General features: G+C 70.7%; 46 protein-coding genes (2 of these 46 running past the window's edge). 26 read left to right on the top strand and 20 right to left on the bottom strand.

Translation table 11 applies throughout. The annotated features are described in order from the left end of the window. Both ABTX62_RS21625 and ABTX62_RS21630 read right to left on the bottom strand, forming a co-directional pair. On the bottom strand, positions 1–220 hold the start of the coding sequence (locus ABTX62_RS21625) for a hypothetical protein (RefSeq protein WP_352117679.1). It extends 602 nt beyond the left edge of the window; the window shows 220 of its 822 coding nt (coding positions 1–220); the start codon lies at positions 218–220; its stop codon lies off the left edge, out of view. Between the two features lie 347 nt (positions 221–567). Further along, positions 568–1,557, bottom strand: coding sequence for a hypothetical protein (locus tag ABTX62_RS21630; RefSeq protein WP_352117680.1), 990 nt, complete (start codon positions 1,555–1,557; stop codon positions 568–570). A gap of 256 nt (positions 1,558–1,813) precedes the next feature. On the opposite strand from ABTX62_RS21630, the gene ABTX62_RS21635 reads away from it, so the two are divergent. The 3 genes from ABTX62_RS21635 (at position 1,814) to ABTX62_RS21645 (ending at position 3,657) form a co-directional block, all read left to right on the top strand. Then, entirely contained in the window at positions 1,814–2,413 is a 600-nt protein-coding gene (locus tag ABTX62_RS21635; RefSeq protein ID WP_352117681.1) for a hypothetical protein, read from the top strand. Positions 2,414–2,692: 279 nt separating this feature from the next. Further along, complete coding sequence (locus tag ABTX62_RS21640; RefSeq protein WP_352117682.1) at positions 2,693–3,433, top strand: helix-turn-helix domain-containing protein; 741 nt, start codon at positions 2,693–2,695, stop codon at positions 3,431–3,433. 35 nt (positions 3,434–3,468) lie between these two features. After that, positions 3,469–3,657: a DUF397 domain-containing protein gene (locus ABTX62_RS21645; protein ID WP_352117683.1), complete on the top strand. Its 189-nt coding sequence runs from the start codon at positions 3,469–3,471 to the stop codon at positions 3,655–3,657. A 63-nt stretch (positions 3,658–3,720) separates the two neighbouring features. On the opposite strand, the gene pglX is transcribed toward ABTX62_RS21645, so the two are convergent. Then, the gene (gene pglX / locus ABTX62_RS21650) at positions 3,721–7,434 is read right to left on the bottom strand and encodes a BREX-2 system adenine-specific DNA-methyltransferase PglX (protein WP_352117684.1); all 3,714 of its coding nucleotides are present in this window, start codon (positions 7,432–7,434) and stop codon (positions 3,721–3,723) included. 281 nt (positions 7,435–7,715) lie between these two features. Between pglX and ABTX62_RS21655 the strand changes: the two genes are divergently transcribed. The 4 genes from ABTX62_RS21655 (at position 7,716) to ABTX62_RS21670 (ending at position 10,551) form a co-directional block, all read left to right on the top strand. Next, the gene (locus ABTX62_RS21655; protein WP_352117685.1) at positions 7,716–8,357 is read left to right on the top strand and encodes a hypothetical protein; all 642 of its coding nucleotides are present in this window, start codon (positions 7,716–7,718) and stop codon (positions 8,355–8,357) included. Further along, complete coding sequence (locus tag ABTX62_RS21660) at positions 8,354–8,701, top strand: hypothetical protein (protein ID WP_352117686.1); 348 nt, start codon at positions 8,354–8,356, stop codon at positions 8,699–8,701. The genes ABTX62_RS21655 and ABTX62_RS21660 overlap by 4 nt, the downstream gene beginning before the upstream one ends. A gap of 132 nt (positions 8,702–8,833) precedes the next feature. Beyond that, the gene (locus ABTX62_RS21665) at positions 8,834–9,298 is read left to right on the top strand and encodes an effector-associated constant component EACC1 (RefSeq protein ID WP_352117687.1); all 465 of its coding nucleotides are present in this window, start codon (positions 8,834–8,836) and stop codon (positions 9,296–9,298) included. Beyond that, the gene (locus ABTX62_RS21670) at positions 9,295–10,551 is read left to right on the top strand and encodes a caspase family protein (RefSeq protein WP_352117688.1); all 1,257 of its coding nucleotides are present in this window, start codon (positions 9,295–9,297) and stop codon (positions 10,549–10,551) included. The genes ABTX62_RS21665 and ABTX62_RS21670 overlap by 4 nt, the downstream gene beginning before the upstream one ends. Positions 10,552–10,568: 17 nt before the next feature. Here the strand turns inward: ABTX62_RS21670 and ABTX62_RS21675 are convergent, their stop codons facing one another. The 10 genes from ABTX62_RS21675 to ABTX62_RS21720 all read right to left on the bottom strand — a co-directional run bounded on the left by ABTX62_RS21675 (position 10,569) and on the right by ABTX62_RS21720 (position 22,634). Further along, positions 10,569–11,138 (bottom strand): GNAT family N-acetyltransferase, encoded by a 570-nt coding sequence (locus ABTX62_RS21675; protein WP_352117689.1) that lies wholly within the window; start codon positions 11,136–11,138, stop codon positions 10,569–10,571. Then, a complete protein-coding gene (locus ABTX62_RS21680; RefSeq protein WP_352117690.1) occupies positions 11,122–13,302 on the bottom strand; it encodes an ATP-binding protein in 2,181 nt (726 codons plus the stop codon). The genes ABTX62_RS21675 and ABTX62_RS21680 overlap by 17 nt, the downstream gene beginning before the upstream one ends. 36 nt (positions 13,303–13,338) lie before the next feature. After that, positions 13,339–13,908, bottom strand: a complete 570-nt coding sequence (locus tag ABTX62_RS21685) for a DUF6879 family protein (RefSeq protein ID WP_352117691.1) — start codon at positions 13,906–13,908, stop codon at positions 13,339–13,341. Continuing rightward, complete coding sequence (locus tag ABTX62_RS21690; RefSeq protein WP_352117692.1) at positions 13,909–14,136, bottom strand: hypothetical protein; 228 nt, start codon at positions 14,134–14,136, stop codon at positions 13,909–13,911. Positions 14,137–14,398: 262 nt separating this feature from the next. Then, on the bottom strand, positions 14,399–14,833 hold the full coding sequence (locus ABTX62_RS21695; RefSeq protein WP_352117693.1) for a hypothetical protein: 435 nt from the start codon (positions 14,831–14,833) through the stop codon (positions 14,399–14,401). A gap of 203 nt (positions 14,834–15,036) precedes the next feature. Next, positions 15,037–15,198 (bottom strand): hypothetical protein, encoded by a 162-nt coding sequence (locus ABTX62_RS21700; protein ID WP_352117694.1) that lies wholly within the window; start codon positions 15,196–15,198, stop codon positions 15,037–15,039. A gap of 301 nt (positions 15,199–15,499) precedes the next feature. Beyond that, on the bottom strand, positions 15,500–19,924 hold the full coding sequence (gene pglW, locus ABTX62_RS21705; RefSeq protein ID WP_352117695.1) for a BREX system serine/threonine kinase PglW: 4,425 nt from the start codon (positions 19,922–19,924) through the stop codon (positions 15,500–15,502). Positions 19,925–20,258: 334 nt separating this feature from the next. Next, the gene (locus ABTX62_RS21710) at positions 20,259–20,966 is read right to left on the bottom strand and encodes an ester cyclase (protein ID WP_352117696.1); all 708 of its coding nucleotides are present in this window, start codon (positions 20,964–20,966) and stop codon (positions 20,259–20,261) included. A 131-nt stretch (positions 20,967–21,097) separates the two neighbouring features. Further along, entirely contained in the window at positions 21,098–21,871 is a 774-nt protein-coding gene (locus ABTX62_RS21715; RefSeq protein ID WP_352117697.1) for an SDR family NAD(P)-dependent oxidoreductase, read from the bottom strand. 94 nt (positions 21,872–21,965) lie between these two features. Then, on the bottom strand, positions 21,966–22,634 hold the full coding sequence (locus ABTX62_RS21720) for an MOSC domain-containing protein (RefSeq protein ID WP_283969238.1): 669 nt from the start codon (positions 22,632–22,634) through the stop codon (positions 21,966–21,968). 81 nt (positions 22,635–22,715) lie between these two features. Here ABTX62_RS21720 and ABTX62_RS21725 point away from each other — a divergent pair, with 81 nt between their 5' ends. Next, positions 22,716–23,612 carry a LysR family transcriptional regulator gene (locus tag ABTX62_RS21725; protein ID WP_352117698.1) on the top strand — a complete coding sequence of 299 codons (897 nt, stop codon included), beginning with the start codon at positions 22,716–22,718 and terminating at the stop codon, positions 23,610–23,612. A gap of 364 nt (positions 23,613–23,976) precedes the next feature. On the opposite strand, the gene ABTX62_RS21730 is transcribed toward ABTX62_RS21725, so the two are convergent. Continuing rightward, positions 23,977–24,306 carry a WhiB family transcriptional regulator gene (locus tag ABTX62_RS21730; protein WP_352117699.1) on the bottom strand — a complete coding sequence of 110 codons (330 nt, stop codon included), beginning with the start codon at positions 24,304–24,306 and terminating at the stop codon, positions 23,977–23,979. Positions 24,307–24,686: 380 nt separating this feature from the next. Between ABTX62_RS21730 and ABTX62_RS21735 the strand changes: the two genes are divergently transcribed. The 4 genes from ABTX62_RS21735 to ABTX62_RS21750 all read left to right on the top strand — a co-directional run bounded on the left by ABTX62_RS21735 (position 24,687) and on the right by ABTX62_RS21750 (position 29,244). Then, positions 24,687–25,298, top strand: coding sequence for a response regulator transcription factor (locus ABTX62_RS21735; RefSeq protein WP_003948568.1), 612 nt, complete (start codon positions 24,687–24,689; stop codon positions 25,296–25,298). A 469-nt stretch (positions 25,299–25,767) separates the two neighbouring features. Then, positions 25,768–26,355 carry a sigma-70 family RNA polymerase sigma factor gene (locus ABTX62_RS21740; RefSeq protein ID WP_352117700.1) on the top strand — a complete coding sequence of 196 codons (588 nt, stop codon included), beginning with the start codon at positions 25,768–25,770 and terminating at the stop codon, positions 26,353–26,355. Positions 26,356–26,508: 153 nt separating this feature from the next. After that, the gene (gene guaB, locus ABTX62_RS21745; RefSeq protein ID WP_352117701.1) at positions 26,509–28,014 is read left to right on the top strand and encodes an IMP dehydrogenase; all 1,506 of its coding nucleotides are present in this window, start codon (positions 26,509–26,511) and stop codon (positions 28,012–28,014) included. Positions 28,015–28,119: 105 nt separating this feature from the next. Then, a complete protein-coding gene (locus tag ABTX62_RS21750) occupies positions 28,120–29,244 on the top strand; it encodes a GuaB3 family IMP dehydrogenase-related protein (RefSeq protein ID WP_104777850.1) in 1,125 nt (374 codons plus the stop codon). Between the two features lie 649 nt (positions 29,245–29,893). On the opposite strand, the gene ABTX62_RS21755 is transcribed toward ABTX62_RS21750, so the two are convergent. Next, a complete protein-coding gene (locus tag ABTX62_RS21755; protein ID WP_352117702.1) occupies positions 29,894–31,102 on the bottom strand; it encodes a nucleotide sugar dehydrogenase in 1,209 nt (402 codons plus the stop codon). Between the two features lie 271 nt (positions 31,103–31,373). Here ABTX62_RS21755 and ABTX62_RS21760 point away from each other — a divergent pair, with 271 nt between their 5' ends. Then, positions 31,374–33,086, top strand: coding sequence for a glycerol-3-phosphate dehydrogenase/oxidase (locus ABTX62_RS21760; protein ID WP_352117703.1), 1,713 nt, complete (start codon positions 31,374–31,376; stop codon positions 33,084–33,086). A gap of 69 nt (positions 33,087–33,155) precedes the next feature. On the opposite strand, the gene ABTX62_RS21765 is transcribed toward ABTX62_RS21760, so the two are convergent. Then, entirely contained in the window at positions 33,156–34,199 is a 1,044-nt protein-coding gene (locus tag ABTX62_RS21765; protein WP_352117704.1) for a serine hydrolase domain-containing protein, read from the bottom strand. Positions 34,200–34,370: 171 nt separating this feature from the next. Here ABTX62_RS21765 and ABTX62_RS21770 point away from each other — a divergent pair, with 171 nt between their 5' ends. The 3 genes from ABTX62_RS21770 to ABTX62_RS21780 all read left to right on the top strand — a co-directional run bounded on the left by ABTX62_RS21770 (position 34,371) and on the right by ABTX62_RS21780 (position 40,897). After that, positions 34,371–36,407, top strand: coding sequence for a serine/threonine-protein kinase (locus ABTX62_RS21770; RefSeq protein WP_352117731.1), 2,037 nt, complete (start codon positions 34,371–34,373; stop codon positions 36,405–36,407). A 153-nt stretch (positions 36,408–36,560) separates the two neighbouring features. Beyond that, positions 36,561–39,128, top strand: coding sequence for a serine/threonine kinase C-terminal domain-containing protein (locus tag ABTX62_RS21775; RefSeq protein WP_352117705.1), 2,568 nt, complete (start codon positions 36,561–36,563; stop codon positions 39,126–39,128). A gap of 167 nt (positions 39,129–39,295) precedes the next feature. Beyond that, positions 39,296–40,897, top strand: coding sequence for a serine/threonine-protein kinase (locus tag ABTX62_RS21780; protein WP_352117706.1), 1,602 nt, complete (start codon positions 39,296–39,298; stop codon positions 40,895–40,897). Positions 40,898–41,000: 103 nt separating this feature from the next. Here ABTX62_RS21780 and ABTX62_RS21785 read toward each other — a convergent pair whose 3' ends face one another. Then, a complete protein-coding gene (locus ABTX62_RS21785) occupies positions 41,001–41,372 on the bottom strand; it encodes a hypothetical protein (RefSeq protein WP_502997991.1) in 372 nt (123 codons plus the stop codon). Between the two features lie 388 nt (positions 41,373–41,760). On the opposite strand from ABTX62_RS21785, the gene ABTX62_RS21795 reads away from it, so the two are divergent. The 5 genes from ABTX62_RS21795 (at position 41,761) to ABTX62_RS21815 (ending at position 48,825) form a co-directional block, all read left to right on the top strand. Next, positions 41,761–42,894 (top strand): serine/threonine-protein kinase, encoded by a 1,134-nt coding sequence (locus ABTX62_RS21795; RefSeq protein ID WP_502997992.1) that lies wholly within the window; start codon positions 41,761–41,763, stop codon positions 42,892–42,894. An 84-nt stretch (positions 42,895–42,978) separates the two neighbouring features. After that, on the top strand, positions 42,979–43,149 hold the full coding sequence (locus ABTX62_RS21800) for a hypothetical protein (protein WP_352117709.1): 171 nt from the start codon (positions 42,979–42,981) through the stop codon (positions 43,147–43,149). A gap of 68 nt (positions 43,150–43,217) precedes the next feature. Continuing rightward, positions 43,218–45,227 (top strand): serine/threonine-protein kinase, encoded by a 2,010-nt coding sequence (locus ABTX62_RS21805; RefSeq protein ID WP_352117710.1) that lies wholly within the window; start codon positions 43,218–43,220, stop codon positions 45,225–45,227. Between the two features lie 136 nt (positions 45,228–45,363). Beyond that, positions 45,364–47,001: a succinic semialdehyde dehydrogenase gene (locus tag ABTX62_RS21810; RefSeq protein WP_352117711.1), complete on the top strand. Its 1,638-nt coding sequence runs from the start codon at positions 45,364–45,366 to the stop codon at positions 46,999–47,001. 36 nt (positions 47,002–47,037) lie between these two features. Beyond that, the gene (locus tag ABTX62_RS21815; RefSeq protein ID WP_352117712.1) at positions 47,038–48,825 is read left to right on the top strand and encodes a GMC family oxidoreductase N-terminal domain-containing protein; all 1,788 of its coding nucleotides are present in this window, start codon (positions 47,038–47,040) and stop codon (positions 48,823–48,825) included. A gap of 91 nt (positions 48,826–48,916) precedes the next feature. Here the strand turns inward: ABTX62_RS21815 and ABTX62_RS21820 are convergent, their stop codons facing one another. Continuing rightward, positions 48,917–49,900 (bottom strand): LAETG motif-containing sortase-dependent surface protein, encoded by a 984-nt coding sequence (locus ABTX62_RS21820; protein WP_352117713.1) that lies wholly within the window; start codon positions 49,898–49,900, stop codon positions 48,917–48,919. 348 nt (positions 49,901–50,248) lie between these two features. Between ABTX62_RS21820 and ABTX62_RS21825 the strand changes: the two genes are divergently transcribed. Continuing rightward, positions 50,249–51,418 (top strand): hypothetical protein, encoded by a 1,170-nt coding sequence (locus tag ABTX62_RS21825; RefSeq protein ID WP_502997993.1) that lies wholly within the window; start codon positions 50,249–50,251, stop codon positions 51,416–51,418. Positions 51,419–51,957: 539 nt separating this feature from the next. Here the strand turns inward: ABTX62_RS21825 and ABTX62_RS21830 are convergent. Beyond that, entirely contained in the window at positions 51,958–52,467 is a 510-nt protein-coding gene (locus ABTX62_RS21830; protein WP_352117715.1) for a chorismate mutase, read from the bottom strand. 99 nt (positions 52,468–52,566) lie between these two features. Between ABTX62_RS21830 and guaA the strand changes: the two genes are divergently transcribed. Further along, a complete protein-coding gene (gene guaA, locus ABTX62_RS21835; RefSeq protein ID WP_352117716.1) occupies positions 52,567–54,144 on the top strand; it encodes a glutamine-hydrolyzing GMP synthase in 1,578 nt (525 codons plus the stop codon). A 10-nt stretch (positions 54,145–54,154) separates the two neighbouring features. Here guaA and ABTX62_RS21840 read toward each other — a convergent pair whose 3' ends face one another. Further along, entirely contained in the window at positions 54,155–54,628 is a 474-nt protein-coding gene (locus ABTX62_RS21840; protein ID WP_352117717.1) for a pyridoxamine 5'-phosphate oxidase family protein, read from the bottom strand. A gap of 250 nt (positions 54,629–54,878) precedes the next feature. Between ABTX62_RS21840 and ABTX62_RS21845 the strand changes: the two genes are divergently transcribed. The 3 genes from ABTX62_RS21845 to ABTX62_RS21855 form a co-directional block, all read left to right on the top strand. Beyond that, positions 54,879–55,673: a class II aldolase/adducin family protein gene (locus ABTX62_RS21845; protein ID WP_352117718.1), complete on the top strand. Its 795-nt coding sequence runs from the start codon at positions 54,879–54,881 to the stop codon at positions 55,671–55,673. Positions 55,674–56,217: 544 nt separating this feature from the next. Beyond that, positions 56,218–57,489 (top strand): hypothetical protein, encoded by a 1,272-nt coding sequence (locus ABTX62_RS21850; protein ID WP_352117732.1) that lies wholly within the window; start codon positions 56,218–56,220, stop codon positions 57,487–57,489. 138 nt (positions 57,490–57,627) lie between these two features. Then, positions 57,628–57,671, top strand: partial view of a DoxX family protein gene (locus ABTX62_RS21855; protein WP_352117719.1) — the 5' portion only. It continues 487 nt past the right edge of the window; only the first 44 of its 531 coding nucleotides appear in the window; its start codon is at positions 57,628–57,630; the stop codon falls past the right edge of the window.

The following is a 57,671-nucleotide window of genomic DNA, read 5'->3' on the forward strand; positions in this document are numbered from 1 at the left end:
CGGAGTGCTCACCGATCCGCAGGGGTTCGAGGACACACGTCACGCTGCCCAGACCCAGCTCGCTGAAGGACCACCGGGTGTGGTGGCGGCTCGACCGCTCCGTCTCGGTGTTCTCCAGCTCGCGCAGCAGTGACAGCACGCTCTGCACGGTGCGGAGTGACTCCTGCGCGTCCATGCCGGCGTGGGGGCCTCTCAGCTTCACTTCGAGCTCCGCGCTCATGTCACGCCTCCTTCCCCCTGCACGCGTTCCGATCACGCCACGGTACGCAGTGCCCGAGTCCATGGTGACGCTCAGCCCCGGCGCTTTCACCCGGACGAGAGGGATCGGACAGGAGAAGTGGCGAAGAATATGCATCCGTCCTGCCTGACAGCCAAGGGTTCGGCAGGGTGGGCTGGGCGTGCCGGGGGCCCGTCATGGCGGTATGCGGTCACTTCGTACCTCTTGGTGACTGTTCGGAGCTGCTGGTACGTGTACGGAGATCACCATGCTTCTTCTGGCGAGCCGGTGCGAGGCCCGCCAGGAGTTCAGACGGGCCTCTGCTTTTTGCGGCGATGTTCCCGCTCTGCTCAGACGTGTTCCTTCAGCTGGTGCGCCACCGTGCCGCTGTCCAGCGGCCCGGCATTGGGTGGTGGCGAGTCGAGGCAGCGACGGCAGAGGTTTTCGTCGCCCATGGGCCGGAAGAGGGTCGCTTGTACGTGGTCGCCCTCGCATTCGCGGAGGGCGGCGAGGCGGCTCGATGGGCGGGCGGCGGCCGGAGCGGTGCCGCTTGGGGTGGGTGAGGGTGGCACGTCCCGGAGCAGATAGCGCAGGAGGCCGCCGGGGCGGTGGACGGGGGTGCCGTCGTCGGGGAGGCCGCGCAGGATGTGCGTGCGGATGTCGGTGGGGGTGTGACCGGCCGCGAGCCAGCGGGAGACGTGCCGGGCCAGTTCGTCGTACATGCCCCGGGGGATGCGGCGCAGGTCGGGGGAGAGGCGGGGGAGGGCGGCTACGAGAGCGCGGGCGGCTTCGGGGGCGTCGGCTGCGTGCGGAGCGGCGTCCGGCTGCGGTTCCGCTTCCGGTTCCGGCTTTGGCTCTGGCTCCGGCTCGGCGGGACGGTGGGAGGTGTTTTCCCCGGGGTCTGTTCTTGGATGACCGTCGGTGGGCCGAGGGGTCGGAGCACCGGCCGCCGGAATGCGGGGACTCGGAGAGACCTGCGGCGACACGGCGGCGGAGGGCGTGTGGACGGGCATCCTGGCGAGGATCTTGACGGCCTCGGCGTCGCTCAACGGCACGTTGGACACGAGCTGTTGCGTCACCCAGTGCCCGCCGGGCCCCTGGACCCGCCGCTCGTGCACGAACCCCTCTTCCTTGAGCTGCCGCTTGGCCCGCGTGAAGGCGCACGCGCCGATGCGGGCGCGCTCGGCGGTGCGCGACAGGGGTTCGCGCGCCCCCTCGGGGAGCGAGAGCTGCCAGGTCAGCAACCGCACGGCGTCGGAGGACAGCCGGGGGTGCCGGATGAGGTCATGGGAGAACTGCGTGAAGGCGCGCGGGGGCGCGATATGGTGCCGGTAAATCACGGTGGAGTCCGTTTCCACTGGTGGTTCAGGCCCTCGCGGACGGCGGCTACCGTCGCGGGGGCCGTCTTCTTGCGCTCGGCTAAGCGCGGCGAAGACGTGTTGTCGGGGCGACGCTACCGCACGCTGCGTGTGTGGATGGACGCGTTGAGTGAAAGGTCGTTCAAGGGGGTGCCGGCTCTCGCCCTCGTCGACCTGTCCGCCCTGATGCCTCATCCGCCGGGCCCGTGCTCGTACGCCGACGCGCTTCTGTGCGCCCTTGCTCGTCGCCAATGCGCTGATGAGGCTTCGGGTCATGACTACCAGGATGTACATGGAGGGGTCCGACTGGGATCGCATTGCTGTCGTCAACCCAGAGCTGGTTTCGGCGAGAATCGACCACTCCTTCAGGCACAGTGCGCACAGCGCCGGTGAAGGGACGGGGTCGGGCGGGGGAAGCGTCGACATCGTCTCCGTGACGGTGACTCTCGCGCTCGTGCCGTTCCTGCAAGCGGTCACGGGAGCCCTGGGAGGCAAGGTCGCCGATTTCCTGTCCGCGCAGGCCCCGAAGAAGGTGGTCGCCCTGCTCCGCAGGAGGCGGGAGGAGACCGCTTCGCTGGTGGGCGATCGGAACTTCGACTACGTGCTGCAGGTGAGCGACACGAACATCAGGATCAGGCTGCCGCGCGATCCGGTCGAGACAGCGGAAGCAGTGCAGGTGCTCTTGGGCGTGACGTTCGAGCATTTCGGGAGCCAACGGGTCGGGATCTCTTGGGACGGATCCCGGAAGTCCTGGGAGGCCTGGGTGACGGGTGATGCGGAGGTCACCCTGTGGCGGTGGGACCCGGACGGCCGGGAGTGGAAACCGGTGCGACCGTAGTCCTTCGGCGAGCTGAAGCCCGGCCACTCGGCATGTTCGTTGGGTGCTGTCGACCCTGCCTATCGGCGCCCGCGCAGGCGTTCACTCGTGCGACGTAACGTGCTTCGCTCTCGGCGTGGTTGACGCGCGGGCGTCCTACTGTGCGGGCACGGGCGACCGGTGGACGGATGTGCTGAGGGGGCGGGTGCGATGGAGTCGGGAGCGGACTCGAATGCGGGCACGGAGGGCGGGGCGGGCGCCGACTCGAACGGGGAGTTCCTGCGGTGCTTCGGACGACAGATGAAGCTGCTGCGGGAGGCCGCGGGGCTGACACAGGCGCAGTTGGGCGAGCGGGTCGGGTACGGCGAGGCGCAGATCGCGGCGGTGGAGCAGGGGCGGCGGATTCCCCGCCCGGAGCTGGTGGACGCGGTGGATCGGGAGGTGGGCGGGCGGGGGTTGCTGGCGGCTATGAAGGGGGAGGTGGCGAAGGCTCGGTATCCGGGGTTCTTCCGACGCTATGCGGAGATGGAGGCGCAGGCGGTTGAGCTGCACGCCTATTCCGACCATGTGGTCAAGGGGATCTTGCAGACGGAGGAATACGCACGCGCGGTCTTCCGCATGTGGCGTCCGCTGCTGGACGAGGAGACGATCGAGCAGGGCGTGACGGCACGGATGGAACGCCGGAAGCTCTTCGCTCGTCGGCCTGCTCCGTTGCTGAGCTTCGTCATCGAGGAGCATGTTCTGCAGCGACCTCTCGGAGGTCGGGAGGTGCTGCGGGGCCAACTGGAACAATTGCTTCTGTACGGGCATGAACGCAATGTCGAGTTGCAGATCATGCCGACGCGGCGCGAGGAGCACGCGGGACTGGCGGGCCCCTTCACATCGATCCATCTCGGCGATCAGCGCAGGATGGCTTACATGGAGGTGCAGGACACAAGTGCCCTGTACTCGGACCCGAAGAAGGTCAGTCCGTTGGAGGCGACGTACAGAGTCCTGGCGGCCCAGGCGTTGACTCCCAGGGAGTCGCTGGCTTTCATCTAGAAGCTGTTGGGAGAGCTATGAAGACAGGCAGCCCCGTGCCTGCCGCTGGCGAACTGCGCTGGTTCAAGAGCAGCTACAGCGCGGGCAACGGCGGTGATTGCGTCGAGGTCGCGGACGCCGGTACGGCCGTACTGGTCCGCGACTCCAAGTGCCCGGACGCGGCGATCCTCAATGTGCCGTCTGACCAGTGGACGGCGTTTGTGCGGATGGCCGCAGGCGTCTGAGACGAACGAGGGGCGGTGGAAAGCCCTTTGCGCTCCCCACCGCCCTCACTCGCGCCTGGGGGCTCACTCGCTCTTTTTGCGCCGCCCACCTGCCTTCTTCTCGGGGCGCCAGTTGACTAGATCCGCCTCAGAGAGCTCGCGCTCCGCGCGGCCGGCGTCGAGGGCGGCCTGGAACTCCTCGGCGGGGTTGCCCTCCCACTCCTCGTCGTACTCGCCGTACCACTGGTGCACCCAGGGCATCACCTCACGCAGACCGGCGAGGAGCGGCACGAAACGGGGGTCGTCCTTAGTCCAGCCGCCGGTCTCGACACGGCTGCGGATCAGTCCGACGAGGGCGTCGGCCTGGTCGCGATGGTTCCAGCCGGCCCAGCCGAGCAGCAGCGAGCCGTCGGCCTCGGGGGAGGCACCGGGGTAGGAGATGAACCGCTCCTTGGGCACGTCGAGCTTGCCGCGGTTGGACCAGTAGGAGTTCTTGAGGAAGTCGGCACTGGTGTACTTCGGCGGCACCTTGATGTCGAGCCGCTTCCCGGTCCGGTCCTCTTCCCGCTGCTGCTCCCAGACCTGCTCCCACTGCGCCCGCTTGCGCAGCCCGGAGTCCTTGTAACGGAGGGCGGCGAGGTAGGGCACGTGCTCGGCCTCGATGACGGCGGCGAGCACGGTGGCGAGGGAGGCGTCCCGCTTGCCGAGGTGATCAGCAGCGTAGAGCGCGGCAACGGCCTGCACGTCCTGATCATGTCGCAGCTCATCGGCAAGCTGGTTGACGGTAAGCGGCCGAGGCACGGTGAACCCGTCCCGCTCCTCGAACCAGAGGTCTTCACGCTCGGCGGCATCAAGCAGCCAGCTCCGGAGCGCGGCAGCCTCCCGCTTCTCCCACGGCTCGATGGACCAGCGGCGCTTGTACTCGGGCCGCTCGATGAGCCGGATGTCCTTGTTGGCTTCGATGAGATCGATCCGGGCCTGGACGACCTTGCGGTATGCCTCGGGCCAGTGTGCGGGGATCTCAGTGACAGGGGTGGACCCGTGCCGCTCGAACCAGGCGGTCTCGGCTTCCCCGGTGGCCACCTTGCGAGCGAGTGCAATCTCGAAGGCCCGCTGACCGAGCGCAACTTCCGGCAAATCTTCCGCCGTGGTCCGCGTGACTTCTTCGGTGGTGAGCAGCCCGTACGCGCCGTAGACCGTCCAGTCCAGTTCCTCCTGGAGAGCGATCATGCGGGCGCGGATTTGCTCCTGGGTGCGGCGTGCTTCGTTCAGGGCTTTACGGGTGGGTGCGGCGTCGCCTGCGAGGGTAGAGGGTGTGTACTTGGCTGACTCTCGGGCGAGTGCATCGAGTTCTTGGCTCAGGGCGAGCGGAAGTTGATTTGGCAGCGGGAGCCCCCGGAGCCTCGTGGCGTTGAAGGCGTAGCGATTTTCCCAAGCCTCGTCTTGTACTCCCCGTCCGATTCCGCTACCACCCTTAACGTGGCTTACTTGCTTCATCCAGAAGCAAGCGGTCGAAGAATTCAATACCCCCAACAATTCCAGATGTCGTTCTTCGCCGGCGCCTTTCGGTAGCTTGATGGCGGGGGCAGTCCTATTGAACACCTTCCTGGCGCGATCCATAACAAAGTGGTTGTGAGTGGCTACTTCTCCGTAAGCAATGCTCAGTGGTGTGGCATATCGCTCAGGATGCCATCGGCTCCACTCGTACCAGGTGAGACCGATCTCCTCGTGTGTGCCAGCTGGCTCCCTGCGCTCACGGAGTTCTAGGCGCAAGGGCCATAGGAGTCGGTAGATATGTGGACTTCCGATTTCAGCTTTCAGGTCTTCGGCGTAAGGGAAAAGCGCTTCGGTTGCTGGAAGGATTGTCCATTCGCGAACGACTGTGCCTTCGACGAGTGGGACCCTTTTCGTTTCAGGGACATGGTGCCTGTTCCAGGCTCCTTGAGGCGCAAAATATGCACCGTCTGCTCCGGTGTGTGTCGTTCGCCCGATGGTATTAACGTGCTGCTCGAGAGTCTCTTCGCTAGTTGCTTCCAGCGCATTCAGAAGACCTTTCGCGTTGCCTCCCTGTAGCGACCAAGGGAATTGCGCGAACCGATTACGAGGTTCACTTGATCCCGTAACCCATTCTGACTTACTCGATGGCGACGTGATCTGGGCTACGATCGCCCGCCATACGACGCCCTTCTCGGGGTCAGTCGGTTGGCCTGGTTCTCCCCGAACCCCAAGAGTAGCCCGCACGACCTCACTCTGTCGAGCTACCTGATTCCGCCCAGTCAGAATAACTGTCGGCGTCCCATGTCCCGGAATGAACGCACCCGACGTATCAATAACATGCGTCAGGTCAATGCGTGGAAAAAACTCCTCAATCAGTTTCTTCCCGAACTCCCGCTTCATAAATGAATTAGCGGTGATCTGCCCGGTAAACCCCCCATCCCGATGCTCACCCCCCGCCCGAACCGCCAACTCGAAGATCCGCTGAGCAAACGGCACCGACAACGCATACTGTCGATAGCAAGCGTCATACGCCGCCTTGTAGTTCTTGTTCTCGTTCGCGTCCTTGACAGTGATGTACGGCGGATTCCCCACCACCACGTGGTACGACCCCCGCCCGAGCAGATCCACCTCCCGGGCGAACCCCTCCACATCCTCCGTCCGGTAAAAGAACTGCTCGTTCTCCGCGAACAGCGTGTCCAGCGCCTCCGTAACCGTCTCCGCACCCCGCCCATGCAACAACGAGTCCGCCACAGCCACCCGAATAGGCAACCCAGGAGCCGCGCTCAACTCCCGTACGCCCCCCGCCTTCAGCGCGGCCACCAGCAACCGGAACCGCGCGATAGCCACAGCGAACGGGTTCTTGTCGGCCCCGTGGACGGACTCCAACGCCCGCCGCACCAGCACCCACGCCTCCGTGCCCGGCTCGGCCTCCCGCCACTTGCCCAGCAGCCGCTCAAACATCCCCAGCAGGAAGTGCCCGGACCCGCACGCGGGGTCGATGCACCGCAACCCCCGCACGACCTCCTCCCCGCCGGGACCGTCGGGGAAGACCTCCCCGTCCCACCCGGAGGGCCGGTGCTTCCACGCCGGCGTGAGGCCGAACTCCTCCACCGCCGGTTCCAGCGTCAGGTCGAGGATGAACTCCTCCACGAACACCGGCGTCTGGAGCAGCGCGTACGTCTTGCGCGCGTGCTCCGACAGGTCCTGGTACAGATCGCCGAGGAAACGGGTGTTCAGCTCGGGGTCGGTGAAGTCGTGTACGACCTCGCCGTCCGCGCCGCGCTGCCGCCAGAACGCGAGCAACGCCGTGGCGGCCTCGTACGACGGCAGCACTTCGAACAACGGGTTGTGCGCCGGATCGAACAGCCCCGCCACCGTCCGGTGGGACTTGGCCAGCGCCTCGAAGGAGGCCAGCAGCCAGTCGCGGTCGTTCAGTGAGGGGTTCTGCCGGAAGAAGTCGTCGTGCCGGTCCTGCGCCTCTGCCAGCCGGTCACCGGGGCCGGACAGCCACGCGTCCGGGATCAGTCCGTTGTCCTCGCTGAACCGCACGAACACGCACGCCAGCACCCACGCGGCGGCGATCTGCACGACCCGCTCGTCCCGCCACGTCTCGTACATGGCGGCCGTACGCTCGGCCGCGACGGCCTTCTCGTACTCCGCGCGCAGGGCGTCCCGGAACTCCGGCTCGCTCTCGGTGCGTGCCCGGAGATCGTCCTCCAGGAGCCGTGCCTGCGTCTGGAGATCCTTCAGCAGCCGCGCCCGGTCCAGCCCGGACCCCGTCCCCTCAGCCGTAGCCGTCACCCTCGGCCCACTCCTTCAACGCTGACTCACGGGCCCACACGGCCCACCGCACCATCCTGCCAGCCACCTCCCACCAACCGGTCCGATCCGCATCAAGGGGCGATTTCCGACGAAGAGGCCCCGGGGAGGGGCGAGCGGGGCCATCATGGCGGAGCCGCAGTGCTGACGTCCGGTGGGGGAACGTCCACGTGCGCTGCGTGCCGCACGGGGGGTGCTGTCACGTGGAGTGTCCGGCGAGCAGACGTGCGCCACGGCCGAGGTCCCTGGGGGCGGGGGCGGTCGTGCTGCTGGCGCTGCTCTGCCTCTCCCTGACCGGTGCCGGGTCGGCCGACGCGGCCGGCGGAGGAAAGGACGAGGAACGCACCGGGAAGCTCACTGTCGACATCGGCTGGGACGCGTCGCGGGAGAAGGTGGTGGTCCGCAAACGCTGCACGTACACCCTCGACCTCAGAAGCGAGGCGCTGGCCCAGCTGCGGATGATGGGGGTCGGCTTCTGCCGGGGTGCGAGCGTGAAGCGTGACGGAGTGGCTGCGGACTACGACAGCTGGGACGCCCCGGCGGACAGGGTGACGCAGGAGTCGTCCCGGAGCCCCGTGCGGGTGGAGACAGACTCCGCCGTCCACCTGTCCCGGCGTTCCGGTCCGCAGCGGCTCGAAGTCCGCGTCAACATGGCGAGCGCGTTCAAGCATGCGCCGGAAGGGCTCCCCGAGGTCTGGACGGTGGAGGTGAGAGCCCCGCGCTGGTCGTTCAGAGGAATAACGGGGCCGGTGGCATCGCAGTCGCCCGGCGCGGTCACATGGAGGGTGACGACCGCGTCGCAGGACGCACCGGCCATGGTCGGCACGGTCGCCTTGGAGAGGACGGTCGAGACGACGAAGCCGCCCTCGTCGCGGCGGCAGTCGCGGCCGAGGTGCTGGCCATGATCCCCCTCACCGTGGACCCGCAGTTCACACGGAACCCGTCCTGGAACGACATGGCGGTGGCCTGCGGCGGTCTGGCCGGACAGACCTTCGTCGTCTGCATGGGGCTGGGCCTCGCCTGGGAGTGGTGGCTGGCGCGGGCCGCAGCCCTGAAGTGGTCCCAGGTACGCAACTTCCGCCGGCTGTCCTCCATCACGGTCCCCCTCGGCACCGTACTCGTCGCCGCCGTCACCGCGTTCGCCACGGTGGTGGCGGGAGCCTGGGCCCAGCAGGAACTCCAGCCCCCGCCCGGCAGCCCGTCCTCGTCACCGGCTGCCCCGGTTCAGCCCGGACAACCCGGACGGTGACGACACAACGTCATCCGTGCTGCGGGATATGGCATTTGTCGTGATGAGTTGGAAAACAGGTCGACGGGTAATATCCCGTCACTTCCTCTGAGGAAGCAGACACACGCGACATCCGGAAGGGCGGGGACGGTCATGGGGGTAGACGACCGGGCGATCGGGTTCGAGGTGGTGCTGGAACCGGGACGGGGGGACGGAGACAGATCGATGGAGCTGGCCTCCGCCCAGCTCGCGCGTGAACTGAACGGGCTGCCCGACACCACGGCCCGGCGGAAGCCCGCACCGCCTCCGCCGCCCGGGTCCCGGGCCGGGGAGGGTCTCGCCGAAGTGCTGCGGCTGTCAGTCGAGTTCGCCCCGCTGGCGGCGGTGATCCTGCAGGGCGTCCAATTGTTCGGCAACTGGTCGGCCTTGCGGCCCGGGCGCAAGGTGCGGCTCAGGCGCCGGGGCGGTGAGGAGATGGAGGTGACCGGACTGTCCGCCGAGGACCAGCGGCGGCTGATCGACTCCTGGCTGGACGGCCGGGAAGACTCCCCGGACGACCCGGACCCCGCGCCTGAAGACCAGGGAACCCCGCCGGACGGGCAGCGGGACTCGTCATGACCGAGCGGCGTGCCCTGCTGATCGGCTGCTCCCGCTACCAGGACCCGTCCTTCGCCGAACTCGCCGCACCCTTCCACGACCTCGCCGAGCTGAGCACCGTGCTGTCGCGTCAGGACATCGGCGGTTACACGGTGCAGCGGCTGTTCGACGTGACCGCGTCGGAGGCGCGACTCGCCGTGTCGGCGCTGCTCAAGGAGGCGAAGCGGACCGACGTCCTGTTCGTCCACTTCTCCTGCCACGGCTGGCTGGACGACACCTTCCGCCTCCACCTGGTGCTGCGCGACTCGCGCAGCGAGCACATCGAGGCCACCGGATTCTCCGTCGCCCTGCTCGCCGAACTACTGGAGGTCTGTGCCTCGGAACAGATCGTCCTCAGCATCGACTGCTGCTACAGCGGACGGGTCAAGCGCGTCCTCACCCACCGCGGGCCCAGTTCCGTAGGGCTGGGAGCCCGCCTGCAAGAAGCAGGCTCCGGCTTCGCCGTACTGACCTCCGCCGACGAGGTGCAGGCGGCGATGGAACCCTCGGGAAAGCTCCGCAGGGTCGGCGCGCCCCGCACCTCCCTGTACGTCACCGCACTGGTCGAAGGGCTCAGGACCGGAGACGCCGACCTCGACCGGGACGGCGTCGTATCCCTCCCCGACCTGGCGGAGTACCTCAGACAGCGCTTCGTGGGGCAGGCCCAGCAGCCGACGGCGTCCCTCTTCCTCAAAAGACCCGTGACGGTCGCCCTCAACCCCCAGCATCCGGTCCCGGACAAGGTGACCGGCAGACCACCCGCCCCCGCGGACACGGAGGACATTTGCCGCGTCCTGCGCAGCGCACCGCTGGCGCTGGGGCTGGTGATCAGGCCGCCGGACGACGACCCGGCCCTGAGAGGCCTGCGGAAGGCCATGCCGGGCGCGTCCGGGGAGAAGGTGCTCGGCTACCAGGACCGAGGCCACTACTTGCACCTCTTCAACAACTTCCTACCTGTATGGCGGAGTCATGAGGGCTACCTCGTCTTCACCGACACGGCGGTCCATCTGCCAAAGCGCGGCGGACGCCTGACCTACGAGGAACTCGCCATCCACGAGATCAGGGCGAAGAGCACCTGGGTCTCCGGCCACTACCGCCAGGGGGGCGGGTACGTCTCCCACTATGTCCTCCTGGCACATCCTTACCGCAGGCTTACCCTCGGGGCCGGAAGCGCGGACAGCGCCGAGCGTATGGCAGCCCTGCTCAGCGCCCTGGCCGGACTCCGCCCCGACTGATGAAGCCTGGAGCCCGGCTACTGGTGCGCGACACCCAGATCACAGATGTAGACGTCCCAACAGGGCGGTGTGACGCCGGCCAGCGGGCCCTTCCTCCCGACCTTCGTCCACCCCCAATGCCGGTAGAGACGCTGCGTCGCGAGGGCGGTTGGCTGCACCGAGAGGATGGCGCGCTGCTCATCACGGTCGCGCAGGAGCTCCGCCATCAGGCGCCTCCCGGTGCCACGTCCACGCCCGTCGGGGAGGACCGCCAGGCTGATGACGGCGAAGGTCCGGCCCGGCCATTCCTCCACCAGGCCGGCGGGCAGCGTCCGGTCGAAGTCGCCCCACCAGCCGTGATCGACGGGGAGCGGATGGCCGTAGGCGTAGCCGAGGAGACGGTCCTGCTGCCGGGCCACGACCAGCCGGAAACCCGCGACCTCCATCAGGTCCCGGAGTTCCGCCTCGTGCGCGGGGGACATCTCCGGGACCCAGGCGAACGGCTCGGCCGAGAAGACGCGGTCGTGTACTTCGCAGACCTGGCGGAACCAGGCGGCGGCCGACTCCTTGGCGCAGCACTCGACCACGACCTCACCCGGCTCGATCACCGCCGCCGTCTCCCTCCCCGCTCTCCGAGTCGGAGGCGTCCTCCGCCCGCCTCCGCAGAACATCGGCCGGCCCGTCGCCGAGTTCCTCGTACAGAGCCGCGGCCTGCGTCCAGAAACGTCGCGCGGCGTCCGGCTCGCCGCGCGCCGAGGACACGTCGCCCAGGCGGCCGAGCGTCGATGCCTCGCTGCGCCGGTCGGTGAACTCGCGGAAGACGGTCAGGGCCCGTCCGAGGTGCTCTGCCGCCACAGGGAACTCACCCAGCTCGCTGAGACTGTCGGCGAGAGGGAGCGCACCCCACGCCTCGCTCCAGCGGTCGCCGATCGCGTGGAAGAAGCCGATGGCCTGACGGCAGAGCGCGGCGGCCTCGGCGTACTCGTCGCGGCCATGGGCGCACTCCGCGAGGCTGAGCAGACTCATGCCCTCGCCCCGCCTGACACCGTGCTCGCGGAACACGGCCAGCGCGGCCTCGAAGTGCGCCTCGGCGCCGGGATCGCCCTGCTCCAGGGCCACCAGCCCCAGGCCCCGCAGCGAGAACCCCAGCATCCACGGATCGTCGATCTCCCGGCTGAGATCCGCGGCCCGCCGGTAGCTGTCGACGGCGACGTCATACGCACCGGACCGCCAGTGCACATCACCCAGGGACAACAGGTTCGACGCCTCGCCCAGCGAGCTGCCGACCAGGCGCGCTGCGTCCAGACCGAGCTCGTGCACGTGCTTCCAGTCCGACCAGTTCGCCCCGAGCTCGAAGAAGCCGTCAGCCACCACGGGCAGCATCCACGCGATGTCGTACTGACCCCAGGCGACCGCCTGACGCAGGGCGGACAGCAGGTTGTCGCGTTCGGTGTCGAACCACCGCATCGCGTCGGCGGCCTCACCGAAACGCTCGACCGGTCGCACCTGGTCGCCCGCCGGCACCAAGGGAATGGAGTGTGAGTGCGGAAGAATCGCCTTCCGGCCCGCGTCGGCGCTCAGCAGGTACCAGGTGAGAACCCGGCGGACAGCGCGGGTCTTCTCCTCCCGTGGCTCGTCGGCCGACAGTTGCTCCACCGCGTAGGAACGCAGCAGATCGTGCATGCGGTATCTGTCCCTCGCGGTCTCCTGGAGGAGATGGACGTCGGCGAGTGCGCCGAGTCTTCGCCGCGCGACCGCCGGGGTGACCGCGAGAAGCGCCGCCGCGGAACCGCTGCACAGCACCTTTCCCTCGTGCAGCCCCAGCAGGCGGAAAGCTCTCCGGTCCTCCTCCGGGAGCGCCCTGTAGGACCACGAGAAGACGGCGCGCACATCGCTGAGCTCGTCCTCCCGATCGGCCAGGGCGTCGAGGAACTCCTGTTCCTGGAGGAGTTCGTCCACGAGTTCACCCAGCGGCATCATGGACCGACCGGCCGCGCGTTCCCCCACCACCCGCAGTGCCAGGGGGAGACAGCCGCAGAGCTGAGCCACTCGCCGGGCCGCCTCGGGCTCCGCGTCGACCCGTAACGGCCCGATCACCTCACGCAGAAGCCGCACGGACTCCTGAAGCGACAGTACGTCGAGAGTCACACGTGCTGCCCCCTCCCTTGCGACGAGACCGGAAAGCCTGTTGCGGCTGGTGATCAGTACGAGACTGGAGTGTGAGGCGGGAATCACCTGCCTGATCTGCTTGACCGACGAAACATTGTCGATAAATATCAGGAGCTTCTTTCCGTAGACCATCGACCGAAACAAGGCCGCGCATTCCTGCTCGTCGATCGGAATGCGATCGGCCTCCACGCCGAGGCTTCGGAGGAAGGCGGTCAGGGCCTGCTCGGGTCCCAGCGCACTGCCGCTGTTGTAGCCGCGCATGTCGATGTACAGATCGCCGTCCACGAAGTGCCGGCGGACCCGGTGCGCCCAGTGCAGGGCGAGCGCGGTCTTCCCCACGCCCGGGCCCCCGATGATCGTCGTGACGACGGCCGGCCCATCGTCGCATCCGTCGGCGGGCCGTGGGTGCAGGGCGTCCAGCATCGCCAGCTCGTGCGCGCGGTTGACGAATCCCGGTACCCCGTACGGAAGCTGACGGGGCGGGGGGAAGGAACGCCCGGGACCGTGCAGGTGCAGGCCACCGTGTACGGTCCCGGCCTGGACCACCACGTCACTGTCGCCACCGGAGAACTCGTTCGAGACGGATGTCGGATCGTCGGCCATCGGTCCGGTCAGGCCTCCGTCGCTCGCGCGGTCCACTCAGGCCGGGACACACAGCTGATTCTGGTGGGTGCGGGCGAACTCCTGGTAAGGAACAGCGGCCGCCTGGGCCACGTCACGCCAGTAGTTCGCCTCGACGACCCTTCGCGGATCGTCGATGATCTCGGCGGACGAGAAACGCCCGTCCTCCTCGTAGTACATGGCCACCAGTTGCGCGGAATCGAAGAGCCAGTAGTCGTGGCGCGGCAGCTCCGCCGGCCATTCTCGCCGGGAAACGGGAAGGATCCGTACGTCCTCCCCTGCCTCCACTGTGTGCTCGTACGCCCAGGCGCATTCGAAGCGGACGTAGTCGGACATCGGCAGTTCGACGACATGCACCCGGCTCACGGTCTTGCCTGCCGCCACCGCCCTGGTGACGGTTCCGTTGATCCACTCCGCGATACCGGGGAACTCACCCCTCGACTCGCCCGCCAGGAAGCGTGAGAACTCGTTCTGCTCATAGGTCACGTCGTACCGCTGGAGTGCTTCCAGGCGGTACGCGGTGAATCTGAAGTCCCTGAACAGGCGGTTGAATTCCGCGTCCGCCAAGGAGGAGAACCGGCGTCCCACCTACTGCCCCTCACTGCGCAGGCCGTGGTACCGCTCCATGGCACCGGCCACGACGTCCGCGGAGATGCGCACAGCGCCCTCTCCCGGAAGGACGTTCTCCAGTTCCGCTGAGGTGGCGCTGTCCACGATGCTGCCCTGGATGACCAGTTCACCCGACTCGCCCAGGTAGACCGTGGGGCAGCCGTTTCCGCCCGAGCTCTGATCCTTGTACAGCTTGGTGAGTTTCATCCTCTTCCCCCTCCCCGGATGACAATGCCGACTTGCGTACAAATTAGAGTTCGGCGAGTGTGGCGCGTCAAGATTCCCCGCGGCCGAATTGCACGGTCGGGTGACTTTGGCTGGTTTCATTTTTTTCTGAGGGTGAGGTAATGATCTAAGCGCCCGGGCGAGTTTCCTTGGATCGGGGTGTGAGCCTTGATGCGGTAGTTATCGCATTTCAGTCTTTGGGGCAGGGTCGGTTTCACGCTTGGACGTCGTGGTCACAGCCCGCTCATTCGGTGCGCCCCCGGGTGCCCGAGTCCGGTGCGGCAGGTGTCCCGAACGTCACGGGCCCGTGCAGGTCCCGGACTTGGAGGACGTTGCCCTGGGAGCCGCCGCTGACGGTGTTGTGCACATCCCCGCTCCCTGCCGACACGGCTTTCGCCTCGTCCAGCCACGACGTGAGAGAACGGGCGAACCCCGGGTCGAGGGCGGCCCGAATCTGCAACACCTCCGCGAGCGCCTGTGCCCGGCCCATGTCCCGGGGACTCTCTTCGAGATCTTCCAGCTCTCGCAACGCGGGAACCGGTTCGACGGAGGGCGCCTGATCGGCTCGCCGGAACGGCTGACGCACCAGGCTGCCGAGAGCCGCCCAGGCCTGCGTGCCGGCGGCGCCACCGACGCCGCTCACCAGAGCCACGAGAAGCGCCGCCGAAATCGGATCCATCCGATCCCACCCCCTGTTGGTTACGGACCGTATGGGATGTATAGCAGCTCGTACGTCACCTGTCCGGAGTCCCGGGGAAGTCTTCAACTGCATTGGTGACAAGTGAGAATGACGAAACGTTACGTGTGAGATGTTGCGCGCTTCGCGCGGTGCGCCGGTATCCCCCGAGAGCGTCTGTCACGGGATCCACGCACGCTTGGCGTCTACATCCCCCGCTCGGGCTCACGCACGTAAGTGAACCCGCGGGGCAGTTCACGAGGTCCGGCCAGGCCCGCTCTCTTGTGATCTTCCAGGGAGGCGGCTTCCGCCTCGGGGCTCGCGTCCTTGCCGAGGTGGCCGATGCGCATGAGGTGCCCGATGCGCATGAGGTGCCCCGACGTATGAGGGGCGCTTGTGCCGGACGCGCCGCCGGCGTCATTCCGAAGAACCTCGCGTGCCCCGTCCCGCAGCGGCGGAGCGGCGCAGCACAGCAGCGGAACCGGCACCTCTCCGTGCCGTGCGGGATGGTGCAGCATCCCTGCTCGATTGACGCTGCCCTGCTCCCACCTGATGATCCCGCGGAAGAAGAGCCTTCATGACCGCCCCGGGATGTTTCGACCGCCCGATCTTTCCCCGGCTGCGGCAGGGAGAACCGGGCGGGGATCGGGCCGCGTCCCGCCGATGCCGTCAGGCCCGCACAGCCGCGAGCCGGAGGTCCTTGAGGTACAACCCGTCCAGCACCTCCCACTCGGTGGCCCGGTCCACCACCTCCACCGTCCGCCCGTCCAGCGTGGGCGTGGCGCGAGGATCCTCCGCCGGCAGCAGCAGCCACAGGCCGTGCGGGGTGTCCGCCGGGCGGCGGGCCGCCTGCTGGAGGCCGGCCAGCAGCTCACGACCGCCGGCATCCCAGTAGCGGGCGATCAGACCGGCCTCGTGCAGCAGCACCACGGAGCGCGGGCCCGTTTCCTCGGCGAGGTCCACGACCCGCTGCCTCACCCGCTCCGCCGCCAGCCGCGTGTACGAGGCGAGCGCCGCGCCCAGCGTGCCCGTCGCCGCGAACTTCGCGTCCGCCTTCAGCAGCGCCTGCCAGCGCACCGACTGCTCCTCGGCCAGCTCCCGCAGGGCTTCCAGGAACACTGCGCTCAGAGACACGGCCTCCGAGTCGTACCGGGCAGCCAGCGCGTCGGCGACGCCGGGCAGATCGGGGCCCTTCAGGGTGAGCGCGAGGAAGCCCCCGAGGCGCCGGGACTCCGCCAGCCGCGCGGACAGCACCTCACGCGGATCGAGGCCCTCGGCGATACGGCCCTGGGCGGCCGCGTACAGGGAACCGGTGCTGGTCAGCACGGAGGAGGAAAGGGCCAGACGGCTGCCGCGGCCTTCCTCGGTCTTCGGGAGGAAGCGGCGCCGCTCGGTGTCCCAGTCCAGTGGGAAACCCGCCTCGGTCAGTGCCTCGGACAGCTCGACATAGGTTGTCTCGTCCAGCACGGCCAGACCGGGGAAGCGCGCCCGTACCCGCGACAACAGGTCCTCGAGCGAGATGCCGCTCTCCGAGCGGACCCCCGCCGCGGCCTGTGAGATGCGCAGAGCACGGGAGAGTCCCAGATCCAGCGGAAACAACTCCAGACGTGGCGAGAACGCCACCCCGCCCGCCATCGACGCGGCCAGCTCCACCAGCCGGGTGTCCGCGAGCGGTGCCATGCCGTCCGGAGCCGCGACGGCGCGCAGCTCACGCAGCACCGTGGTCCGGCCCGGCAGCGGTTCCCGGCGGGCCAGGTCGGCGGCCGTCTCCCCCAACGCCGCTGCGTAGTCGGCCAGTTCGGCAGGGGTCGGATCGTCGGAGCCCGGCTGGTCCTCCAGCGCCAGGACGACCCTGCCGCCGCGCCGCTGCACGGCCAGACGTGCGGGTGCCTCGGCCGGTCCACCGGAGGAGGCCCCGGCCAGGGCGTCGTCCCGCTTGCGGATCTCCGCCTCGGCCGCCGCCCGCACCACGGCCAGCGCCCTGGCCAGGGACACGGCGGGAGCGCCGGCCCCCGCGCCGTGCCGCGCCCGCAGCTCGGCCGCCAGCTCCTCCGCCGTGGACACCCGGTCCCGCTCGGTGAGGATGGCCACCACCTCGTCACGCACCCTGCCGAGCCACGGCATTCCCGCCCACTGCTCGACGGCCACCTGCTGGTTCTGCGACACCGTCGGCTGGCTGACCCCCAGCGCCTTCGCTATCAGGCTCTGCGCCGGCCACGGCTCCAGAGCCTCACCCTCCTCCAGCACGCCGGGCAGCTGGAGCGTCGCCCGTACCACGTCGGAGCGCGGCCGGGTCCGGCGCTTGCCCTCCGGCGGCGTGAGCCGGGCGGCCAGGGTGTCGACCGACTCAAGAGCCTCCTCGGGCGCATCCGGTTCCAGCGTGGCCGGCCGCGTCGGCGCGGGGCGCCGGCGCAGCGCCTGTGTCCACTGACGGTGGCGGCGGTTCAGCTCCTTGCGGATCGCGTTGCCCGCGCCCCGGGCCCGGGAGATGAGGTGTGGGGGAATGTCGAGGAGCTGCTCGACCGTGTGCGCTTTCAGCCCCTCGGCGACCGACACGGCACGCGGCGACAGACCGGCCGCCGCCAGCGGTGTCCTCAGCGTCGCGGCCTCCGCGGCCTGCTCGCGAACGTCCTCCAGATCCTCCGCGCTCAGCCCGACGGTGGCCGGCGTGGTCGCCGGATGGGCGGCGTCGGCGGCCCGGAAGACCTGCCGCCACGCCTCCTGCAACTGCCGCAACGAGTCGAAACGCTGCTCCACGTCCCGGTGCAGGGCCCGCTCGAAGAAGCCCTTCAGACCCTCGCTGAGCGCCTGCGGGAACAGCTCGGCGGCGACGTGCGGGGCTGCGTCGGTGGCCATACGGGGGTCGCTCTGACCGTCCCCCCACACCGGGCGCTCGCCCGACGCCATCTCGTGCAGCGTGACGGCAGCGGCGTACCACTCGGCGTGGTCGTCGTACCGGGAGCGGCCGGCCCCACCGAGGAAGGGGTCGAGGTAGCCGCGGGTACCGGCGTGCACGTCCTGGTCCGGGGCGTCGGCCAGGGAGAAGTCGAACAGCATCAACTGCCAGGAGCCGTCACTGCGCTTGAACAGACCCAGGTTGTCCGGCTTGACGTCCCGGTGCCGCACTCCCCGCGCCGCCAGCGCGTCCAACGCCTGGAACAGGTCGTTGCCGAACCGCTCCAGCTGGTCGTACCCCAGAGGGCCCTGGTCGCGGAGCCGCGCGCCCAGACTCACCGGCTCCCGGTCGTCCGCGCCGCGGTAGCCGCCCGCGTACTCGAGCTCGAGGACCGTGTGCCCCGTCAGCTCCCTCGGCTCGGCGAGCAGCTTGACGATCCGCCCGCCGCCGACCTCTTTGAGCGCCTTGGCCTCCGCGTACAGGCGGGCGTCCTTCTCCCGGTCCAGGGCGACCTTGAAGACGCGGACTTCCTGCTCCTCGCCCTCCGGCAGCGCCCGGCGCACCAGGAGGGCACGGGCGGTGGCGCCCGTACCGAGAACCCGGACCACCGTCCAGCCGTCGCCCAGCGGCTGCTCGGGCTGCACCGTCAGTGGATCGGCCGACGGCCCTGCGGACGGTTGCGGCGCCGCCGCGTCGGCCTCCGCTGCGGCCAGCAGCTCCAGAAACTCGTCGACGGAGGCGAGCCGGTCCCGTACGTCCGCCGTTGTGGCACGGAAGACGAGCGCGTCCAGGGCGGACGAGACCGAGTCGGTGACCGCGTAGGGATGCAGCCCTCCGTCGTTCTGCAACCGCTCCAGCAGCGCACTGCGCCGGTCCGCGGGCGGCCGGCCCGTGAGCAGCAGATAAGTGAGGGACCCCAGCCCGAACACGTCGAGATCGCCGGGGTCGGCGAATTCCTGGTCCGTCTCGGGCGCGAGATACACCTGTGCCGTGTCGGCGATCAGACCGGCGTCGAGCGGGGTGTCGCCCAGTGAGCGGTGCAGCGTCGTCTCGAAGTCGCGGGCGGCGGTCTGCCAGTCGGCGATGCGCAGCAGCGGTTCGCTGCCGTCCTCCCGGGCAGACACATAGACAGAACGGGCGGCCAGCGCCCGGTGGTACAGGGAGCGGTGGTGGGCGTAGCGGACCGCTTCGGCGAGCTGGCGCACCAGGTCGAGCCGCACCGCCGGGGTGAGCCGGCCGCCGTACGCGTCGAGATAGGCGTCGAGCCGCAGATCCGACTCGCGGTGCCGGAAGAGGATCGCCGGACCGCCCTGGTGCTCACGGATCTGCGCCGCCTGCACGATGCCGCGGTGGTTGATCCCCTGGAGCACCTGGTACTCACGGCGGGCCGCACGGTCCACCTTCGCCCGCTGCTCCGCCGAGGCGGCCTGCCCGGCCAGGTATATACGGACCCGGCCGCTCTCCTGCACCAGCCCGTCGTCACGCACCGCCAGTCGGTCCTCCCAGCCGGGACCTGCGTCCAGTGCGCGCGGCTGGAGCTTCCAGTCGTCGCCGAACCGCAGGTGGGCGGTGGAATGGCTGATGCCGATCCGCTGCATCATCAGTTCGAGACGCTGGCCGATCACCGGCGTGATGCGCCAGCTCTCCCGCTCCGGAGGCCGGCCGAGCAGGTCGTCCCAGACCTTCGGCAGTCCACTCGACCCGTCGTTGCGGCCGTAGACGGAAGTGCGCTGGAACTCGTCGAGACCACTCACCAGACCGGGGTCGTGCAGGAAGACGGCGGGCTTGATGAAGGGGACCTGCCGCGGATCCACCCCCAGCGTGCGGGCCGCCCGCTCCAGCTGCCCCTTCAGTTCCTTGGCCTTGAGGTCGGTCAGATGCAGAGGGTTGCGCAGCGTCCGCACCCGGTCGTCGCCGTGGAACTGCCAGGTGTCGCCGTGATTCACGACGCGGCCCGGATGTCCCTTGAGCTCGAGAAGGTAGACCCCGCCGGGAACCGCGATCAGTACATCGCACTCGTTGATCCGCCCCGACGCCCCGGTGAACTGGAACGTGGCCCACGCCCGGTAGGGCTCGGTCCGCGGCATCAGCGCACGGAGATGATCCAGACCCTCCTGCTCCCACCGGAAACCCGATCGTCGCGGCTGAAACCAGCGTTCACGTGGTGTGGGAGCAGCCGGTTTCGGAGCAGCGGGCACCGAGCACCTCCGGGAGACGGTGGCGAGAGGACCCGTACGCGCCGCGCGTGGCGATCCTCCCCTGGAGACAGGTCCAGAATCCTAGTCGTCCCCACTGACACCGACGCCCGGACTTCTCGGCCTCGGTCGCTCTGTGAGGCCTGGCCGCCAGGCTGCTGGCGCCGGGCCCCGTAGCGCTCTCAGCGCATCGCGCGCACGGCCACCGTTTCCGGCTGCTCGTCCCCCGAACATCGTGCGGTGTCGACAACAGCGGTCGCTCAGACAGGGGTGTGGACACCGCACAACCTCGCGTGCGCACCATCGGCGCGCCAGCCGACCGAAGGAGCCCCCGGCGTCACAGCTCCGTAGGCTCCAGCGCCCCGAGCTGCTGCATCAGACCCAGCCGGTCGTACTGCCACCAGCCCTCGGCGATCTTCCCGTCGGCCGTGCAGCGGTGGATGGTCGTGCCGGTCATGGCGACGTCCTGCCCGGTCGGCGGGATCCCGAGGAAGTCACCCGTGTGACGGCCCCGGAAGGTCCACCGGGTGCACACCCGGTCGCCCTGCGCCATCTGGTCCTCGATGGTGAACGAGAAGTCGAACCCGCCCCGCCACACCTCCACCTCGCGCCGCACCGCGTCCAGCCCGATGGTGTCCTGCACATTCGCGGGATCGTGGTCGTGGTAGTCCTCGACGAACACGTCGTTGAACGGCGGCGCGTCCCCCTGGCCCGGCGCGAGCTCGAAGAACCTGCGCGCGGTGGCCGCGTACAGCTGCTCGTCCCGCACCACGTCCAGGTCCGTGAAGGTCGGCGTCTCCTCGCAGAGCGCCACCATGTCCTGGAAGATCCGGTCGGTCTCCGGCAGCCCGGAGTTGCGCATCGCCTCCTCGTAGGACGGGAACTCCACGATCTCCACGATGTGCGAGGCATCGGCCCGGTCCTTCGCCACCACACTGTGCGACGCCGTCCGCTTCCCCTTGGTCTGCTCGACCCACCGGTCCATCAGCCGGTTCATCTCGTCGAGCCGACTGGTCCTGCATTCAATGAGCTGTACGAACGTCATGGCCTCGCCTCCGGCCCCCCTGGGTCCGGCTGGAACAACCTCATTGTCCCAAGGGGAAGGAGCGGATGCCTCCCGGCGCAGAGGGGGAGAGGAGCCGGCCGGTCCGTACGCGGCCGACCGGCCGCGTGCCCCTACTGCGGCCCGTACTTCCGGCCCGTCCTGGACGACACCGCCCCGAGCATTCCCCGCGGCACCAGCTTCACCGCCCCCATCAGCGCCTTGTAGCGCGGGTCGGGAACGGACAGCGTCTTGCCGCGCGCCAGATCCTGCAGCGCCGCCGCCACCAGCTTGTCCGCGTCGAGCCACATCCAGCCCGGGATGTTGTCCGTGCCCATCCCGGCCCGGTCGTGGAACTCGGTGCGCACGAACCCCGGGCACAGCGCCATCAGCCGTACGCCGCTGCCCGCCAGGTCGCGCGCAGCGCCCTGGGTGAACTGCACGATCCAGGCCTTGGACGCGCCGTAGGTGCCCCGGGGGACGAACGCGGCCACCGACGCGACGTTGACGACACCGCCGCGGCCGCGCTCGCGCATGGCCTCGGTCGCCGCCGACGTCAGCCGCAGCACCGCCTCGCAGTGCACCTTCAGCATCCGCAGCTCGTCGGTCATCGAGACGTCGAGGTAGCGGCCCTTGTTGCCGAACCCGGCGTTGTTGACCAGCAGGTCGACGGGGCTCTTGCGGTCGCCCAGGCGTGCGGCCACCGCCTCGATGCCCTCGTCCTCGGCCAGGTCGGCCGTCAGCACCTCCGCCTCGATGCCGTGCCGGTCGTGCAGCTCGGTCGCCTGTTCCCGGAGCCGCTTGGTGTCGCGGGCCACCAGCACCAGGTTGTGCCCGTCCGCCGCCAGTCGCCGCGCGAACGCGGCCCCGATGCCTGCCGTCGATCCCGTAATCAGAGCCGTTGTCATGCCAGAAGGTTAGTGACCTGGATCGTGTGCATCCGCTTCCCCGTGGGGCCGTCCGTGGTGAAGGGTCGGTGGAGACGGGCGTGGTGAGCGGTGGTCAGGCCCCGTACTTCTCCTCGTACTCCCGCACGATCCTCAGCAGCTCCGGGTGCAGCGCCTCACCCGCCGCCGACAGGCGCGGCAGCAGCGTCCGCTCGGTCGTCACCGCCCGGAACTGCAGGGCCACGGTCACCTCGTGGTCGGGCCGGTGCACGATCTCGACGGCATCGCCCGCCCGGATCTCCCCGGGCACGATCACCCGCAGATACGCTCCCGGAGCCCCCCGCCGCGTGAACCGCTTCACCCAGCCCTTCTCGCCCATATGGCCCTGGAACGTGCGGCACGGAATCCGCCCGGAGGTGATCTCCAGCACCACGTCGGGCCCCACGCGCCAGCGCTCCCCGATCAGGGCCCCGGACACGTCCAGGCCCTGGGTGGTGAGGTTCTCGCCGAACGCGCCGTCGGCCAGCGTCCGGCCCAGCTCGCGCTCCCATGCGTCCAGGTCCTCGCGGGCCATGGCGTACACCGCCTGGTCGTCGCCGCCGTGGTGCTCCAGCTTGCACACCGCGTCGCCGGCCAGCCCGCTGCCGCCGATGCCCTTGGGTCCGGGCGCGGACACCCGCACCGGCCCGTCCACCGGCCGCTTGTCGATCCCGGTCACGCCCCCCGGGGCGTCCGCGTAGGGCGCGGCCTCGGCACGGCCCAGATTCACAGACAGAAGCCTCATGCACCGCACGGTAGGCGACCGTAGCTCAAAGCGTCGACGCATTATTCGTATCGCAACCAAAGGGTCGCTTATCCTCGAAGGGTGATCGAAGCTCGTCATCTCCGCGTCCTGCGCGCCGTCGCGACCACCGGCTCCTTCTCCGCCGCGGGCCGCGAGCTGGGCTGTACCCAGCCCGCCGTCAGCCAGCAGATGAAGGCCCTGGAGACCTCCGTCGGCACGCCGCTGCTGATCCGCACCGGTCGGGAGATGCGCCTGACCCAGGCCGGCGAGGCCCTGGTGCGGCACGCCTCCGGGATCCTCGCGGGGCTGACGGCCGCGGAGGAGGAGGTCGCCGCCATCGCCGGGCTGCGTGCGGGGCGGGTCCGGCTCGTCTCCTTCCCCAGCGGCAGCTCCACCCTGGTCCCCACGGCCCTCGCCGCGCTGCGCGAGGCGCACCCCGGCACCCGCGTCTCCCTGGAGGAGGCCGAACCGCCCGCGTCCGTGGGCCTGCTGCGCGAGGGCGACTGCGACGTGGCACTCGCCTTCCGCTACCAGGGGGCGGCGGGCGCGGAGGAGTGGGACGACCTCGTCGTACGGCCGCTGTTGTCGGACCGGCTCGTCGCGCTGGTGCCGGAGCGGCACCGGCTGGCCGGCGCGGAGTCCGTCGCCATCGGCGAGCTCACCGGGGAGCCGTGGATCGCGGGCTGCCCCCGCTGCCGCGGACAGCTGATCGAGGTGTGCGCGGCGGCCGGCTTCACCCCGCGCATCGACTTCGCGACCGACGACTACCCGGCCGTCGTCGGCCTCGTCGGCGCCGGCCTGGGCGTGGCCGTACTGCCCCAGCTGGCCGTCGAGTCGGTACGGCCCCGGGGGGTGCGCACCGTGCGGCTCGAACCGGCGGTGCGGCGGGAGATCGTCGCCCTCACGCTGCCCGACCTCGCGCAGGTCCCGGCGGTGGCCGCGACACTCGACCAGCTGGCCCGGGCCGCCCGCCGCTAGTGCCGCGGCAGGCAACGTTTGCCCGTCAAGGAGCGGCGTCCGGTGCGTGCTCTCGGCGTGCCGGGTGCAAGCCCTCGTACTGGGTGTACTTGGGCTTGCGCCCGGTGCGGCGAGAGTGCGTGCCGGGCGTCGCGACGGGGCGAACGTTGCCTGCTGCGGCACTAGGCCCCTTCTGATGAATCTCCGTGGGAGACGGAGCGGCGTTCGGTGCGGCGGTGGGGCCCCTCCCGTTCGAGCGGAGCCGAGAGCGGGGGAGCGTGCCGGGCGTCGCGACGCCGCGGAGATCCATCAGAAGGGGCCTAACGCCCACGGGCGTCAAAAACCAACGGCACGCGTGTGCGTGCCTGTTTGCAGAAACGTTCCTTCAGTTGTTCGAGGCGGAATGCCCGCCCGATGCCGACGCCGACACCAGTCGGTTGCGCGCCCGCCCCATGAGCTCTTCGCGCTCGTCCTCGGTCAGCCCGCCCCACACGCCGTACGGCTCGCGCACCGCCAGGGCGTGGGCGGCGCACTCGGCACGTACCGGGCACCTCATGCAGACCTCTTTGGCCGAGTTCTCACGAGCGCTCCTCGCCGCACCGCGCTCGCCCTCCGGATGGAAGAAGAGTGAGCTGTCCACCCCGCGACAGGCAGCCAGCAGCTGCCAGTCCCACAGGTCCGCGTTCGGTCCGGGAAGGCGGGAGAAATCTGCCATTACGTGACCCCTTGTAGCCGTTCTGGGCGGATCCGGTGTCTACGACCGTACAACTACGATCTAAGGAGATGAAAATATGACTCATTGCGAATCTAGCTCCAGACACTGGCAAAGCGGAAGAAATGGGTCTAAATGGGGCATAGGTTGTGATGAAAGTTCGAGGGTCTGTCGCTCATATCTGCACCGTGTCCGCCCCCTCACGTAGAGTGCCGAAGATGGCAGCCACCCCCGTAACTCTTTCGAGTGACCGTCGTTGAGAGTGCGAGGCGGTTGAAGGAACAAGTGCTCGGGCGGGCGTCCGAGACGGTCGACCGCACAGGTGACGATTTCGTACCAGCCTGGAGGCTCAAGGTGACGTGCATCAGCTGCGGAGGGCGGTCATGACATCCGTCCTCGTCTGCGACGACTCCCCGCTTGCCCGAGAGGCGCTCCGTCGTGCGGTCGCGACCGTGCCCGGCGTCGAGCGCGTGACGACGGCGGCCAACGGCGAGGAAGTCCTCCGCCGCTGGGGGGCCGACCGCTCGGACCTGATTCTGATGGATGTGCGCATGCCCGGACTGGGCGGCGTCGAGACGGTCCGTCGGCTGCTGTCCGCCGACCCCGGTGCGCGCATCATCATGCTCACCGTCGCCGAGGACCTGGACGGTGTGGCCCTCGCGGTCGCCGCCGGTGCCCGCGGCTATCTGCACAAGGACGCCTCCCGCGCGGAACTGCGCGCGACGGTGACCCAGGCCCTGGCCGACCCGACCTGGCGGCTCGCCCCGCGCCGGCTGCGCTCGGCCGAGATGGGCGCCGCGCCCACGCTCACGGCGCGTGAGATCCAGGTCCTCGAAGGCATGAGCCACGGCCGCTCGAACGCGGAGATCGGCCGCGAGCTGTTCCTCTCCGAGGACACCGTCAAGACCCACGCCCGGCGTCTGTTCAAGAAGCTCGGCGCCTCGGACCGGGCCCACGCGGTGGCGCTCGGCTTCCGGTGGGGTCTGGTGCGCTAGGGCCTGTCCTTCGGATCGGACCGGCTTCGACGCCGCGCGGCCTCCGGCCGGGACCGGGGAGCGGGGGCACGCGGATGCCCCCGCGTGAACCGCACACGCACGGATCGGAGCCGGCGGCCGACGGCAGCGCCGGCAGGGTTCCGATCCTGCCCGAGCGAGGTCGAGAGCGCGGGAGGGCGCAGGCGAGGGCCCACCTCCCCGGGATGATCCGAACGGCAGGCCCCGGCGGTCGGGCTGAGGGCACGGAACGCCAGGTGGGCGCGGGTGGACCGGGGGTCCGCCGGAGGCCCGATGCTCGTTTCGCCGCGGATGCCGCATCCTTGAGGGTGTGGAGTTCCTCGGGGACGAGTCGGTCGAGCGGAAGGGGAGGGCGCAGGGGATGAGTGCCGGCGCACCTGCTCATAACGCTTCGGTGCACAACAACGGGCGCGGTGCCACGGACCGGGCGGCCGCAAGGCACCATGGACCGATGCGCGACGACGAGGCGGCCCATGGCCAGGGCGCGATCGGTGCGCTCGTCCACCGCGCCGTCGACGGGGACGAGCAGGCGACGCACGACCTGCTCGCCCATGTCCATCCGCTGGCCCTGCGCTACTGCCGCACCCGTCTGTCCCGTCTCCCGGGCGACGCCCGGCACTTCGTGGAGGACCTCGCCCAGGAGGTCTGCGTGGCCGTGCTCCTCGCACTGCCCCGCTACCGGGACACCGGGCGCCCCTTCGAGGCGTTCGTCTTCGCCATCGCCGCCCACAAGGTCGCCGACCTCCAGCGCGCGGCGATGCGCCACCCCGGCTCGACGGCCGTCCCCTCCGACGAGATGCCCGAGCGCCCCGACGACTCCCTCGGCCCGGAGGAGCGCGCCCTGCTCAGCAGTGACGCGGAATGGGCCAAGAAACTCCTGGCCAACCTCCCCGAGAACCAGCGGGAGCTGCTGCTGCTGCGGATCGCGGTGGGGCTGACGGCCGAGGAGACCGGCCAGATGTTGGGAATGTCACCCGGCGCGGTCCGGGTGGCCCAGCACAGGGCACTGAGCCGGCTGCGGGCGCTGGCCGAGCAGTAGCCCTGCTTCAACGACCCCTCTGTTGAACAGGCGGTGCGCCACTTCCGTACGAACATACGAAGCCCGCAGCCGGGCGGAACCGTGGAATGAGACAGCCGCGCTGGCCGTTAGCATGGACATCCGCACCGATCAAGGCCATTTGGGGAAGGTGTCATGACTGCCAACGTCGACGGAGTGCCCGGTAAATTCGCGACACTCGGGCTGACCTACGACGACGTGCTGCTGCTGCCGGGTGCATCCGAGGTGCTCCCCAACGCGGTCGACACCTCGTCCCGCATCTCCCGCAACGTCCGGGTGAACATCCCGCTGCTCTCCGCGGCGATGGACAAGGTGACCGAGTCCCGCATGGCGATCGCGATGGCCCGCCAGGGCGGCGTCGGCGTGCTGCACCGCAACCTCTCCATCGAGGACCAGGTCAACCAGGTCGACCTCGTCAAGCGCTCCGAGTCCGGCATGGTCACCGACCCGATCACGGTGCACCCCGACGCCACGCTGGCCGAGGCCGACGCCCTGTGCGCCAAGTTCCGCATCAGCGGCGTCCCGGTCACCGACGGCAACAAGAAGCTGCTCGGCATCGTCACCAACCGCGACATGGCCTTCGAGACCGACCGCACGCGTCAGGTGCGCGAGGTCATGACGCCGATGCCGCTGGTCACCGGCAAGGTCGGCATCTCCGGTGCCGACGCCATGGAGCTGCTGCGCCGCCACAAGATCGAGAAGCTTCCGCTGGTCGACGACGCGGGTGTCCTCAAGGGCCTGATCACGGTCAAGGACTTCGTCAAGGCCGAGCAGTACCCCAACGCGGCGAAGGACGCCGAGGGCCGGCTGCTCGTCGGCGCGGCCGTGGGCGCCAGCCCCGAGGCCCTGGAGCGCGCCCAGGCGCTCGCCGGCGCGGGCGTGGACTTCCTGGTCGTCGACACCTCGCACGGCCACAACAGCAACGCGCTGAGCTGGATGGCGAAGATCAAGTCGAGCGTCGGCGTGGACGTGATCGGCGGCAACGTCGCCACGCGTGACGGCGCCCAGGCGCTGATCGACGCCGGCGTCGACGGCATCAAGGTCGGCGTGGGCCCCGGCTCGATCTGCACCACCCGCGTGGTCGCCGGCATCGGCGTCCCGCAGGTCACCGCCATCTACGAGGCGTCCCTCGCCGCCCGGCCGGCGGGCATCCCGCTGATCGGCGACGGCGGCCTGCAGTACTCCGGCGACATCGGCAAGGCCCTGGCCGCCGGCGCCGACACCGTGATGCTGGGCAGCCTCCTCGCCGGCTGTGAGGAGTCCCCGGGCGAGCTGCAGTTCATCAACGGCAAGCAGTTCAAGTCGTACCGCGGCATGGGCTCGCTCGGTGCGATGCAGTCCCGCGGCCAGGCCAGGTCGTACTCCAAGGACCGCTACTTCCAGGCCGAGGTCGGCTCCGACGACAAGCTGGTGCCCGAGGGCATCGAGGGCCAGGTGCCCTACCGCGGTCCGCTGGCCAACGTCCTGCACCAGCTCGTCGGCGGCCTGCGCCAGACGATGGGTTACGTGGGCGCCGCCTCCATCGAGGAGATGGAGACCAAGGGCCGCTTCGTCCGGATCACCTCCGCGGGTCTCAAGGAGAGCCACCCGCACGACATCCAGATGACGGTCGAGGCACCGAACTACAGCCGCAACAAGTAGCGGCCCGGCCTTCCGAGGGCGGCCCCGGAGCATCCGGGGCCGCCCTCGCCGTGCCCGTCGGCGATACTGGAAGACGCTGCAACGCATCAGGGAAAGGCCACAGACGTGACTGAGATCGAGATCGGGCGCGGCAAGCGCGGCCGCCGGGCGTACGCCTTCGACGACATCGCCGTCGTCCCCAGCCGCCGTACGCGGGACCCGAAGGAGGTCTCGATCGCCTGGCAGATCGACGCCTACCGCTTCGAGCTCCCCTTCCTGGCCGCCCCCATGGACTCGGTCGTCTCCCCGGCCACCGCGATCCGCATCGGCGAGCTCGGCGGCCTCGGCGTGCTGAACCTCGAAGGCCTGTGGACGCGCTACGAGGACCCGCAGCCGCTGCTCGACGAGATCGCCGAGCTGGATTCGGAGACCGCGACCCGCCGTCTGCAGGAGATCTACGCGGCCCCCATCAAGGAGGAGCTGATCGGGCAGCGGATCAAGGAGGTGCGCGACTCCGGCGTCGTCACCGCCGCCGCGCTCTCCCCGCAGCGCACCGCCCAGTTCTCCAAGGCCGTCGTGGACGCGGGTGTGGACATCTTCGTCATCCGCGGTACGACGGTCTCCGCGGAGCACGTCTCCGGTGCGCACGAGCCGCTGAACCTGAAGCAGTTCATCTACGAGCTGGACGTCCCGGTGATCGTCGGCGGCTGCGCCACGTACACGGCGGCCCTGCACCTGATGCGCACCGGCGCGGCCGGTGTGCTCGTCGGCTTCGGCGGCGGCGCCGCGCACACCACGCGCAACGTGCTCGGCATCCAGGTCCCCATGGCGACGGCGGTCGCCGACGTGGCCGCCGCCCGCCGCGACTACATGGACGAGTCGGGCGGCCGGTACGTGCACGTGATCGCGGACGGCGGTGTCGGCTGGTCCGGCGACCTGCCCAAGGCCATCGCCTGCGGTGCGGACTCGGTGATGATGGGCTCCCCGCTGGCCCGTGCGACCGACGGCCCGGGCAAGGGCCACCACTGGGGTATGGAGGCCGTGAACGAGGAGCTGCCGCGCGGCAAGAAGGTCGCCCTCGGCACGGTCGGCACCCTGGAGGAGATCCTCACCGGCCCGTCGCACACCCCCGACGGTTCGATGAACCTCTTCGGCGCGCTGCGCCGCGCCATGTCCACGACCGGCTACAGCGAGCTCAAGGAGTTCCAGCGCGTCGAGGTGACGGTGGCGGACTCCCAGCACCGGCGGTAGTCGGTCTCGACGCTGAGAAGGGCCTGGTCACTAGGGGGAGTGGCCGGGCCCTTCTGCATGCCCAAGTGGCGCTGGCGGGGCGCGTGTTGCCGCTGGGGGGCGCACGGGTGCCTTCAGGCCGTTCGGGCCCGTGGAGGGCGGTTTCGAGGCGCTAGTGTCCGTGATCGGCGCCCAGGTTCTTCTGGGCTCCCCCTTCCAAGGACACGGTCCGGACCCCGGCCCTCGGGGCCCGGCCCGAATTCCGACGTGCCGCCTACCGGGTCGATGGGCGGCGTCGTGGAAGGGGGCGCCCATGGGTCGACACCGCAAGCCCACCCGCTGGGACCGACTCCGTCTTCGGATGGTGCAGTGCCGGAGGAGGTGGATCTTGCGGATTTTCGGATGGTGAGCGGCCGCCCCCAAGAAGACTAGGGGCGGACACTCCGTGATCCATCCAGGAGCCTGCCGCAGTGGCCACTGCGGTGGGCTCCGCCTTGTTCCGGACGGTGAGCGGCCGCCCCCACGAGAACTAGGGGCGGACACTCCGTGATCCATCCAGGAGCCTGCCGCAGTGACCGCTGCAGTGGGCTCCACCTGTGTCCGTAAGGTACCCGCGCGGCGTGCCGCATGCCACCAGTCGCCAGGGCTCACGCACCCCGCGCGCCCCCCTTCACAACCGATGCGCCGCCCCCGTGGGGGCTGCCCCCCGCGTGTCCAGCAGGAGCTGGGCCTTCACCGACAGGCCCTGGAGGTCGTACGTGCGGTGCTGCTGGAGCAGGATGGTCAGGTCGGCGTCGGCGGCTGCCTCGTAGAGGGTGTCCGCGCGGGGGATGGGGCGGTCGAGGACGCTCCAGGCGGGGACGTGGGGGTCGTGGTAGCTGACCGAGGCACCCAGTTCCAGCAGGCGCAGGGCGATCTCCTGGGCGGGTGTGCCCTGGAGGTCGGCGAGGTCGGGCTTGTAGGTGACGCCGAGGAGGAGCACCCGGGCGCCGCGGGCCGACTTGCCGTGTTCGTTGAGGAGCGTGGCCGCGCGCTGGACGACGTAGCCGGGCATACGGCGGTTGACCTGCTGGGCCAGTTCCACCATGCGCAGGCCGCGGCCACCGGCGGCGGTCATGTCCTGGGGCACGGAGTGGCCGCCGACGCCGGGGCCTGGGCGGAAGGCATGGAAGCCGAACGGCTTGGTCTCCGCGCAGCGGACGACGTCCCAGAGATCGACGCCCAGGTCGTTGCAGAGGACGGCCATCTCGTTCACGAGGGCGATGTTCACGTGCCGGTAGTTGGTCTCCAGCAGCTGCACGGTCTCCGCCTCGCGGGTGCCACGCGCGCGTACCACCTTGTCGGTCAGCCGTCCGTAGAAGGCGGCGGCCGACTCGGTGCAGGCGGGGGTGAGGCCGCCGATGACCTTGGGCGTGCCGGCGGGCGTGACGTCGCGGTTGCCGGGGTCGACCCGGCTGGGGGAGTACGCGAGGTGGAAGTCGCGGCCCGCGCGCAGACCGGAGCCCTCTTCGAGGAGCGGACGCAGGAATTCCTCGGTCGCCCCCGGGTGCACGGGTGATTCCAGGATCACCGTGGTGTGCGGGCGCAGACGGGCGGCCAGGGTCCGGGCGGCCGCCTCCAGCTGACTGAGATCGAGCCCGCCGTCCGCTCCGCGTGGCGTCGGCGCGCAGATGACCGCGGTGCGCACCCGGCCGAGCTCGACCGGGTCGGTGGTGGGCCGGAAGCCCCCCGAGAGCATCCGGCGCAGTTCGGCGGGGCTGAGCGAGCCCGCCTCGGGTCCGGTCCGGTAGCCGATGGTGGGGATGCCGGCGGCGACGGCGGCCTGGGCCAGGGGCAGGCCGTACGGGCCGAGTCCGATGACGGCGAGATCTGCGGGCATGGCGTGGCCGTCCTTCCCGATAGCCGAAGTGGGACAGGTACGCAAGCCCTGTGGACAGGACGGGCGAGCGCAATGTCAGACTAGGAGTAAATATGACCGATATGCGGGATTGCTCGGCTGAGTTTCGGTGAGTGTCCCGTGAGCGTTGTCCACAGGCTGCGGGTCCGTGGTGGCTGAAGTGGGGCAACGCCGTCAGAATTTGGGCAGGGGGATACGGACGGGGTCTCACCCGACGGGTGCGGCCGGCGCGACCGATGAGCGGGAGGCAGTGGTGAGGACAGCGACACTCGGACCGGCGCAGCGCGCCGAGTCACTCGCATCCATGGCCGAGCGTGAGCTGGATGTGCTGGTCGTGGGCGCAGGGGTGGTCGGTGCGGGCACCGCGCTCGACGCCGTGACCCGGGGTTTGTCCACAGGTCTGGTCGAGGCGCGGGACTGGGCGTCCGGGACCTCCAGCCGGTCCAGCAAACTCATCCACGGTGGCCTGCGCTATCTGGAGATGCTCGACTTCGCGCTCGTCCGCGAGGCGCTGAAGGAGCGCGGCCTGCTGCTGGAGCGGCTCGCCCCGCATCTGGTGAAGCCGGTGCCGTTCCTGTACCCGTTGCAGCACAAGGGCTGGGAGCGGTTGTACGCCGGATCGGGTGTCGCGATGTACGACGCCATGTCCATGGCCCGCGGGCACGGCCGGGGCCTGCCGGTGCACCGCCATCTGACGCGCTCTCACGCCCTGCGCGTGGCCCCTTGTCTGAAGAAGGACGCACTGATCGGCGCGCTGCAGTACTACGACGCGCAGATGGACGACGCCCGGTATGTGGCGAATCTGGTGCGCACGGCGGTGGCGTACGGCGCGAAGGCCGCCAACCGCGCGCGGGTGACGGGCTTCCTCCGGGAGGGCGAGCGGGTCGTCGGCGCGCGGGTGCAGGACGTCGACGCGGGCGGGGAGTACGAGATCCGCGCCAAGCAGGTGGTCAACGCGACCGGTGTGTGGACGGACGACACCCAGGCCATGGTCGGGGAGCGCGGCCAGTTCCACGTCCGCGCGTCCAAGGGCATCCACCTGGTCGTGCCGCGCGACCGGATCCACTCCACGACCGGGCTGATCCTGCGCACGGAGAAGTCCGTGCTGTTCGTCATCCCCTGGGGCCGGCACTGGATCGTCGGCACCACGGACACCGACTGGGACCTCGACAAGGCCCACCCGGCCGCCTCCAGCGCGGACATCGACTACCTGCTGGACCATGTGAACTCGGTGCTCGCGGTGCCGCTCACCAGGGACGACGTCCAAGGGGTGTACGCGGGCCTGAGGCCGCTGCTCGCGGGCGAGTCCGACGCCACCAGCAAGCTGTCGCGTGAGCACACCGTGGCGCATCCGGTGCCCGGGCTGGTCGTCGTGGCGGGCGGCAAGTACACGACGTACCGGGTCATGGCCAAGGACGCGGTGGACGCGGCGGTGCACGGTCTCGACATGCGCGTCGCCGAGTGCGTCACCGAGGACGTGCCGCTGCTGGGCGCCGAGGGCTACCGGGCGCTGTGGAACGCGCGGGCGCGGATCGCCGCCCGGACCGGTCTCCACGTGGTCCGGGTCGAGCATCTGCTGAACCGCTACGGGGCGATGACCGAGGAGCTGCTCGAGCTCATCGCCGAGGACCCGTCCCTGGGCGAACCTCTGGTGGCGGCCGACGACTATCTGCGCGCCGAGATCGTCTACGCGGCCTCCCACGAGGGGGCGCGGCACCTCGACGACGTGCTGACCCGGCGAACGCGCATCTCGATCGAGACCTTCGACCGGGGCGCCCGCAGCGCCCGCGACGCCGCGGAACTGATGGCGCCCGTGCTCGGCTGGGACAAGGACCAGATCGAGCGCGAGGTCGAGCATTACCAGAAGCGGGTGGAGGCCGAGCGGGAATCGCAGCGCCAGCCGGACGACCTGACGGCGGACGCGGCGCGGCTGGGGGCGCCGGACATAGTGCCGCTGGGACCCTGACAGATCCTGCCGGACGCATCACCCGAACGAGTGTCGGGGAACGGGATCTCCGTTCGGAGCCGGGTCGTTCTACGGGGTGCGGGGGCAGAACTCGGCGCCGAGCACCGCGGGTTCGAGACCGGGGTCTGCGATCGCGTCCGTGTTCACGCGGAAGGTGAGGACCCGCCGGCCGTCGACGGTGGCCGCGGTGCGCACATAACTGCCGGATATGTGCCCGCTGTGCCCCCACACCGTGATGCCGCACGGAAGTCTCTCGGGGAACAGGCCCATGCCGTACGCGCCGTGTGCGGCACGGGTGTCGAGCATCTCGCGCAGCCAGTGCGGGGGCAGCAGACGGCCGCCGAGCAGGGCCGTGTAGAAGCGGTCCAGATCGGTGAGCGTGGTCACCAGCTCGCCCGCGGCGCCCGCCACCCGCGGGTCGAGCTCGGTGACGTCGGTTCCGTCGGCGGCGTAGGCGCGGCCGTGCGGAGAGGGCAGCGAGGAGCGGGATCCGGGGAAGGAGGTGCCCGTCAGACGCAGGGGAGTGATGATGCGGAGCTCGGCCTCCGTGGCGTACGAGTGGCCGGTCACCTGCTGGATGACCAGGCCCAGCAGGACATAGTTGGTGTTCGAGTAGGAGAAGCGGCCGCGTTCGGCAGGAGGGTGGGTGAGAGCGAGCCGCAGCGCCTGACGGGGTGTGACGGGCACGGTTCCGTCGGTGTCCGCGGTGAAGTCGTACAGCCCGCTGGTGTGGGTGAGCAAGGAGCGCAGGGTCAGCGCGCGGCCGTCGTTGCCGGCTCCTCGCACCAGGCCGGGCAGGTGCTGCTCCACCGTGTCGGACAGTGACAGCCGGTGCTCGGCGGCCAGTTGCAGCACGACCGTCGCGACGAACGTCTTGGTGATGCTGCCGGCGCGGAAATGGTCCGACCGGGCGATTCCCGGACCGGTGGTGGCGTAGCGGGTGGTGGTCCCCTCCCGGGCCAGCAGGGCCGCGGCCGGGGCTCGGCCCTGCGTCACCAGCAGCGGCAGCACCGCGTCGGCGGGCGGCGTCGACAGGGCCGACGAGTCGGCCGGGGGGAGGGCGAACAGGGCGGCGGCCACCGGCAGGGCCAGCAATGTCCGAATCGGTGGCATACGGTTTCCTCCCTGGTGAGGGCCCATCATGCAAGGCCGCGCGGGGCGTGGCGCACCCGGGTTCCCGGGGGGCGGGGCCGTGGGTGTTCGCCAGGGGGCCCCTGGGCGCCGGGCACTTGTCGGGTGAGAGACAATGAAGGCTCTGTCAGGGCGGGTTGCATGAGGGGACGCATGTCGGAGGCGGAGCGGGCGGGCACATCTCGTCAGGACACTCGTCAGGACAACACGGAGCGTCTCCTCGCGGGGCGTTACCGGCTGGGCAAGGTGCTGGGCCGCGGAGGCATGGGCACGGTCTGGCGGGCCCAGGACGAGACCCTCGGGCGGACGGTCGCCGTCAAGGAGCTGCGGTTCCCGTCGAACATCGACGAGGAGGAGAAGCGGCGGCTGATCACGCGGACGCTGCGCGAGGCCAAGGCGATCGCGCGCATCCGCAACAACAGCGCCGTGACGGTCTTCGACGTCGTCCAGGAGGACGACCGGCCCTGGATCGTGATGGAGCTCGTCGAGGGCAAGTCGCTCGCCGAGGTCATCCGGGAGGACGGCCTCCTCGAACCCAAGCGCGCCGCCGAGGTCGGGCTCGCCGTCCTCGACGTGCTCCGGTCCGCCCACCGCGAGGGAATCCTGCACCGTGACGTGAAGCCGTCCAACGTGCTGATCGCCGAGGACGGCCGGGTCGTGCTCACCGACTTCGGCATCGCCCAGGTCGAGGGCGACCCGTCCATCACCTCGACCGGCATGCTCGTCGGCGCGCCCTCCTACATCTCCCCGGAGCGGGCTCGCGGTCACAAGCCGGGCCCGGCGGCCGACCTGTGGTCCCTCGGTGGGCTGCTGTACGCGGCGGTGGAGGGTGCGCCGCCGTACGACAAGGGGTCGGCCATAGCGACCCTCACGGCTGTGATGACGGAGCCGCTGGAGGAGCCGAAGAACGCGGGTCCGCTGAAGGACGTCATCTACGGACTGCTCACCAAGGACGCCGCGCAGCGGCTCGACGACGCGGGCGCCCGGGCGATGCTGAACTCGGTCCTGCGCGCGCCGGACAAGGCCGAGCCGGAGCCCATGGACGCGACGAAGGTCGTACCGCTGCCGGCACAGCCCGACAAGTCCTCGGGCCAGGGGAGTCCGGGGGCCACAGGCAAGCGGGGCGAGGAACCGGGGGAGCGGTTGCGCGGAGCGCTGCGTTCCGTACGCAAGGCCGCTGCCGGACCGGCCGCCCTCGCCGCCAAGTCCGGTACCGCCGCCGCCTCTTCCCAGGCGGCGGGCAAGGCCTCCTCCGCGCCGGACGGCGAAGCGGGCCGGGCCGGGGACGCGGGCGCGTCCGCGTCGCGGTCGGGCGCGGGTGCGGCTGCCGACGGCGGCGAGCGGGGTGCGACGGAATCGAAGACGGCGTCCGCGGGGCGCAGTTCGGGATGGCCCGTCGTGCCGCCACCGGACCTGCCGCCCAGGCCCGTGCCCCGGGCGCCGCTCACCGACGTGGTGCCGCGGCGAACCCTGATGATCATCGCCGTGATCGTGGTGCTGGCCGTGATCGGCGCCGTCCTCGCCCTCATGCTGGGCGGTGACGACGAGGGCTCCAAGGGTGCCTCCGGCACGGGCGGCGGGAAGCAGGCCGCCACCGCGTCGGCCGGTTCCGACACCAAGGGCGACGAGAGCGACGGCACGCGCACGGACGGTGCGGAGTCCCAGCCCGCGCCGTCCGGGTCCGCCTCGGCCGGCACGCCGGGTGGCCAGACGAGCGGCTCGGCGGACGAGGGCGGCTCCGGCGGCGGGAAGGGCACCGCGGCGGAGTCGACACACCAGGGGAACCAGGGGTACTCGATCGGTCTGCCGAAGGGCTGGAAGTACCGGACCACGGGTGCGGCGGGCGACCGCTTCACCGGGCCCGACGGGCAGAAGCTGCTCATCGCCTGGACGTCCACGCCCAAGGGCGACCCGGTGGCGGACTGGAAGAGCCAGGAGCGCTACATGGTGCGCGCGCAGTACCAGAAGATCCGTATAGAGAAGGTGGACTACCGCGACTGGAACACGGCCGACTGGGAGTTCACCTACACGGACGGCGGCACCCGGTACCGGACGATCGACCGGGGTTTCGTGGTCGACGACCGGCAGGGGTACGCGCTGATGTACACGGCCAAGGCGGCAGGCTGGGACGGCGAGTCGCGCAAGGAGACGTGGCGGACGTTCACGAAGACCTTCGAACCCAAGTCCTGAGCATGAGGCGCCCCGGGTTTGGGGAGTGAGATCTGGCATCCCCGCATTGCGGGTTGCCCGCGGCACGTATCGTAAATGTTTGCGGACCGTGCGCAGCCGAATCGGACCGCGGGGCGAACGGATGTGACCGACCGGGCTGCCGGGGGAGGCAACGTGGACGACTACGCGGGCCGGGTACTCGCCGACCGCTACCGCCTGCCGCTGCCCCCGTCCGACGAGTACGAACTCACCGAGACCCGGGCCTTCGACACCTACAGCGGACAGGAAGTCCTGGTCCGGCAGGTGCCGTTGCCGGAAGTGGTCGAGGCGGAGGTGCTCGACGCGGAGGGGCTGCCCGACGGTTTCACGGCACGTGACGGTGGTGCACGGCGGCCCGGGGGACGTGCGGGCGCACGTGCGGGCGTGCGGCGGCCCACGGATCCGGTGGTGCGGCGCGCGGTCGAGGCGGCGCAGGCCGCGGCGGCCATCCCCGACCATCCCCGACTCGACCAGGTCTTCGACGTGTTCGCCGAGGGCGGTTCGCTCTGGATCGTCAGTGAGCTCGTGGCGGCGCGTCCGCTGGCGGCGCTGCTCGCCGAGAAGCCGCTGACGCCGTACCGGGCGGCGGAGGTCGCCTCCGACGTGCTGATGGCCCTTCGGGTGCTGCACGCGCACGGCTGGGTGCACCGGAACATCACCGCGCGGACGGTGCTCGTCTGCGACGACGGCCGGGTGATGCTGACCGGCCTCGCGGTGGGCGCCGCCGAGGAGGCGCTGTGCGGATACGACCCGGTGCCGGAACCGGCCTTCGAGGAGTTGGGGCAGCGGCCGGGGCAGGCCGACGGCGGCGCCGGACCGGTCCCCGACGTCGGGGGACCGGGAGGCGCCGGGCCGGTCCCTGGCGTCGGAGGGCCGGGAGGCGCCGGGCCGGCCGGAGGCATCGATGGCGCGGATGATCCCGAGGCCGCGCGGCGCGCCGCCATAGAGGCCCGGGAGTCCAGGGGACTGCCCTCGGCCGGGGGTGAGGGCCCCGGTGGCGGATCGGTGGTGCCGGCGCGCAGGGCGGTGCGGGAGAGCGGGGACCCGCGGGCGGCGCGTGCCGGGGCGATCGCGGCCTACCGCGCCGGTGCCCGGGCGGCGGCACGGGTGCAGGAGGCGCAGCAGGGCGGGCGGGCGGCACTGCCCGGCGCCCGGCCGGCCCCCGACGGCGGGGCCGCGCCCTACGGCGACGGCTCGGCGCAGTCGCCGTACATCCCCGGGCAGGGCACGGCCCCGGGGGCCCAGCCGCCCGGGCGGATCGCCGACCCCTACGGCGTGGGCGGCGGCCCGCGGACGACCGGCTGGCACGGTGCGACACCCCGTGGAGTGACCGGTGGCGAGCCCGCGCCGCAGGGCCGGGAGCAGACGGCACTCCCGCCGGCCCCGGACACCGGAACCCACGGCGAGTCCACGCGATGGGACGACCTGGTCGCCGACACTCCCGCCCCCCGGCGCGGTCCGGCGACGGCGCTGGCCGCCGAGCGGGCGCGGCAGGCGCGGATGGCCGTGGTCGGGCCCGTCACCGAGCGCTGGGCGCCGGAACAGGCCGGACCCGTGCACGAGAACTGGCAGTTGGCCGCACCCATCGGCCCCGCGACCGACCTGTGGGCGCTCGGCGCGCTGCTCTTCAGGTCCGTGCAGGGACACGCGCCCTACCCCGAGGAGTCGACGGCCGAGCTGGTGCAGATGGTGTGCGCGGAGCCGCCCGCCTACGCCGAGGAGTGCGGTCCGCTGCGGCCGGTGGTGGAATCCCTGCTGCGCCAGGACCCCACCGAACGCCTCGACTTCGAGGAGGTGCGCGGCTGGCTGCGCTCGCTGGTGCGTTCGGCGCCCGAGCCGGAGGCCGGGCTGCACGTCGTCCCGGCGCCGCCCGTGGAGCCCGGCCGGCTGCCCGTCGTACGGCGCCGGGGCGAACTCGTGCGCAGGCGGAAGGCCGGGCTGCCCGCGCACCACGGACGGCACAAGCGCGCGAAGAAGCAGCCCGGTTCGCCGCGTCGGCTGGGCCGCACCCTGCTCCTGCTGGTGCTGCTCGCGATGGCCGCGGCGATCGCCTACGCCGTGCTCTTCATGCCCAAGTCGGGGGCCGAGGGCGCGAACGGCACGGACCGCACCGGTGCCATCGGTGAGGTGAGCCAGGCGCCCGAGCCCGACGCCAGCGGCGAGCCCCGGCCCGAGCAGACCTCGCCCGAGCCGGAGAAGAGCCCGTCGTCGTCGGCCGGCACCACCGAGACGCAGACCACCGGCCCCGACGTCGCCGACGGCTTCACGCTGCGCAAGGACTCGGCCGGGTTCCAGGTCGCCGTCGCCGAGGGCTGGGACCGCGCACCGCGCAACGGCAGCGGTCAGGTCGTCTACTCCAAGGGCGACTTCGAGCTGATCGTCGTGCCGGGCCGGGACAGCGCCTCGGAGTACGGCAGCGACCCGATGGCCTACCAGCGGGAGTCGGAGCGCGAATTGCAGCCGTACCGAGACTCCAGCTGGGCCACCTCCACCGGCCTGAAGAGGATCGAGGTGGGCGGGCGGACCATGGCCGAGGGACAGTTCACCTGGACCGGCGGCGGGGGTGACCTGTACGTGCGCAACCTCGCGATGCTGGTCGACGGCCGCTACCACGTGATCCAGGTGCGCGGCCCGGAGTCCGAGCGGGACGAGGTGACGCGGCTGTACGAGCAGGCGGCGGCGACATACAAGGCCACGCGCTGAGCGACCGGCGCGCCGCCTGTGCGCCGTAGTGCCACAGCTGGTTGCCTCCCGCCCCGGCAGGCACAACCGTCACAGTGCGGTCACCGTGATACCCCGCTTGTTCCCTGGGTGAGGGCGGGTCCTTACGCTGACCCTGTCAAGACCATTTGCGGGGCAACGTGAATCAGATGCAGGGCCTGCTCGTCGCGGGCCGCTACCGGCTGGCCGAATCCATCGGCAGTGGCGGCATGGGCCGGGTCTGGCGTGCATATGACGAGGTGTTGCACCGGTCGGTCGCCATCAAGGAGTTGACGGCCGCCCTCTACGTCTCCGAGAGCGAGCAGTCGATCCTGCTGGCCCGCACCCGGGCCGAGGCGCGTGCCGCGGCACGGATCAACCACTCCGCGGTCGTCACGGTGCACGACGTGCTGGAGCACGACGGCCGCCCCTGGATCGTCATGGAGCTGGTCGAGGGCCGCTCCCTGGCCGACGCGGTCAAAGAAGAGGGCCGCGTCGAGCCGCGCGAGGCGGCGCGCATCGGCCTCTGGGTGCTGCGGGCCCTGCGCGCCGCGCACACCGCCGGCGTCCTGCACCGTGACATCAAGCCGGGCAACGTGCTCCTCGCCCGCGACCGGCGGGTGCTGCTCACCGACTTCGGCATCGCCCAGATCGAGGGCGACACGACCATCACCCGGACCGGAGAGGTCGTCGGCTCGGTCGACTACCTGGCGCCCGAGCGCATACGCGGCCACGACCCCGGCCCCTCCTCCGACCTCTGGGCGCTCGGCGCGACGCTCTACACGGCGGTGGAGGGCCGATCGCCGTTCCGCCGCACGACACCGCTGACCACCATGCAGGCCGTGGTCGAGGAAGAGGCCGCCGCGCTCCGGCACGCCGGTCCGCTCGCGCCCGTCATCACCGCCCTGCTGCGCAAGGATCCGGGCACCCGGCCGGACGCCTCCGAGGCCGAGCAGATGCTCGCCGAGGCCGCGGAGGGGCGGCGGCCGAGCGGCGCACAGGCGTATGTGCCGACGCAGTACGGGTCGTATGGACATCAGGGGCCCCACGAGCAGCCGCGGACCGGTGTCACCAGGCCGCACCAGACCGCCGTCACCCGGGTCGGCCGGTCCGCCGCGCCCCCGAAAGGGGGGCACCGTCTGCGAACGGCAGCCCTCGTTGTCGCCCTTGCCGCAGTCATCGGTGCGGGAGCCGCGGTCGCGCTGCAGCAGTTCGGCACGGCCGGCCCCGGCAACTCCGCCTCTGCGTCGACTCCGAGCGCCAGTGCCACGCCGAGTGACGAGGGCGGTCAGGGGGTGGTTCCAGCCGGTTGGGTGCGGCGCCACGACCCGGTGGGCTTCAGCATCCCCCTGCCCAAGGGGTGGAAGCGGTCCGTCTCCATCGACCAGGACGGCCTCCGGCAGGTCGACTACTCGCCCGACAAGGGCAAGCACCTCGTGCGGGTCGCCGTCGACACCGCACCGGACTTCAGCACCTCTTACGAGCACATGAGCAACCTGGAACAGCGGGTCTCACGGCTGCAGGACTACAAGGGTCTGCGCCTCAAGAAGGAGCTTTTCCGCGATCAGCCGGGCGCCCGCTGGGAGTACACGTGGAACGCGCTGGCCAAGGACGCGCCGCACTACTTCCCGGGGCCCTACCGTGCGATCGACGTCGGGTACATGGACGGTGACGGCACCGAGTACTCCATCTACGCGGCCTCACCGACCGACGACTGGGCCCCCACCAGGAAGCAGTTCGACTGGATCCTGCGGGGCTTCCAGGAGGGTTGATCGAGCACGTCGTGACCTACGTGGACGACGACCTCACGGAAGGCGGTCGCGTATCGGCCCAACCGGAAATGGCGGTGGGCCGAAAACGTTGTCGCGCCGGGGCTCAGGCCCAGTCCGTGCAAGAACGGACGATCGTGGTTCCTTCCCTGACCGCCACCTGCGCGCCGATGGAGTCGAGATCATCGCCGGAGGGGTTTGCGTATGTGGTGAAGGAGGTAGTCGATCCGTTTTCGTCGTATTCGGTACGCCAGGGCCAGTCCGTCACCCATCCGGTGTAGTGGTCAATGGATCTGAATCTGATGGCCACATGGTGACCATCGGCAGCGGTGTCCTTGACCCAACCGCTGATGTCCACATGGTCGGACGTCCAGTTGGTGAACGTCATGCTCCCCGAGGCGCCGGTCACCGAGCACGCGGCTCCGCCACTCGCCGCGTTGGCAAGTCCTGCAGGCTTGCGTTCGATGCCGGTGGTCATCCAGGGGGCGCCGCCCTGGCAGGCGGAGTTCGGCCAGGACGGGGACGCCCCTGGCGCTCTCAGATGCCCGTGATCCGGTGGGTGCGGGCAGCGGTCAGGTCGTGAGTGCGGCCACAACGCGGGTGAGAGCCACAGCGGTCGGCCGACCGGATCGGTTGGCTCGGACACCAGGGCCCATCGGCGGACCTGACGCTCGAACGGCCGAATGCGTTCCCCGACACGAGCGTGAGACGCCGTTCCATCGCGATGACCTCGTCGATCCGATCCAGCATGGTCCGCGCCAAGGCCTGAGCGCGCTGGAGTGTGCCATCGACTCTCTTGGGACGGCGGCATACTTGGCCGGTCGCCGCCACGGAAGGCGTGCGTTCCCTGCGGCATCATGGGGCGTATGGGGACCGAGGCAGGCGGCCGTGTCGTCGCGGGCCGTTACCGGCTGGAGGAGAGGCTCGGGCGTGGCGGCATGGGTGTCGTCTGGCGGGCCACCGACCAGTTGCTCGGCCGGAAGGTCGCCGTCAAGGAACTCCCCGTCGACGAGACCCTCTCCGCGGCCCAGGCCCGGCGGCGGCGCGACGGCACCCTGCGCGAGGCCCGCGCGGTCGCCCAGCTGAGCCATCCGCACGTCATCGTCGTCCACGACGTCGTCGAGGAGGACGAACGCCCCTACATGGTCATGGAACTGGTCGAGGGCGGCTCGCTCGCCGACCGCATCGCCACCGGCGGCCCGGTCGACGCCGCCGAGGCCGCCCGCATCGGCATCGCCCTGCTCGGCGCGCTGAGCACCGCGCACGCGGCCGGTGTGCTGCACCGGGACGTGAAGCCGTCGAACGTGCTGATCGCCGAGGACGGCCGGGTCGTCCTCACCGACTTCGGTGTCGCCCAGGTCTCCGGCGCGACCACACTCACCGAGACCGGTTCCTTCGTCGGCTCGCCCGAGTACACCGCGCCCGAGCGGATGGCCGGGGACGTGGCCAGGACCGGCCCCGAGTCCGACCTGTGGTCGCTCGGCGCGCTGCTGTGCGCGGCCCTCAGCGGCGAGTCGCCGTTCCGGCGCGACTCCTTGGGCGGCATCCTGCACGCCGTCGTGTCCGACGAGATACGGCCGCCCGAGCAGGCCGCGCCGATCCTGCCCGTCGTACGCGGCCTGCTCGAACGCGATCCGGGCAGGCGGCTGGACGCGGCCGAGGCGGAGCGGATGCTGCGGGCCTTCCTGGAGGTGGGACGTATGCCGCCAGTGGCCCGTACGGGACCGCCCCGGCTCTCGACGCGGGGTGCCCTCATTGCAGCGCTGCTGGTCGCCGCGACGGCGGGTGCGGGCCTGTCCGCCGCGGTGCTGCTCGCGGACCGGGACGGCGACGGGGGCGGTACACCGGCGAGTTCGGCGCCACGGACGCCCACGGCCCGGCCTCCCTCCTCCGGTACCCCCACCGCCACCGTCACCGTGACCCGCGCGCCCTCTCCCTCCACGGCCGGCACCCGCCCGACGTCGACCCGTTCGTCCGCGCCCGGACGGGCACACAGGTAGGAGATACGGCTCGGTGCGCGTCACGGGTGTGTGACCGGAAGCCGTTCTTGCTGCGCAAGCGCTTGGCGCGACACGGATGGACTCATGAGCAGCAACGGGGGAGCCCGACACGGTGCCCGGAATGGGGCCGGCGAGCCGACGAGTTTCGTTCTGCAACCGCCTGGCCGGCCAGCGGCCGTACCGCATCCCGGCAACCCGTACGGCGGCGCCCACGGCTTCGTCGGCTCGCCCGAGTACATCATCGACAAGACCTGACCCCGCTGCCCGCCCCCGGAAAACGACCCGCGTCGACAAGAAAGCGTCCCACGGGGTACTGATGGGGCATGAGCAATGACGGGGGCGGGACGGACGACGCCCGGGGCCGGACCATCGGTGGGCGGTACCGGCTGGTCGAGCGCATCGGCTCCGGTGGGACGGGCTCCGTCTGGCGGGCCTATGACGAGCTCGCGCAGCGCGAAGTCGCCGTCAAGCAGCCCCGGCTGCCGGGCGGTCCGCAGGACGAGAGCCACCGGCGGGCCGCGCACCGGCTCCACCGCGAGGCCCGCGCCGCCGCCCGCGTCGACCATCCCGCCGCCGTCACCATCCACGACGTGGTCGTCGAGGCGGAGCGGCGCGACGAACGTCCGGGCCCCAAGGGTCCCGACGAGCTCGACGCGGCCGAGGCACTGGACGGACTCCCCTGGATCGTCATGGAGTTGGTGCCCGGCGAGTCCCTGCACGAGACGCTCCGGCGCGGCCCGGTCGACGCCACCGAAGCCGCCCGTATCGGCCTGGCCGTCCTCGGTGCCCTGCGCGCCGCGCACTCCGTCGGCATCGTGCACCGGGATGTGAAGCCCGCCAACGTGCTGCTCGGCCCGGACCGACGCGTCGTCGTCACCGACTTCGGCATCGCCCAAGGGCAGGGCGAGGGCACGCTCACTGCGTGTGGGGAGTCCGCGGGCTCGCTGGAGTTCGTCGCGCCCGAGCGGATGTCCGGCCGCATCGCCGGGCCCGCCTCCGACCTGTGGTCCCTGGGCGTTCTGCTGTACGCGGCCGTCGAGGGCTCCTCCCCGTTCCTGCGGGCCACGCCGGAGGCCACGCTCGCCGCGATTCTCGGCGCCGAGCCGTTCGAACCGGAGCAGGCGGGACCGCTGGGGCCGCTGATCGCACGGCTGCTGGTGCCGGACCCCGACCGACGTCCGGACGCCGAGGAGGTCGCGAAGGAGCTGGAGGCGGTGGCGGGGGCCACTCCGACGGAGACGGCATCACCAGCGGTCGAGCACATAGGCATGCCCGACGAGCAGACCGCGGCACCACTCGGCCCTGCACCCGTCGCGCAGTCCGGCGCCTTCGCGCCATCGGCACAGCCCGGCGTGCCTGTCGCGGAGTCCGGCGCCTTCGCGCCATCGGCACAGCCCGGCGTGCCTGTCGCGGAGTCCGGCGCCTTCGCGCCATCGGCACAGCCCGGCGTGCCTGTCGCGGAGTCCGGCGCCTTCGCGCCATCGGCACAGCCCGGCGTGCCCGCCGCGCAGTCCGGGGCCCCCGTGCCCGCCGCGCGACCCGACCCTCTGCCCGTCGCACCCCCCGCTCCCCCACTCACCGCACACCCCGGCTCTCAGCCCGCAGCCCTGTCGGGCCCCAGCTCTCAGCCCGCAACCCCGCCGCCGGGCCCCGGCTCCCTTCCCGCGACCCCGCCGGGTCGCGCTCCCGCCACGCCGCCAAGCCCTGCTCCCGCCGCGCCCGCTCCCCTCGCGCAGGAAGACACCGCACCTCCCAAACGCCGAACCCTCCTCCGCCCCGGCCCCCTCGCCCTCCTCAGCGCGCTGCTCGCCGGTGGCATAGGGGCCGTCACCCAGCTCGCCGAGACCAGCAGCGCGGAGAGCGCCGAACAGGCCGCCGACGCCACGGACGCCTGGACCCCGCACCCCGAGCCGGACATGGCGGCCGTCCTCCACCTGCCCCGCCACTACCGCCCGCTCGACCGGACCGGCGGCGCTTCCGGCCGGCCCCGCACAGTGCTCTACGGCAACGAACGGACCGGCGCGATCCAGGTTCGCCTCCTCTTCTGGGACGAGGCCCCGGCCTCCCCGATGGAGCGGGCCAGAGAGGCGCACGAGACCGGCGGGGAGGCGCGGTACAGCCGCACCCGCGTCCAGGGCTGGGAAGCCGCCCTCGCCGACACCACGTACCACCGGGGCGAGATCCCCAGACGGGTCCTGCGCATGGTGGTCCGCACCGGGGACGACCGCATGTACGAACTGCGGGTCGACATGCCCAGGGGAACGCCGGAGGAGGAAGAGGGCACCTCGGTGTTCGAGGGCGCCCGGGAGCGGCTCGGGATCGTAAAAGGCTGAGTCACACCCGCCGGTCACCCACAACGTCCTGATCAGCGCGTTCGTTGCCAGCAGCCACTGGCGTCGTGTGTGCACTCGGTGAAGCCGTGTTACCGACGGGTACCCAAAGTCTGCGCCGCGGCATACCCTGCGGCTCATGACGGACGCGCAGGCCCCCGAGAAGACGGCAGAGACCGGCACGGCACAGACCGGCACGAACCCCCTCGCCCCCGCCCCGGAGGGCGCCCGCACCGCCGCGGACGTGGTCACGCCCGAACTGGTCGCCCAGCTCACCAAGGGCGTCGCCGGCTCCGGCCGGACCGCCAACCACACGCCGTTCACCGGTGAGAAGCTGGCCGACCTCCCCGAGTCGACGCCCGAGGACGTGGCGAGGGCCTTCGAACAGGCCCGCGCGGCCCAGGCCGTGTGGGCGCAGACCCCCGTACGGCAGCGTGCCGCCGTCCTGCTCCGCTTCCACGACCTGATGCTGGAGCGGCAGGCCGAGGTGCTCGACCTCATCCAGTTGGAGACCGGCAAGGCCCGCCTGCACGCCCACGAGGAGGTCCAGGCCGTCGCCGTCGCCGCCCGGCACTACGGCCGCAAGGCCCCGGCCTACCTCCGGCCCAAGCGGCACGCCGGCGCCATGCCGACCCTCACCAAGGTCACCGAACTGCGCCACCCGCGCGGCGTCGTGGGCCAGATCGCCCCCTGGAACTACCCCCTGGAGCTGTCCGTCGGTGACGCGCTCCCGGCCTTCGTCGCGGGCAACGCCGTCGTCATGAAGCCGGACACCGAGACCTGCCTGACCGCCCTGTGGGCCCGCGACCTGCTCATCGAGGCCGGACTGCCCGCCGACGTCTTCCAGGTCGTGCTCGGCGACGGCCCGGTCGTCGGCCCCGAGGTCGTCCGGCACGCCGACTACGTCTCCTTCACCGGCTCCACCCGCACCGGCCGCGAGGTCGCCCAGGGCGCCGCCGCCCGGCTGGTCGGCGTCTCCCTCGAACTCGGCGGCAAGAACGCCATGCTGGTGCTGGAGGACGCCGACATCGAGAAGGCCGCGGCCGGAGCGGTCCGCGCCTGCTTCTCCTCCGCCGGCCAGCTCTGCATCTCCATCGAGCGGCTCTTCGTCCACGAGTCGATCGCGGACGCCTTCCTGGAGCGCTTCGCCGCCCGCACGAAGGCGATCCGCCTCGGCACGTCCCTGGCGTACGGCGCCGACATGGGTTCCCTGGTCGGGGAGCGCCAGCTCGAAACCGTCACGCGGCATGTCGAGGAGGCCGTCGCCAAGGGCGCGAAGGTCGTCGCGGGCGGGGTGGCCCGCCCCGACATCGGCCCGTACTTCTTCGAGCCCACGATCCTCGACGGCGTCGCCACGGACATGTCCGTCTGCGGGGAGGAGACCTTCGGCCCGGTCGTCTCGGTCTACCGCTTCACCGACGAGGACGAGGTGATCGAGCGCGCCAACGCGACGGCGTACGGCCTGAACTCCTCGGTCTGGACGAGGAACGGCCGCCGCGGGCAGGAGGTCGCCGCCCGCCTGCGCACCGGCACGGTCAACATCAACGAGGGATACGCCCCCGCCTACGGCAGCGTCCAGTCGCCCATGGGCGGCATGAAGGACTCGGGCCTCGGCCGCCGCCACGGCTCCGAGGGCATCCTCAAGTACACCGAGGCCCAGACCGTCGCCCACCAGCGTGTGCTCCCCATGGCCCCCTCGCTGGGCATGGACGACGAGAAGTACGCCCAGTTCATGAGCCGCAGCCTCCGCTTGATGAAGGCGTTCAGGTTCCGCTAGACCACCCGCACCGCACACTCGAAGGGGAGACGGCACGTGCCTCAGGACGCTTACGACTACGACGTCATCGTCGTGGGTTCTGGATTCGGCGGCTCGGTGACCGCCCTGCGCCTCACCGAGAAGGGCTACCGCGTAGGCGTTCTGGAGGCCGGCCGGCGCTTCACCCGCGAGACCCTCCCCAAGAACTCCTGGGACCTCAAGAACTACCTCTGGGCGCCGAAGCTCGGCATGTACGGCATCCAGCGCATCCACCTCCTCGGCAACGTCATGGTCCTGGCGGGCGCCGGCGTCGGCGGCGGTTCCCTCAATTACGCCAACACCCTCTACGTCCCGCCGAAGCCGTTCTTCGAGGACCCCCAGTGGCGTGACATCACCGACTGGCAGGAGGAGCTGAAGCCGTACTACGACCAGGCCCGCCGCATGCTGGGTGTACGGCTCAACCCGACCATGACGCCCTCGGACGTCCATCTGAAGGCGGCGGCGGAGCGGATGGGCTGCGGCGACTCCTTCCACATGGCTCCGGTCGGCGTCTTCTTCGGTGACGGCGAGGACGCCGACGGCACGGTGAAGGCCAAGCCGGGCCAGGAGGTGCCCGACCCGTACTTCGGCGGCGCGGGCCCGTCCCGCAGGGCCTGCGCGGAGTGCGGCGAGTGCATGACCGGCTGCCGCCACGGCGCGAAGAACACCCTGAACGAGAACTACCTGCACCTCGCCGAGAAGGCCGGGGCGGTCGTCCACCCCATGACGACGGTCGTGTCGCTCACCGACGACTCGCGCGGCGGCTACGCCGTCGCCACCCTGCCCACCGACGACCGCGGCAAGAAGAAGGGCCGCACCTTCACGGCCCGCCGGGTCGTCCTCGCCGCCGGCACCTACGGCACGCAGACCCTGCTGCACCGGATGAAGGCGGGCGGCCGGCTGCCCCACCTCTCGGACAAACTGGGCGAGCTGACCCGCACCAACTCCGAGGCCCTGGTCGGCGCCCAGACCGACGACCGGCGCTACCGCAAGGCGCACGGCACACCGAAGGCCGACTTCACCAGGGGCGTGGCCATCACGTCCTCGATCCACCCCGACGCCAGCACCCACATCGAGCCGGTCCGCTACGGCAAGGGCTCCAACTCGATGGGCAGCCTGTCCATCCTCCAGGTCCCCTACGCCGGGACGAACTCGGGCACCTCGCGGGTCCTGGGCTTCCTCGCCCACGCGGCCCGCCATCCCGTGCTCGTGCTGCGCTCCCTGTCCAACCGCCGCTGGTCGGAGCGGACCATCATCGGCCTGGTGATGCAGTCGCTGGACAACTCCCTGACGACGTACGTGAAGCCGTCGGGCATCGGCCGCGGCCTGCTCACCGCCCGCCAGGGCCACGGCGCCCCCAACCCCAAGCAGATCAAGGCCGCCACCGACGGTGCCTCGGCACTCGCCGCCGAGATCAACGGCTTCGCGGGCTCCAACGTCGGCGAACTGATGGGCACTCCGCTCACCGCCCACTTCCTGGGCGGCTGCCCGATCGGCGACTCGCGCGAGTCGGGCGTGATCGACCCGTACCACCGCCTCTACGGCCACCCCGGCATCTCGGTCGTCGACGGCGCCGCGGTCTCCGCCAACCTGGGCGTCAACCCGTCCCTCACCATCACCGCCCAGGCCGAGCGGGCGATGTCGTACTGGCCCAACAAGGGCGAGCCCGACCCACGTCCGCAGCAGGGCGCGGCCTACGAGCGTCTCCAGCCCGTCGAGCCCAAGTCCCCGGCGGTCCCGGCGGAGGCGTTCGGCGCGCTGAAGCTGCCGTTCCTCGGCATGCCGGCGGTACCGCCGAAGAACTGAGCGACCCGGCAAGACAGAAGAGGGACCTGCGCCCCCCTCCGAGCGCAGGTCCCTCTTCTGCTTGGTGCAACGGCCCGTCGGCCGCTATGGCTTACGCCTGCACGCCGGCCTTGCGGCGACGCACCACGAAGATCGCGCCGGCACCGGCGACGACCGCGGCACCGCCGACCAGGCTGATCATCGGCAGGGCGGAGCTGGAGCCGGTCTCGGCGAGGCTGCCGGTGACCTCCGGCGTGGTGCTGCTCGGCTTCTCGTCGGTGACGGGCGCCTTGCCGCCCTCCTGCGGCTTGGTGCCGCCGGTGTCCGTACCTGCGGAGACGATCTGGAACTTGTACGACACGTCGCCGAAGCCGGTGCACTCGGCGTCGTTGTCGCCGTAGATCGTCGCGCCGAGCGAGAAGCCGGCGCCGACCGGGGCGGACTTGCTGACGTTGAGGCGCAGCGGGATGTTCACCTCGTACTCGGGCTGCAGCTCGTCGGTGTAGCCGACGTAACCGACCGCGTAGCCGCCCGCGTTGAGGTCGACCCAGATCTTGTCCTCGGGGTCCCAGGCCTGGAGCTGGACCTGCTTGCTGGTGAACAGCTCCTCGCCGTTCTTGTCGGGGGAGGCCCCGGCGAAGAAGTCGAGGTCGTTCAGCGTGGAGTCGGAGTTGTTCATCACGTTCAGCGAGAACTTGTGCCAGCCGCTGCCCGCCGCGATCTTGCCGGGCAGACCGGAGATGCTGACGTCGACCTTGGTGTCCTCACACACGGACGGCTCGGGGTCCGGGGTCTCGGACTCCTCGGGCTCGGACGCGGTGGGCGCCGGGGAGGACTCGCTCGCGGACGCGCTCGGCGAGCTGGACGTCTCGGGAGCGGACTCGCTCACGGAGGCGCTCGGAGTCGGCGTCGTCTCGGCGGGGGTGGACTCGGTCACCGACGGAGAGGGCGACGTCTCGGGAGCGGACTCGCTCACCGACGCGCTCGGCGTGGGCGTGGTGTCGTCGGTCGCGTACGCGGCCGGTGCCGCGAGCAGAGCCACCGGGGCTATGACCGCCGTAGCGGCCGCTGCTGCCATGGCGCGGCGAAGCTTCATGAAGACCTCGGAAAGTCCGGCGTACCGCGTGATGCGGCACGAACGTTGGGGGAGGCCTCCGCGTGTGGGGCGCGGGTGTGGCCCTTGGTTCGACGTGTTTGATCAGTGACGGCTGTGAATGGTTGTACTGGTCCTAACAAGGTTTTTATGTGTCCCGCGTCACACATCCGAAGATCCCGATCAGGGGCGATATGTCATGCGAGCGCCATTGCCGAAGGGCGAGACCGGCCTGGACATCACCTGGACCGAGTACGGCGCCATGTAGCGACGAAGGCTCCCGCAGCCTTGTCCGAGGGCTGACGTACGCTCGGCCGCCCGGCAGGAGATCACGAGAAAGCGCGAAGAACCATGGCCGACAGATCGCCAGAAGGCCCCAGACCCGGTCCCGGTGAAGAGTTCGAAACTTCCTCGTCGTCCATATCCGACGGCATGTGGGAGAAGTTCCTTGACGACAGCGAACGCGACATCCGTTCCTCCGCCCCCAAGGAGCCGTCCGCGCGAGCGCGCATGGTGACCGAGCGGCTGCGCGAGCAGGACGCCCGGGGTGAGTTGCCGCCGGGGTGGCGCACCGGCCCCGCCTGGCAGGAGATGAACGGGCGTGCCGCCCGACGCCGCAGGTTGTGGGCCGTCCTCGGCGTGGTGGTCACCGCCGCCGTGGTGCTGGTGGCCCTGAAGCCGTCGCTGCTGCCCGGCGACCCCTTCGGCACCGGGGAGTCGCAGGCGGCCGAGGCCTCGCCCCTGCCCGACGAGACGGCGCCGCCCACCGCCGCGCCCGAGTCGCCGGACCCCGAAACCCCCACCCTGGACGAGCCGTTCGCCGGTTCCCCGGCCCTGCGCTGGGCCGACGGCGAGGCGGGCATCGTGCTGCCCGAGGCCAAGGCCGTCGGCTCGGTCTCGAAGGACCGTGTGGAACAGGCGCTGAAGCTGACGAAGAAGCTGCTGGTGGGCGCCAACCTCGACCCGAAGGCGGTGCGTGGCGCGCGCCCCGATGCCGCGTTCTCCGTGCTGGACCCCAAGCAGCCGGACGTCATCGACCACCTCGAGACCGCCCTGCGCTCGCCGAGCAGGAAGCACGACCCGGTGTCCCTGTTCAGCCGGTTCGACCCCGACGAGATACGGCTGGTCGGCGACGTGATCAAGACGCGCGGCCGTATGACGTTCAAGAAGGGCGAGCACGGGGGCGTCGCCGTGCGTGCCGACTACACCTTCGTCTACCCGGTGTCGCGCGCGGACGGTTCCACCGAGGTCACCCGCACCATCGTGCGCCGCGTCCTTGAGGCGGAACTCGCCGGCCCCGCCCGGTACCAGGTCACCCCGGGCCGGCTGCTCGTCGTGGAGTACGACCAGGAGATAGGCAACTCCTCGTGCTTCGTCTACGACGGTTACCTGCACCCGGAGTTCTCGTCGAGCGCCACTGCGGGCTCGACTCCGAGCGGCCCGGCCGTGGATCCGTACGACCGGAGCAGGGGCATCGACGACGGCGACCGTGAGGACTGCGGGACGGTGACCCGCACCTGACGCTTCGCCGGACGGTCGGCCGGCATGGAGCGAAGGGCCCTGCGGGGTGGAGCCGCAGGGCCCTTCTTCTCGTCAGCACCGACGTCAGGGCAGCGCCGGTGCCGGGAAGCGGCGCCGGGGGGTAGCGCCGCTGGTCTGTGCCTCTGGAAGTGCGGCAATGCGGGTGCCCTCGGGGGTACTTGGGCTGTATACGCATCGTGCTGGATGAACGCGTCGCCCGCAACCGTTTGACCCAGACTTGTGCATTTATGCAAGGTCCGCCGGTGGGCCCCGGGCGTCCCCGGGGCCCACCGTTCTCTGGGTGACCGGGCTGCTGTCCCCTGCCGTCCGGTCACACCCCTGGAGCGAGGTCCCACGACGCACGGCACGATCCGTGCGTCTCATCGCCCCAGTGAGCCACGCGTGGTTCTTTCGGGCCCGCCCCTGGCTGGCACGGACACCGAGACCAACGAGGTCGTGCCCGGGCGGTCACGCGCCGTACGGGTGAGAGAGGCGCGCACGTCTGTCCCGGGAACACCGGTCCCGGTCGTGGGGCGGCTTCAGATCTTGCCGCGGCACAGCTCCAGCAGGGTCATCGCGAGCGCGGTGCCCGGCTTGCCCAGGGCCGCCCTGTAGTGGCCGAGCACGTCCATCTCGCGGGAGAGGTTCACGCGTCGGCCGCCGGAGGCGATCCGCGCCTCCTGGATGACGGCGGAGACCGCCACCCGTTCCTGGATCAGGCCGATGATCCGGTCGTCGAGCGCGTCGATCCGCTCGCGCGCTCCGGTGATCACACCGGCGGCCTCGGGGGTACGGGCGCCGGTCACGTCGATGGCGGTCATAGGGGGCTCCTGGTGGTCAGGGGCTGCCCCGGGGCGACAGGGCCCGGACGACGACAGGCGCCCCGGGCCTTGTCGGCCCGGGGCGCCTGGGAAGTCGCTTGTCAGTAGCTCAAGCAGCACGACCATGGCGTCCGGCGGGCCGGATGCCATAGGTAAAGACGAACGTCTGGTGCTTGAACATGGGGCAAGTATGCACCGGCTTCCAGGAGCGTCCAAGCGGGTTCGCATCCTGAGACGGGGCCGGTGCCCGGCACACGGAAACAGCCGCACGGCCCCCCGGTAGAATCGGGTGCACAAGACCCCCGCCCCACCGCCGGAAGGCACCCCGTGTCATCAGCGACTCCCGCTGCCAACGCCGCCGACACCGTCCTGGTCGTCGACTTCGGCGCGCAGTACGCCCAGCTCATCGCCCGTCGTGTCCGCGAGGCGCGGGTCTACAGCGAGATCGTGCCGAGCACCATGCCGGTCCAGGAGATGCTCGCCAAGAACCCCGCGGCGATCATCCTCTCCGGCGGCCCCTCGTCGGTCTACGCGGAGGGCGCGCCCAGCCTGGACCGCGAGATCTTCGAGGCCGGCGTCCCCGTCTTCGGCATGTGCTACGGCTTCCAGCTGATGGCGCGGACCCTCGGCGGCACCGTCGACAACACCGGCGCCCGCGAGTACGGCCGCACCGACCTGCACGTCTCGGTGTCCTCCACCCTCTTCGAGGGCACCCCCGCCGAGCAGCCCGTCTGGATGTCGCACGGCGACGCCTGCTCCGCCGCCCCCGAGGGCTTCTCCGTCACGGCCTCCACGGACGTCGTGCCGGTCGCCGCCTTCGAGAACGACGAGAAGAAGCTCTACGGCGTCCAGTACCACCCCGAGGTGATGCACTCCACGCACGGGCAGCAGGTGCTGGAGCACTTCCTGTACCGGGGCGCGGGGCTCACGCCGAACTGGACGACCGGCAACGTGATCGAGGAGCAGGTCGCCGCCATCCGCGAGCAGGTCGGTGACAAGCGCGCCATCTGCGGGCTGTCCGGCGGAGTGGACTCCGCCGTTGCCGCGGCCCTCGTCCAGAAGGCAATCGGCTCCCAGCTGACCTGCGTGTACGTCGACCACGGCCTGATGCGCAAGGGCGAGACCGAGCAGGTCGAGAAGGACTTCGTCGCCGCGACCGGTGTGCAGCTGAAGGTCGTGGACGCCGAAGAGCGGTTCCTCAAGGCGCTGGCCGGGGTCTCCGACCCCGAGGAGAAGCGGAAGATCATCGGCCGCGAGTTCATCCGGGTCTTCGAGCAGGCCCAGGCCGAGATCATCGCCGACGAGGGCCCGGCTGTGGAGTTCCTGGTGCAGGGCACGCTCTATCCGGACGTCGTCGAGTCCGGCGGCGGCACCGGCACCGCCAACATCAAGTCCCACCACAACGTGGGCGGCCTGCCCGAGGACCTCGAGTTCCAGCTGATCGAGCCGCTGCGCAAGCTCTTCAAGGACGAGGTCCGCATGGTCGGCCAGGAGCTCGGCCTGCCGGAGGAGATCGTCCAGCGCCAGCCGTTCCCCGGTCCGGGCCTCGGCATCCGCATCGTCGGCGAGGTCACCAAGGAGCGTCTGGACCTGCTGCGCGAGGCCGACGCCATCGCCCGTGAGGAGCTGACGGCGGCCGGCCTCGACCGCGACATCTGGCAGTGCCCGGTGGTCCTGCTCGCCGACGTCCGCAGCGTCGGCGTCCAGGGCGACGGCCGCACCTATGGCCACCCCGTCGTGCTGCGCCCCGTCTCCTCCGAGGACGCCATGACGGCCGACTGGTCACGCCTGCCCTACGAGGTCCTCGCCCGGATCTCCACGCGGATCACCAACGAGGTCAAGGACGTCAACCGGGTCGTCCTCGACGTCACCTCGAAGCCGCCGGGCACGATCGAGTGGGAGTGACCCCCGAGCCCTACGCACGCTTGATCGTGCGCAGGGGCGCGCCGGGCGTCCAGACTTGGACGACGAGGTACGTGTCGTCCTCGACGTAGGTCCGTACGACCTCCGTCAGCTCGGTGCGGAAGAGGTGGAACGGCTCCGGCGGTTCCACCTCTTCGACGTATCCGGCCTTCGTCTCCCCGTCGTGGACCTCGATCGCCCGGCCGCTGATCCGGACGTCGCCGCCGCCCATGCCCGTGCCCTCCCCGGGGTTCGCCTGGAGTGCGAAGCGCGGGTCGCGGCGCAGGTCGAGGGCCTTGAGTGAGCCCGGCATCATGCCGAGCCACAGTTCGCCGCCGAGGAAGCGCACCTCCAGACCGCTGGTGCGGGGCGAGCCGTCCTTACGGAGAGTGGCGAGGATGTGGTGGGTGAAGGCGCCGAAACGCTTCTCGACCGTGCGGGCCAGATCCGGTTCGGCGGTGGTGAATGCCGCCCAGTTCGCTGTCATACGGCGATTGTGGCGCCCAAATCCGACATCCTCTGTCAGATATCGCTCCGGCGCCGGCCGGTGTCACACGGCTCCGTTCCCGCCTCTCGCAGGGTGGCATGGCGGCGCTGATGGTGCCGGCACGGCGACGGACACCGGACCCGTGAGCCCCCGCAAGGGTTGCGCGCGTCATCTTCACGGAAGACCTCTGTTCACCCAACCTCACCGGCGGTAGCTTCCGCCCCTAGAGCACCCCAGTGCCGGAGGAAACATGCACGGGCCCACGCCGCCTCTCCCGGTCCCCACCGACCGCTTGCGGTTCGCGATGCCGCCGATGCACGAGTCGGTCGAGGACGAGCGCCGGCACCGCAAGGAACGCCTCGCGGGCGCCCTGAGGATCTTCGGCCGGCTCGGCTACGAGGACGGCGTCTCCGGGCACATCACCGCCCGCGACCCGGAGTACTCCGACTGCTTCTGGGTCAACCCCTTCGGGATGCCCTTCCGGCACGTCACCGTGAGCGACCTCGTGCTCGCCAACCAGGACGGCCAGGTCGTCGACGGCCGGTACCACGTCAACCAGGCGGCCTTCACCGTGCACGCCCAGGTCCACGCCGCCCGGCCCGACGTGGTCGCCGTCGCCCACTGCCACTCCGTGCACGGCCGGGCGCTCGCGGCCCTGGGGGACCTGCTGGAGCCGATCACCCAGGAGAGCTGCGCCTTCTACGAGGACCACGCCCTCTACGACACGTACACCGGCGTCTCCGTCGACGCCGAGGAGGGGCGGCGCATCGCGGCCGTGCTCGGCTCCCGCAAGGCGCTCGTGCTGCGCAACCACGGACTGCTGACCGTCGGCGACTCGGTGGACGCGGCGGCCTGGTGGTTCGTGTCCATGGAGCGCTCCTGCCAGGTACAGCTGACGGCCCAGGCGGCCGGGCGCCCGGTCCGGATCGAGCACCGGATGGCGGTGGCGACACGGGAGCAGCTGGGCGGCGACCTGGTGGCGTGGATCAACTACCAGCCGATGTGGGAGGACGTCAGCCGCAGCGAACCGGGCCTGCTGGGCTAGTGCCGCAGCAGGCAACGTTCGCCCCGTCGCGACGCCCGGCACGCACTCTCGCCGCACCGGGCGCAAGCCCAAGTACACCCAGTACGAGGGCTTGCACCCGGCACGCCGAGAGCACGCACCGGACGCCGCTCCTTGACGGGCAAACGTTGCCTGCCGCGGCACTGGCACAGCCAGTGGAGCGGCACGGAGCGGTGCGGGACGGGCGTGATCCGGAGCGTGTCGCCGTCGAAGGCCCGGGTCCCGTCACGCTGGATGATCTCGGCCCTAGGGGAATTCTCCCGGCCGGGTCAACACGGCACGCCGAACTTCACCCGTGTTGACCAGACCGATCGGACGGGAACCGGGCGGTGTAGGGCACAATTCGCTGTCGGCGCAGGGGAGTTGCACAGCGGCGTTTCCGGGGTCCGGAAGGCCGGCGGTGGTTGGGTCGCGGGAAGGGCGGGCGTCGGGCGTGGCGGTGCGGGAGGCGGGACAGGGCGGCGCGGAGTCGGGCGGTTACGCGGGTGCCTATGCCGAGGGGTGCTCGGGTGGCTACGCCGGTGGCCTGACCGGCGGGCACCCGGGTGGCCCCGGGGGCGACCACGGGGGCGGGTGCGCCTGTGAGGACTGCCCGCACGGCGCGCGCGAGGGGCACCGGCGGGCCGTCGCCGCGTTCCTGCGCCGACGGGACGAGTTCGCTGCGGGGCAGGGGCTGCCGGCCGCGGTGGCCCACTCCGCGTCGGCGTCCCGCCAGTGGGTCTCGGAGGAACTGGCGCAGTCCGCCGAGCACGTCGCCGAACGGGGGCGGGCCGAGGGGCAGGCCTGGCTGACGGGCCTGTGGCGGCGCACGTCGGGCGTGGTGGGGGCGGCCGTGGTGCTGCTGCTCCTCGGGCAGGCCCTCACGGCGGTCAGGGCGGGCTGGACGGCGGCGCGTACGGCCGGACTGGCCGCGGCGCTGGTGACAGCCCTGTCGCTGACCGCCGCTTCGTGGTTCCACCGGGCCAAGGGCGGGGTGCTGGCACCGCTGATCGGTGAGGACAACCGGCTGTCCACGTCCCGTACGGTCGCCGCGGCCTGGGTGCTCTTCGTGGCCTACGCGGTGCTCGTCCTCGCGGGGCGGCTGGCCGCCGCCTCCGGCCACCGGGAGCGGGACGCGCTGATCTCCGGGCTGGGCCTCGCCCGGGGTGCCGGGGTCGTGACCGTGCTCGCCGTGGTGTGCGGGATCGCCATGCTCGTGCGGCGGGTGGTGGCACTGCGGGTGCTGGGGCAGCGGCTGCAGAAGGTACGCGCCGACCGGCCCCGGGCCGCCGACCTGCTGACCGACGACGCCGGGCGGGGCACCTTCGCCGACATCCAGTACGTGGTGATCAGCGGTGTCGCCCTGGTCTTCGCCGCGGTACGGCTGGCCAGGCGGCCGGAGCAGCTGCCGGACCTGCCGTGGGGCCTGGCGCTGGTGATGCTGGTGTCGGCGGCGACCTATCTGGCCGGAAAGTACGCGGAGGGCGGCCGGCCGGTCATCCTCTCCGTGGTCCGGGCCCGGGAGGCGGGTGATCTGGACGGGCCGATCCGCACCGGGGACGACATCGAGATCCGGGGAGCCGGCTTCGTACCGCCGGGCGCACAGGCGGCCGACCGGCTGGCCCGGATGGTCGTACGCGTGGGCGCCGTCCATGTCCACGTGCCGCTGGTGCCGGTGCCCGGCGGGTTCAGCAACCCCACGGACACCCGGCTGACGGTGCCGGTGCCGGCCGACGTGGAACCCGGGAGGGTGGACGTGCAGGTGGTCACGGCGGCCGGGGTGGAGACGAACCGGTACGCGGTCGACGTCACCGAGTGAGTGCGGGCTCCTCTGAGCACTCCCCAGCACCGGCGTGACGGAAAAAAGCCGTTCGCCCGGGATTGAGCGCGGTCCGTTCGTCGTACGTATGGTCTGTCGAGGGGCTCGGCACCGGCGGGCGAGAGGCGGCCATCAGTGATGACTCACGGTATGCGGACGGACACGCACACACCGCACTTCGG

Origin of the sequence: Streptomyces sp. NPDC096046, assembly GCF_040303285.1 — a bacterium.
GTDB lineage: Bacteria > Actinomycetota > Actinomycetes > Streptomycetales > Streptomycetaceae > Streptomyces.

What these genes read in the sequence shown, in the direction of transcription:
- ABTX62_RS21640 (WP_352117682.1), top strand. Translation starts at nt 2,693, where the DNA reads ATGAAGCTGCTGCGGGAGGCCGCGGGGCTGACACAGGCGCAGTTGGGC.
- ABTX62_RS21660 (WP_352117686.1), top strand. Translation starts at nt 8,354, where the DNA reads ATGATCCCCCTCACCGTGGACCCGCAGTTCACACGGAACCCGTCCTGG.
- ABTX62_RS21665 (WP_352117687.1), top strand. Translation starts at nt 8,834, where the DNA reads ATGGGGGTAGACGACCGGGCGATCGGGTTCGAGGTGGTGCTGGAACCG.
- ABTX62_RS21670 (WP_352117688.1), top strand. Translation starts at nt 9,295, where the DNA reads ATGACCGAGCGGCGTGCCCTGCTGATCGGCTGCTCCCGCTACCAGGAC.
- ABTX62_RS21680 (WP_352117690.1), bottom strand. Translation starts at nt 13,302, where the DNA reads ATGGCCGACGATCCGACATCCGTCTCGAACGAGTTCTCCGGTGGCGAC.
- ABTX62_RS21690 (WP_352117692.1), bottom strand. Translation starts at nt 14,136, where the DNA reads ATGAAACTCACCAAGCTGTACAAGGATCAGAGCTCGGGCGGAAACGGC.
- ABTX62_RS21695 (WP_352117693.1), bottom strand. Translation starts at nt 14,833, where the DNA reads ATGGATCCGATTTCGGCGGCGCTTCTCGTGGCTCTGGTGAGCGGCGTC.
- ABTX62_RS21700 (WP_352117694.1), bottom strand. Translation starts at nt 15,198, where the DNA reads ATGCGCATCGGGCACCTCATGCGCATCGGCCACCTCGGCAAGGACGCG.
- ABTX62_RS21710 (WP_352117696.1), bottom strand. Translation starts at nt 20,966, where the DNA reads ATGACGTTCGTACAGCTCATTGAATGCAGGACCAGTCGGCTCGACGAG.
- ABTX62_RS21715 (WP_352117697.1), bottom strand. Translation starts at nt 21,871, where the DNA reads ATGACAACGGCTCTGATTACGGGATCGACGGCAGGCATCGGGGCCGCG.
- ABTX62_RS21720 (WP_283969238.1), bottom strand. Translation starts at nt 22,634, where the DNA reads ATGAGGCTTCTGTCTGTGAATCTGGGCCGTGCCGAGGCCGCGCCCTAC.
- ABTX62_RS21730 (WP_352117699.1), bottom strand. Translation starts at nt 24,306, where the DNA reads ATGGCAGATTTCTCCCGCCTTCCCGGACCGAACGCGGACCTGTGGGAC.
- ABTX62_RS21735 (WP_003948568.1), top strand. Translation starts at nt 24,687, where the DNA reads ATGACATCCGTCCTCGTCTGCGACGACTCCCCGCTTGCCCGAGAGGCG.
- ABTX62_RS21740 (WP_352117700.1), top strand. Translation starts at nt 25,768, where the DNA reads ATGCGCGACGACGAGGCGGCCCATGGCCAGGGCGCGATCGGTGCGCTC.
- guaB (WP_352117701.1), top strand. Translation starts at nt 26,509, where the DNA reads ATGACTGCCAACGTCGACGGAGTGCCCGGTAAATTCGCGACACTCGGG.
- ABTX62_RS21755 (WP_352117702.1), bottom strand. Translation starts at nt 31,102, where the DNA reads ATGCCCGCAGATCTCGCCGTCATCGGACTCGGCCCGTACGGCCTGCCC.
- ABTX62_RS21765 (WP_352117704.1), bottom strand. Translation starts at nt 34,199, where the DNA reads ATGCCACCGATTCGGACATTGCTGGCCCTGCCGGTGGCCGCCGCCCTG.
- ABTX62_RS21770 (WP_352117731.1), top strand. Translation starts at nt 34,371, where the DNA reads ATGTCGGAGGCGGAGCGGGCGGGCACATCTCGTCAGGACACTCGTCAG.
- ABTX62_RS21780 (WP_352117706.1), top strand. Translation starts at nt 39,296, where the DNA reads ATGCAGGGCCTGCTCGTCGCGGGCCGCTACCGGCTGGCCGAATCCATC.
- ABTX62_RS21785 (WP_502997991.1), bottom strand. Translation starts at nt 41,372, where the DNA reads ATGACCACCGGCATCGAACGCAAGCCTGCAGGACTTGCCAACGCGGCG.
- ABTX62_RS21795 (WP_502997992.1), top strand. Translation starts at nt 41,761, where the DNA reads ATGGGGACCGAGGCAGGCGGCCGTGTCGTCGCGGGCCGTTACCGGCTG.
- ABTX62_RS21800 (WP_352117709.1), top strand. Translation starts at nt 42,979, where the DNA reads ATGAGCAGCAACGGGGGAGCCCGACACGGTGCCCGGAATGGGGCCGGC.
- ABTX62_RS21805 (WP_352117710.1), top strand. Translation starts at nt 43,218, where the DNA reads ATGAGCAATGACGGGGGCGGGACGGACGACGCCCGGGGCCGGACCATC.
- ABTX62_RS21810 (WP_352117711.1), top strand. Translation starts at nt 45,364, where the DNA reads ATGACGGACGCGCAGGCCCCCGAGAAGACGGCAGAGACCGGCACGGCA.
- ABTX62_RS21820 (WP_352117713.1), bottom strand. Translation starts at nt 49,900, where the DNA reads ATGAAGCTTCGCCGCGCCATGGCAGCAGCGGCCGCTACGGCGGTCATA.
- ABTX62_RS21825 (WP_502997993.1), top strand. Translation starts at nt 50,249, where the DNA reads ATGGCCGACAGATCGCCAGAAGGCCCCAGACCCGGTCCCGGTGAAGAG.
- ABTX62_RS21830 (WP_352117715.1), bottom strand. Translation starts at nt 52,467, where the DNA reads ATGCGAACCCGCTTGGACGCTCCTGGAAGCCGGTGCATACTTGCCCCA.
- ABTX62_RS21840 (WP_352117717.1), bottom strand. Translation starts at nt 54,628, where the DNA reads ATGACAGCGAACTGGGCGGCATTCACCACCGCCGAACCGGATCTGGCC.
- ABTX62_RS21845 (WP_352117718.1), top strand. Translation starts at nt 54,879, where the DNA reads ATGCACGGGCCCACGCCGCCTCTCCCGGTCCCCACCGACCGCTTGCGG.